The 53229-nt window shown below is 70.8% G+C and carries 59 protein-coding genes (1 of these 59 only partly in view); 30 read left to right on the top strand and 29 right to left on the bottom strand.

The features are described from left to right. Positions 1-76: the final stretch of a UPF0149 family protein gene (locus AC1DTW_RS14910; RefSeq protein ID WP_477981993.1), read on the top strand. Its footprint begins 698 nt before the window's first position; the window shows 76 of its 774 coding nt (coding positions 699-774); its start codon lies beyond the left edge, outside the window; it ends in the stop codon at positions 74-76. A gap of 38 nt (positions 77-114) precedes the next feature. Continuing rightward, on the top strand, positions 115-885 hold the full coding sequence (locus AC1DTW_RS14905) for a metallophosphoesterase (protein ID WP_477981992.1): 771 nt from the start codon (positions 115-117) through the stop codon (positions 883-885). A 33-nt stretch (positions 886-918) separates the two neighbouring features. Here the strand turns inward: AC1DTW_RS14905 and AC1DTW_RS14900 are convergent, their stop codons facing one another. Continuing rightward, entirely contained in the window at positions 919-1140 is a 222-nt protein-coding gene (locus tag AC1DTW_RS14900) for a hypothetical protein (RefSeq protein WP_477981991.1), read from the bottom strand. Between the two features lie 238 nt (positions 1141-1378). On the opposite strand from AC1DTW_RS14900, the gene AC1DTW_RS14895 reads away from it, so the two are divergent. Together AC1DTW_RS14895 and AC1DTW_RS14890 are read left to right on the top strand one after the other, a co-directional pair. Further along, positions 1379-1588, top strand: a complete 210-nt coding sequence (locus tag AC1DTW_RS14895) for a hypothetical protein (protein WP_477981990.1) — start codon at positions 1379-1381, stop codon at positions 1586-1588. A gap of 102 nt (positions 1589-1690) precedes the next feature. Continuing rightward, positions 1691-3127, top strand: a complete 1437-nt coding sequence (locus tag AC1DTW_RS14890) for an NAD-dependent succinate-semialdehyde dehydrogenase (RefSeq protein ID WP_477981989.1) — start codon at positions 1691-1693, stop codon at positions 3125-3127. A 3-nt stretch (positions 3128-3130) separates the two neighbouring features. Here the strand turns inward: AC1DTW_RS14890 and AC1DTW_RS14885 are convergent, their stop codons facing one another. Then, the gene (locus tag AC1DTW_RS14885; protein ID WP_477981988.1) at positions 3131-3604 is read right to left on the bottom strand and encodes a tetratricopeptide repeat protein; all 474 of its coding nucleotides are present in this window, start codon (positions 3602-3604) and stop codon (positions 3131-3133) included. A 122-nt stretch (positions 3605-3726) separates the two neighbouring features. On the opposite strand from AC1DTW_RS14885, the gene AC1DTW_RS14880 reads away from it, so the two are divergent. Beyond that, positions 3727-5010: an Hsp70 family protein gene (locus AC1DTW_RS14880; RefSeq protein ID WP_477981986.1), complete on the top strand. Its 1284-nt coding sequence runs from the start codon at positions 3727-3729 to the stop codon at positions 5008-5010. A gap of 9 nt (positions 5011-5019) precedes the next feature. Here the strand turns inward: AC1DTW_RS14880 and AC1DTW_RS14875 are convergent, their stop codons facing one another. Next, positions 5020-6219, bottom strand: a complete 1200-nt coding sequence (locus tag AC1DTW_RS14875) for an amino acid aminotransferase (protein ID WP_477981984.1) — start codon at positions 6217-6219, stop codon at positions 5020-5022. 37 nt (positions 6220-6256) lie between these two features. After that, positions 6257-6769, bottom strand: a complete 513-nt coding sequence (locus AC1DTW_RS14870) for a glutathione peroxidase (protein ID WP_477981983.1) — start codon at positions 6767-6769, stop codon at positions 6257-6259. A gap of 161 nt (positions 6770-6930) precedes the next feature. Here AC1DTW_RS14870 and AC1DTW_RS14865 point away from each other — a divergent pair, with 161 nt between their 5' ends. After that, complete coding sequence (locus tag AC1DTW_RS14865; RefSeq protein WP_477981982.1) at positions 6931-7548, top strand: response regulator; 618 nt, start codon at positions 6931-6933, stop codon at positions 7546-7548. Here the strand turns inward: AC1DTW_RS14865 and AC1DTW_RS14860 are convergent. The 3 genes from AC1DTW_RS14860 to lplT (AC1DTW_RS14850) form a co-directional block, all read right to left on the bottom strand. Further along, on the bottom strand, positions 7541-8335 hold the full coding sequence (locus AC1DTW_RS14860; protein ID WP_477981981.1) for a carbon-nitrogen hydrolase family protein: 795 nt from the start codon (positions 8333-8335) through the stop codon (positions 7541-7543). The genes AC1DTW_RS14865 and AC1DTW_RS14860 overlap by 8 nt on opposite strands. Then, complete coding sequence (gene lplT, locus AC1DTW_RS14855) at positions 8332-9609, bottom strand: lysophospholipid transporter LplT (protein WP_477981980.1); 1278 nt, start codon at positions 9607-9609, stop codon at positions 8332-8334. Before lplT (AC1DTW_RS14855) ends, AC1DTW_RS14860 begins: the two co-directional genes overlap by 4 nt. Positions 9610-9730: 121 nt before the next feature. Then, entirely contained in the window at positions 9731-11005 is a 1275-nt protein-coding gene (gene lplT, locus AC1DTW_RS14850; protein ID WP_477981979.1) for a lysophospholipid transporter LplT, read from the bottom strand. Positions 11006-11116: 111 nt separating this feature from the next. Between lplT (AC1DTW_RS14850) and alr the strand changes: the two genes are divergently transcribed. The 5 genes from alr to AC1DTW_RS14825 all read left to right on the top strand — a co-directional run bounded on the left by alr (position 11117) and on the right by AC1DTW_RS14825 (position 15399). After that, positions 11117-12220, top strand: a complete 1104-nt coding sequence (alr, locus tag AC1DTW_RS14845) for an alanine racemase (protein ID WP_477981978.1) — start codon at positions 11117-11119, stop codon at positions 12218-12220. Between the two features lie 83 nt (positions 12221-12303). Continuing rightward, entirely contained in the window at positions 12304-12699 is a 396-nt protein-coding gene (gene arfB, locus AC1DTW_RS14840) for an alternative ribosome rescue aminoacyl-tRNA hydrolase ArfB (protein WP_477981977.1), read from the top strand. Between the two features lie 56 nt (positions 12700-12755). Further along, the gene (locus AC1DTW_RS14835) at positions 12756-14186 is read left to right on the top strand and encodes an NfeD family protein (protein WP_477981976.1); all 1431 of its coding nucleotides are present in this window, start codon (positions 12756-12758) and stop codon (positions 14184-14186) included. Continuing rightward, a complete protein-coding gene (locus tag AC1DTW_RS14830; RefSeq protein ID WP_477981975.1) occupies positions 14183-14947 on the top strand; it encodes a slipin family protein in 765 nt (254 codons plus the stop codon). The genes AC1DTW_RS14835 and AC1DTW_RS14830 overlap by 4 nt, the downstream gene beginning before the upstream one ends. Positions 14948-14958: 11 nt before the next feature. Beyond that, on the top strand, positions 14959-15399 hold the full coding sequence (locus AC1DTW_RS14825; protein ID WP_477981973.1) for a CBS domain-containing protein: 441 nt from the start codon (positions 14959-14961) through the stop codon (positions 15397-15399). Positions 15400-15406: 7 nt separating this feature from the next. On the opposite strand, the gene AC1DTW_RS14820 is transcribed toward AC1DTW_RS14825, so the two are convergent. Genes AC1DTW_RS14820 through AC1DTW_RS14810 form a run of 3 tightly spaced genes read right to left on the bottom strand, consistent with a single transcriptional unit; the run spans position 15407 to position 18941 of the window. Beyond that, positions 15407-16663, bottom strand: coding sequence for a dihydrolipoamide acetyltransferase family protein (locus AC1DTW_RS14820; RefSeq protein ID WP_477981972.1), 1257 nt, complete (start codon positions 16661-16663; stop codon positions 15407-15409). Next, positions 16663-17667, bottom strand: coding sequence for an alpha-ketoacid dehydrogenase subunit beta (locus tag AC1DTW_RS14815; RefSeq protein WP_477982104.1), 1005 nt, complete (start codon positions 17665-17667; stop codon positions 16663-16665). The genes AC1DTW_RS14820 and AC1DTW_RS14815 overlap by 1 nt, the downstream gene beginning before the upstream one ends. A gap of 11 nt (positions 17668-17678) precedes the next feature. Further along, entirely contained in the window at positions 17679-18941 is a 1263-nt protein-coding gene (locus AC1DTW_RS14810) for a thiamine pyrophosphate-dependent enzyme (protein ID WP_477981971.1), read from the bottom strand. Between the two features lie 132 nt (positions 18942-19073). Between AC1DTW_RS14810 and AC1DTW_RS14805 the strand changes: the two genes are divergently transcribed. Both AC1DTW_RS14805 and AC1DTW_RS14800 read left to right on the top strand, forming a co-directional pair. Continuing rightward, positions 19074-19280, top strand: a complete 207-nt coding sequence (locus AC1DTW_RS14805; protein ID WP_477981970.1) for a dodecin — start codon at positions 19074-19076, stop codon at positions 19278-19280. A 5-nt stretch (positions 19281-19285) separates the two neighbouring features. Continuing rightward, entirely contained in the window at positions 19286-20317 is a 1032-nt protein-coding gene (locus AC1DTW_RS14800) for a class I fructose-bisphosphate aldolase (RefSeq protein ID WP_477981969.1), read from the top strand. Here AC1DTW_RS14800 and AC1DTW_RS14795 read toward each other — a convergent pair. Both AC1DTW_RS14795 and AC1DTW_RS14790 read right to left on the bottom strand, forming a co-directional pair. Next, on the bottom strand, positions 20278-21762 hold the full coding sequence (locus AC1DTW_RS14795) for an aminotransferase-like domain-containing protein (RefSeq protein WP_477981968.1): 1485 nt from the start codon (positions 21760-21762) through the stop codon (positions 20278-20280). The genes AC1DTW_RS14800 and AC1DTW_RS14795 overlap by 40 nt on opposite strands. Positions 21763-21768: 6 nt before the next feature. Further along, the gene (locus tag AC1DTW_RS14790) at positions 21769-22158 is read right to left on the bottom strand and encodes a RidA family protein (RefSeq protein ID WP_477981967.1); all 390 of its coding nucleotides are present in this window, start codon (positions 22156-22158) and stop codon (positions 21769-21771) included. Positions 22159-22355: 197 nt separating this feature from the next. On the opposite strand from AC1DTW_RS14790, the gene AC1DTW_RS14785 reads away from it, so the two are divergent. The 10 genes from AC1DTW_RS14785 to AC1DTW_RS14740 all read left to right on the top strand — a co-directional run bounded on the left by AC1DTW_RS14785 (position 22356) and on the right by AC1DTW_RS14740 (position 30549). Beyond that, the gene (locus tag AC1DTW_RS14785; RefSeq protein WP_477981966.1) at positions 22356-22682 is read left to right on the top strand and encodes a DUF2917 domain-containing protein; all 327 of its coding nucleotides are present in this window, start codon (positions 22356-22358) and stop codon (positions 22680-22682) included. Positions 22683-22716: 34 nt separating this feature from the next. Beyond that, entirely contained in the window at positions 22717-24087 is a 1371-nt protein-coding gene (gene radA, locus AC1DTW_RS14780) for a DNA repair protein RadA (protein ID WP_477981965.1), read from the top strand. Beyond that, positions 24087-24890: a metallophosphoesterase family protein gene (locus AC1DTW_RS14775; RefSeq protein ID WP_477981964.1), complete on the top strand. Its 804-nt coding sequence runs from the start codon at positions 24087-24089 to the stop codon at positions 24888-24890. The genes radA and AC1DTW_RS14775 overlap by 1 nt, the downstream gene beginning before the upstream one ends. Before the next feature lie 93 nt (positions 24891-24983). Further along, positions 24984-26015 carry an amino acid ABC transporter substrate-binding protein gene (locus AC1DTW_RS14770; protein WP_477981963.1) on the top strand — a complete coding sequence of 344 codons (1032 nt, stop codon included), beginning with the start codon at positions 24984-24986 and terminating at the stop codon, positions 26013-26015. 91 nt (positions 26016-26106) lie between these two features. Next, the gene (locus tag AC1DTW_RS14765; protein ID WP_477981961.1) at positions 26107-27267 is read left to right on the top strand and encodes an amino acid ABC transporter permease; all 1161 of its coding nucleotides are present in this window, start codon (positions 26107-26109) and stop codon (positions 27265-27267) included. Further along, complete coding sequence (locus AC1DTW_RS14760) at positions 27264-28331, top strand: amino acid ABC transporter permease (RefSeq protein WP_477981960.1); 1068 nt, start codon at positions 27264-27266, stop codon at positions 28329-28331. Before AC1DTW_RS14765 ends, AC1DTW_RS14760 begins: the two co-directional genes overlap by 4 nt. Before the next feature lie 82 nt (positions 28332-28413). Further along, positions 28414-28692, top strand: coding sequence for a YkvA family protein (locus AC1DTW_RS14755; RefSeq protein WP_477981959.1), 279 nt, complete (start codon positions 28414-28416; stop codon positions 28690-28692). Continuing rightward, complete coding sequence (locus AC1DTW_RS14750; RefSeq protein WP_477981958.1) at positions 28689-29081, top strand: hypothetical protein; 393 nt, start codon at positions 28689-28691, stop codon at positions 29079-29081. The genes AC1DTW_RS14755 and AC1DTW_RS14750 overlap by 4 nt, the downstream gene beginning before the upstream one ends. Before the next feature lie 5 nt (positions 29082-29086). After that, positions 29087-30061, top strand: coding sequence for a bifunctional Delta(1)-pyrroline-2-carboxylate/Delta(1)-piperideine-2-carboxylate reductase (gene lhpI / locus AC1DTW_RS14745; protein WP_477981957.1), 975 nt, complete (start codon positions 29087-29089; stop codon positions 30059-30061). Then, complete coding sequence (locus AC1DTW_RS14740) at positions 30058-30549, top strand: MaoC family dehydratase (protein ID WP_477981956.1); 492 nt, start codon at positions 30058-30060, stop codon at positions 30547-30549. Before lhpI ends, AC1DTW_RS14740 begins: the two co-directional genes overlap by 4 nt. 21 nt (positions 30550-30570) lie before the next feature. Here AC1DTW_RS14740 and AC1DTW_RS14735 read toward each other — a convergent pair whose 3' ends face one another. The 3 genes from AC1DTW_RS14735 to AC1DTW_RS14725 form a co-directional block, all read right to left on the bottom strand. Then, positions 30571-31092 (bottom strand): glycine zipper 2TM domain-containing protein, encoded by a 522-nt coding sequence (locus tag AC1DTW_RS14735; protein ID WP_477981955.1) that lies wholly within the window; start codon positions 31090-31092, stop codon positions 30571-30573. A 95-nt stretch (positions 31093-31187) separates the two neighbouring features. After that, positions 31188-31343 (bottom strand): DUF3096 domain-containing protein, encoded by a 156-nt coding sequence (locus tag AC1DTW_RS14730; RefSeq protein WP_477981954.1) that lies wholly within the window; start codon positions 31341-31343, stop codon positions 31188-31190. A 56-nt stretch (positions 31344-31399) separates the two neighbouring features. Continuing rightward, complete coding sequence (locus AC1DTW_RS14725; protein WP_477981953.1) at positions 31400-32641, bottom strand: class I SAM-dependent methyltransferase; 1242 nt, start codon at positions 32639-32641, stop codon at positions 31400-31402. Between the two features lie 20 nt (positions 32642-32661). Between AC1DTW_RS14725 and AC1DTW_RS14720 the strand changes: the two genes are divergently transcribed. The 3 genes from AC1DTW_RS14720 (at position 32662) to AC1DTW_RS14710 (ending at position 33949) form a co-directional block, all read left to right on the top strand. Continuing rightward, positions 32662-33000 (top strand): hypothetical protein, encoded by a 339-nt coding sequence (locus AC1DTW_RS14720; protein ID WP_477981952.1) that lies wholly within the window; start codon positions 32662-32664, stop codon positions 32998-33000. Positions 33001-33035: 35 nt separating this feature from the next. Further along, a complete protein-coding gene (locus tag AC1DTW_RS14715) occupies positions 33036-33584 on the top strand; it encodes a methylated-DNA--[protein]-cysteine S-methyltransferase (RefSeq protein ID WP_477981951.1) in 549 nt (182 codons plus the stop codon). Positions 33585-33736: 152 nt separating this feature from the next. Beyond that, positions 33737-33949, top strand: coding sequence for a hypothetical protein (locus AC1DTW_RS14710; protein ID WP_477981950.1), 213 nt, complete (start codon positions 33737-33739; stop codon positions 33947-33949). A gap of 13 nt (positions 33950-33962) precedes the next feature. On the opposite strand, the gene AC1DTW_RS14705 is transcribed toward AC1DTW_RS14710, so the two are convergent. The 4 genes from AC1DTW_RS14705 to AC1DTW_RS14690 form a co-directional block, all read right to left on the bottom strand. Next, positions 33963-35132: an MFS transporter gene (locus AC1DTW_RS14705; RefSeq protein ID WP_477982102.1), complete on the bottom strand. Its 1170-nt coding sequence runs from the start codon at positions 35130-35132 to the stop codon at positions 33963-33965. A gap of 95 nt (positions 35133-35227) precedes the next feature. Continuing rightward, the gene (locus tag AC1DTW_RS14700) at positions 35228-35716 is read right to left on the bottom strand and encodes an NUDIX hydrolase (protein WP_477981949.1); all 489 of its coding nucleotides are present in this window, start codon (positions 35714-35716) and stop codon (positions 35228-35230) included. Between the two features lie 90 nt (positions 35717-35806). Then, on the bottom strand, positions 35807-36517 hold the full coding sequence (locus AC1DTW_RS14695; protein WP_477981948.1) for a glycoside hydrolase family 19 protein: 711 nt from the start codon (positions 36515-36517) through the stop codon (positions 35807-35809). Positions 36518-36573: 56 nt separating this feature from the next. Further along, positions 36574-38034: an NAD-dependent succinate-semialdehyde dehydrogenase gene (locus tag AC1DTW_RS14690; RefSeq protein WP_477981946.1), complete on the bottom strand. Its 1461-nt coding sequence runs from the start codon at positions 38032-38034 to the stop codon at positions 36574-36576. Between the two features lie 127 nt (positions 38035-38161). Between AC1DTW_RS14690 and AC1DTW_RS14685 the strand changes: the two genes are divergently transcribed. Further along, positions 38162-39349 carry a pyridoxal-phosphate-dependent aminotransferase family protein gene (locus AC1DTW_RS14685; protein WP_477981944.1) on the top strand — a complete coding sequence of 396 codons (1188 nt, stop codon included), beginning with the start codon at positions 38162-38164 and terminating at the stop codon, positions 39347-39349. Between the two features lie 11 nt (positions 39350-39360). Here AC1DTW_RS14685 and malQ read toward each other — a convergent pair whose 3' ends face one another. From malQ to AC1DTW_RS14660, 5 genes are all read right to left on the bottom strand, one after another. After that, the gene (gene malQ, locus AC1DTW_RS14680; RefSeq protein ID WP_477981942.1) at positions 39361-40872 is read right to left on the bottom strand and encodes a 4-alpha-glucanotransferase; all 1512 of its coding nucleotides are present in this window, start codon (positions 40870-40872) and stop codon (positions 39361-39363) included. A gap of 52 nt (positions 40873-40924) precedes the next feature. Continuing rightward, complete coding sequence (locus AC1DTW_RS14675; protein WP_477981940.1) at positions 40925-41908, bottom strand: hypothetical protein; 984 nt, start codon at positions 41906-41908, stop codon at positions 40925-40927. 136 nt (positions 41909-42044) lie between these two features. Further along, positions 42045-42896 (bottom strand): ChaN family lipoprotein, encoded by an 852-nt coding sequence (locus AC1DTW_RS14670; RefSeq protein WP_477981938.1) that lies wholly within the window; start codon positions 42894-42896, stop codon positions 42045-42047. Then, complete coding sequence (locus tag AC1DTW_RS14665; protein ID WP_477981936.1) at positions 42897-43562, bottom strand: response regulator transcription factor; 666 nt, start codon at positions 43560-43562, stop codon at positions 42897-42899. A gap of 11 nt (positions 43563-43573) precedes the next feature. Next, positions 43574-45745: a two-component system sensor histidine kinase NtrB gene (locus AC1DTW_RS14660; protein WP_477981934.1), complete on the bottom strand. Its 2172-nt coding sequence runs from the start codon at positions 45743-45745 to the stop codon at positions 43574-43576. A gap of 211 nt (positions 45746-45956) precedes the next feature. Between AC1DTW_RS14660 and bla the strand changes: the two genes are divergently transcribed. Next, positions 45957-46862 (top strand): class A beta-lactamase, encoded by a 906-nt coding sequence (gene bla, locus AC1DTW_RS14655; RefSeq protein ID WP_477981932.1) that lies wholly within the window; start codon positions 45957-45959, stop codon positions 46860-46862. A 24-nt stretch (positions 46863-46886) separates the two neighbouring features. Here bla and AC1DTW_RS14650 read toward each other — a convergent pair whose 3' ends face one another. The 5 genes from AC1DTW_RS14650 to AC1DTW_RS14630 all read right to left on the bottom strand — a co-directional run bounded on the left by AC1DTW_RS14650 (position 46887) and on the right by AC1DTW_RS14630 (position 49234). Then, positions 46887-47297 carry a DUF1801 domain-containing protein gene (locus AC1DTW_RS14650; protein ID WP_477981930.1) on the bottom strand — a complete coding sequence of 137 codons (411 nt, stop codon included), beginning with the start codon at positions 47295-47297 and terminating at the stop codon, positions 46887-46889. Beyond that, positions 47298-47549, bottom strand: coding sequence for a hypothetical protein (locus tag AC1DTW_RS14645; protein ID WP_477981928.1), 252 nt, complete (start codon positions 47547-47549; stop codon positions 47298-47300). A 452-nt stretch (positions 47550-48001) separates the two neighbouring features. Further along, on the bottom strand, positions 48002-48628 hold the full coding sequence (locus AC1DTW_RS14640; protein WP_477981927.1) for a LysE family translocator: 627 nt from the start codon (positions 48626-48628) through the stop codon (positions 48002-48004). Positions 48629-48638: 10 nt separating this feature from the next. Continuing rightward, on the bottom strand, positions 48639-48968 hold the full coding sequence (locus AC1DTW_RS14635) for a cupin domain-containing protein (protein ID WP_477981925.1): 330 nt from the start codon (positions 48966-48968) through the stop codon (positions 48639-48641). A 14-nt stretch (positions 48969-48982) separates the two neighbouring features. Next, on the bottom strand, positions 48983-49234 hold the full coding sequence (locus AC1DTW_RS14630; RefSeq protein ID WP_477981923.1) for a hypothetical protein: 252 nt from the start codon (positions 49232-49234) through the stop codon (positions 48983-48985). A gap of 283 nt (positions 49235-49517) precedes the next feature. Between AC1DTW_RS14630 and AC1DTW_RS14625 the strand changes: the two genes are divergently transcribed. Both AC1DTW_RS14625 and AC1DTW_RS14620 read left to right on the top strand, forming a co-directional pair. After that, a complete protein-coding gene (locus AC1DTW_RS14625; protein ID WP_477981921.1) occupies positions 49518-51179 on the top strand; it encodes a hypothetical protein in 1662 nt (553 codons plus the stop codon). Positions 51180-51255: 76 nt separating this feature from the next. Further along, positions 51256-53229, top strand: a 1974-nt coding sequence (locus AC1DTW_RS14620) for a sensor histidine kinase (protein WP_477981919.1), incomplete at its 3' end; no start/stop codon positions are given.

Genomic DNA, 53229 nt, shown 5'->3' with positions numbered 1-53229 from the left:
CCCGAAGGTCGGCCGCAACGAGCCGTGCCCGTGCGGCAGCGGCAAGAAGTTCAAGCAGTGCCACGGCATGACTTGAGGCCCCGGCCGCGCCAACGGCGCCGATCCGGCTGAACGGTGCGACTGCAGCTGCTCTCCGACCTGCACCTCGAGACGGAGGTCTTCGAGCCGACGCCGGCGCCGGACGCCGAGCTGCTCGTGCTCGCCGGCGACATCGACAGCACCTGGGCCGGGCTCGAGAAGTTTCGCGGCTGGCCGGTGCCGGCACTGTTCGTCGCCGGCAACCACGAGTTCGACGAGCGCGAGCTGACGCAGGCCTGGCCCGCACTGCGCGAACGCTGCGCCGAGCTCGGCATCCGCCTGCTCGAATGCGAAAGCCTCGTCGTGCCGGACCGGGACGGCCTGCGCGTGCGCATCGTCGCGACGACACGCTGGAGCGACTTCGATCTGTTCGGCGCGGCGCAGCGCGAGCGCGCCATGCGCGCCGGCGGCTACTTCGTCAGGATCATGCGGGCCACGCGCCACGGGCAGCCGCTGGACGCTGCAGCGGTGCGCGACGAAGCGCTGGTCTGCGGCGACTGGCTGCGCGCCGAGCTGATGCGGCCCCGGGCCGGCTGGGACAAGACCATTGTGATCACCCACTTCGCGCCGAGCCTACGAAGCGCGGATCCTCGTTACGGCAAGCAGCCCGGCACCGCGAGCTTCTGCAATTCCGACGACGACCTGCTGCCGCGCGCCGATCTGTGGATCCACGGTCATCTGCATTGCCAGCACGATTACCTTGTGCCGCATGCGACGGGCGCGACGCGCGTCGTCTGCAACCCGCGCGGCCACGCGCACAAGGGCGAGGCCGACGCGCATCGGCCGCGGCTGGTGCTGGAAGTTTGACCTGGGGGCCCGGGGCGCGGGCAGCCGGTTGGCTCAGAGGCCGGAGCGCCTCGTCAGTCGATGCTCCCACGGCAGCGACGACGGCGCCGGCAGCGCGCCGCGCGCGAGCGGCGGCGGGTCGCCGATCGGGCCGAAGCTCGCGTCCAGCCCGAAGGCCGTGCCCATGTCGGCGGGGTCGTCCGCGCCGGCACGCGGCTCATCGGCCTTCGCTCTTGTCAGCGTCGACCACCATGAAAGACCTGTGGACCAGTTCATCGCGACCTCCCGCGTGACCTTGTGATGTATCCAAGTGTGCGCCCGTTGCCGGTGCTGGATACGTTGAACTGGGGCCTAACTCGGTCGCACTTGGCACCGTTGGCGTGCGCGTGTTGCACTTCGTTGCAAGCGCGACGCACCGATCCCGCCGACAGAGGATGGCGCGATGCCTGCTTGCCGCCTATCGTTGCCTGGCATGCCGGCCGTTTGCGCCGGTGCCGTCGACAGGGAGCTCACGATGATCGGGACACGTGCGACGCTGGTCTGGGGCACGACCGCGGCGGCCATCGCCAGCGCGGCGCTGCTGGCTTCCAGCGGCGCCAGCGGGCCTCGCGTCGCCAACCTCGTCAACGACGTGATGCGGGCGCGCCCCGCGCTGAGCGCGCGCGCCGGGGCGCCGGGCCTGCCGGCTGCAGCGAGCACGGCGACGGTCGACCCCACGCGCTGAGTGCCGGCGAACGCCGCTGGCATCGGGTCTAATTCGCGCTGCAGCCCAGGGCTTGCGGCCGGTGGCCGCGGCGGGGCTTTCACCCCAACCGAAGGATCCGACATGTACTCCGACGTCAAGCTTTTCATCAACGGTGAATGGACCACCGGCGCCTCGGGCAAGAGCGAACCGATCGTCAACCCGGCCACCGGCCAGGTCATCGCGCGCCTCGCGCACGCCGGCGGCGCCGACCTCGACGAAGCGCTGCACGCCGCCGACAAGGGCTTCAAGGCCTGGCGCAAGGTCTCGGGCTTCGAGCGCTCGAAGCTGCTGCGCAAGGCCGGCGAGATCATCCGCAGCCGCGCCGACGCGATCGCGCAGCTGATGACGCAGGAGCAGGGCAAGCCGCTCGCCGAGGCGAAGATGGAAACGCTGCTGGCAGGCGACATCATGGATTGGTTCGCCGAAGAAGCGCGCCGCACCTATGGCCGCATCGTTCCGGCGCGCGCCGAGGGCGTGATGCAGCTGGTCGTCAAGGAGCCGGTCGGCCCGGTCGCCGCGTTCACGCCCTGGAACTTCCCGATCAACCAGGCGGTGCGCAAGGTCTCGGCCGCGCTGGCCGCCGGCTGCTCGGTGATCCTGAAGGGGCCGGAAGAGACGCCGGCGAGCGTCGCGGCGCTGGTCCAGGCCTATGTCGACGCCGGCCTGCCGCCCGGCGTGCTGAACCTCGTGTTCGGCGTGCCGTCGGAGATCTCCGAATACCTGATCCCGAACCCGGTGATCCGCAAGATCACCTTCACCGGCTCGACGCCGGTCGGCAAGAAGCTCGCCGCGCTCGCCGGCCAGCACATGAAGCGCATCACGATGGAGCTCGGCGGCCACGCGCCGGCGATCGTGTTTGGCGACGCCGATGTCGAGACCGCGGTCAAGCAGCTCGCCGCGTCGAAGTTCCGCAACGCCGGTCAGGTCTGCATCGCGCCGACCCGCTTCCTGGTGCATGAATCGGTGTACGAGCGCTTCGTCGACGGCTTCGTGAAGGCCGCGAGCGCGCTCAAGGTCGGCGACGGCCTCGACCCCGCGTCGCGCATGGGCGCGCTCGCGAACTCGCGCCGCGTCGAGGCGATGCAGATGTTCGTCGACGACGCCGTCGCGAAGGGCGCGAAACTGCTGACCGGCGGCAAGCGCATCGGCACGGTCGGCAACTTCTTCGAGCCGACGGTGCTCGGCCACGTGCCGGCCGGCGCCCGCATCATGAGCGAGGAGCCCTTCGGCCCGATCGCGCCGATCGTGCCGTTCGGCAGCTTCGACGAGGTCGTCGCCGAGGCGAACCGGCTGCCGTTCGGCTTGGCCGCCTACGCCTACTCGCGCTCGTCGAAGACCGTCACCGCGATCGGCGCCGCACTCGAAAGCGGCATGGTGACGATCAACCACGTCGGCTTCGCGCTGCCCGAGCTGCCGTTCGGCGGCATGAAGGACTCGGGCTACGGCTCGGAAGGCGGCACCGAAGCGATCGAAGCGTATCTCAACACCAAGCTCGTCACGCAGCTCGGCGTGGAGTGAGGCTCAGGGCCCGGCCACGTACCTGTTGCCGTTGGCCTTGTAGCGCGCCACCGACTTCTTCAGGTCGGTGTATTCCTCGCACGGCAGGGTGCAGACCTTGTCGAGCGTGGCCAGGCGCTGCTCGGCCTTGCCCAGATCGCCGGTGATCAGGTACAGCTCGCCCGAGTATTCGAGCGCGCCGCGGTGCTTCGGATCGAGACGCAGCGCCTCGTCGTAGTACTTCTCGGCGCCCGCGTAGTCGGGCGTTGCGCCCTTGCGCAAGCTGTAGCCCATCAGGTTGTTCCAGTCGGCGCTGCCGGTCTGGTTGACGCGCTGCAACTCGCCGACTGCGGCGCTCCATTTCTTCTGCGCTATCAGCGCGCGTGCCGAGCTCAGCGTATCGGGCTTGGCCGGCGCCGCGTCATCGGCGCCCCAGGCCGGGCTCGTCAGGGCGATCGCCAGCACCAGGCCGGCGGCGGTGGTCACGCGAATGCGCATGGCATCGATCTCCTCGGGCAAAGGTGCGAGAGCCTCTCACCAATGCACGCGCGGCGCAAGCGGCCAGCGGCTTCGTCAGTAGAATCGCGCCCCCGCCCTCTCGCCGTCGCCGGCTCCCGATCATGTTTTGCGCCATCGACTTCGGCACCTCCAATTCGGCCATCGCCATTCCCGACACCAACGCCGGCATGCGCCTGGTCGAGCTCGAACCGGGCCACGCGGCGATGCCGACCGCGGTCTTCTACTTCGTCGAAGGGCCCGAACTCGACGGCCCGCCGCGCGCGTTCGGCCGCGCCGCGATCGCCGCGTATGTCGACGGCCTCGACGGCCGGCTGATGCGCTCGATGAAGAGCATCCTCGGCAGCAACCTGATCGACCAGACGACCGACGTCGGCGGCGGCCGCGGCGTGAAATACCTCGACATCGTCGCCGGCTATCTGAAGCACCTGAAGGGCCGCGCCGAGGCGCAGGTCGGCGCGCGGATCCACCGCGCGGTGCTCGGGCGGCCGGTGTTCTTCGTCGACGACGATCCGGTGCGCGACGCGCAAGCCCAGGCGGCGCTCGAGGCGGCGGCGCGCCAGGTCGGCTTCGACGACGTGCAGTTTCAGTACGAGCCGATCGCCGCGGCATTCGACTACGAGCGCAGCGTCGATCGCGAGCAGGTCGTGCTGGTCGCCGACATCGGCGGCGGCACCTCCGACTTCTCGGTCGTGCGCGTCGGCCCGCAACATGCGGCCAGGCTCGACCGCAAGGGCGACATCCTCGCGAACCATGGCGTGCACGTCGCCGGGACGGACTTCGACCGGCGCATCGAGCTCGCGGCAATCCTGCCCGAGTACGGCTACGGCGCCTATGGCCCGAGCGTGGCCGGCGCACCGGCGCGCGAGGTGCCGAGCGGCGTCTACTTCGATCTGGCGACCTGGCACCTGATCAACACGGTCTACAGCCCCGGGCGCGTCGCCGAGCTGCGCAGCATGCGCGGCTTCTACGGCAACCCGGTTCATTACGAGCGGCTGATGGTGGTCGTCAGCGAACGCCTCGGCCACGAGCTGATGGCGCGTGCCGAGGGCGCGAAGATCGCGGTTGCCGATGGCGGCGCGACGCGCATCGACCTGAGCCACACCGAGCGTCACCTCGCCGCCGCGCTGACCGAACAGCAGGCCGCCTGCGCGATCGATGCCGACATCGAACGCATCGTCGACGCGGCGCGCGCCGCCGCCGCGCAAGCCGGGCTGGCGCCGGCACAGATCGACGCGCTCTACTTCACCGGCGGCTCGACCGGCCTGCGGCTGCTCGCGGACCGCATCGCCGCGGCGTTTCCGACGGCGCGAATCGCGCGCGGCGACCGCTTCGCGAGCGTCGTGACCGGGCTCGGGCTGCACGCGCAGCGCTGGTTCGACCGGTAGACGGAACCCTCAGCCCGCGGCGAGGACCGCCGCCATCGCGACGGCCGTCGCCTCGACGTTCGAGCTGTTCAGCCCCGCCACGCAGATGCGCCCCGAGCGCACCATGTAGACGCCGTGCGTCTCGCGCAGCGCATCGACCTGCGCGGCGCTCAGGCCGGTGTAGCTGAACATGCCGCGCTGCGTCAGGAAGTAGTCGAAGTCGCGGCCCGGCACCTTGGCGACGAGCACGCCGTGCAGCTTCTTGCGCATGGCCAGGATGCGCTCGCGCATCGCGCCGAGCTCACGCTCCCAGTTGCCGCGCAGCTCGGGATCGGTCAGCACGGTCGCGACGATCTGACCGCCGTGGATCGGCGGGCTCGAGTAGTTGCGGCGCACCGTGAACTTCATCTGGCCCAGCACCAGCGCGGCCTGGCGCGCGTCGGGGCAGACGACGCTGAGGGCGCCGCAGCGTTCGCCGTACACGCTCATGCTCTTCGAGAACGAGTTCGCGATGAAGAAGCTGATGCCGGCGCTCGCGAGCGCGCGCGCCGCGAACGCGTCGGCCTCGATGCCGTCGCCGAAGCCCTGGTAGGCGAGATCGAGGTACGGGATCAGCTCGCGTTCGCGCAGCACCGGGATCAGCGCCTCCCACTGCGCGCGCGTCAGGTCGACACCGGTCGGGTTGTGGCAGCAGGCGTGCAGCAGCACGATGCTGCGCGCCGGCAGCCCGCGCAGCACCGCAAGCATCGCATCGAAGTTCAGGCCGCCGGTGGCGGCGTCGTAGTACGGGTAGGTGTTGACCGTCAACCCGGCGCCTTCGAACATCGAGCGGTGGTTGTCCCAGCTCGGGTCGCTGATCCAGACCTGGCTGCCGGGAAAATAGCGCGCCAGAAAGTCGGCACCGACCTTCAGCCCGCCGCTCGAGCCGACCGACTGGATCGTCGCGACGCGGCCGGAGCGCACCGCCTCATGGTCGGCGCCGAACAGCAGCGCCTGCACGGCGCCGCGGAAGTTCGCCGCGCCCTCGATCGGCAGATACGGCTTCGGGCCGTTCTTCGCGACGACGGCCGCCTCGGCGCGCCGGATCGATTCCATCACCGGAATGCGCCCGGCATCGTCGAAGTAGATGCCGATGCTCAGGTTGATCTTGTTCGGCCGCGGGTCTTTCTGGAAGTCCTCGTTCAGGCTCAAGATCGGATCGCCGGCGAAGGGGGGAATGTGTTCGAACATGGTGCTCTCGTGGGTCGCGTGCTGCTGCGCAGCGGGGTCAGTGGATCGTGTCTCGGGCCGCGAGGGCCGCTTCGATGTCGCCTTGGATCGACTCGGGCTTGTCGGTCGGCGCGTAGCGTTTGAGCACCTTGCCGTCGCGGCCGATCAGGAACTTCGTGAAGTTCCACTTCACCGATTTGCTGCCGAGGAGGCCCGGCGCCTCGCGGGTCAACCACTGCCACAGCGGATGCGCCTCGACGCCATTGACCTTGACCTTGCTCATCATCGGGAAGCTCACGCCGTAGTTGAGCTGGCAGAACGACGCGATCTCGGCGTCGCTGCCCGGATCCTGGGCGCCGAACTCGTTGCTCGGGAAGCCGATCACGACGAGGCCGCGGTCGCGATACGCTTCCCACAGCGATTCGAGCCCGGCGAACTGCGGCGTGAAACCGCATGCGCTCGCGGTGTTGACGATCAGCATCACCTTGCCGCGCTGGGTCGACAGCTGCGCCGGCTTGCCGTCGATCGACAGGGCCTCGAAGTCGTAGATGCTGTTCGGCGATGTCGGCATGGTGTCTCCGGGGTGTGCCGCAAAGACGCGGTCGTGTGCAATCGTACCGCCGGGCTCGCCGCACCCCCGGAGCCGGCGCTTGACGCTGCGCCGCCCCGGCGTCGAACATGGCTCGCCGCGGTGCTTTGCGCTGCGCCGCCCACGACCCAGGAGCGCCGACGATGCCTGCTTCCACGCCCGACAAATCGAGACGCCCCGGCGGCAATGGTCCGTCCACGCTCCCCGCCGAGCTCGACGCGCTCGCGACGCCCTTCGATCTGCGCGGCAGCGTCGACCTGCTGCTCGACGACATCGGCGCGCCGCCGCCCGCGACATCGTCGGCGCCGTCCACGCTGGCCGGACAGCGCAGCGCGCACCGCGCCGCGCGGGCGACCCGCCGCAGCGGTGGCGGCCGCGCGGTGCTGGTCGTCGACAGCAGCGCGATCGCGCGCAAGTTCCTGATGCAGCGGCTCGAGGGTCTGGGCTACCAGGTGCACGGTGCCGAGAGCGGCGAACAGGCGCTCGCGATGATCGGGCAGCAGGCGTTCGCGATCGTGTTCCTCGAATTCGTGCTCGGGCCGGCGCACGCGCTGGACGGCCTCGGCCTGTGTCAGGCGATCAAGCAGAAGACCGACCACCCGCGCGGTCTCGTGCCCGCGGTGATGATCGTGACCGGCCGCGTCGGTTCGTCGGACCGCGTGCGCGGCTCGCTCGCCGGTTGCGACGCCTACCTGACCAAGCCGCTCGCCGAGGCGGTTTTCGTCGCCGCGCTGGCCGACGTCGACCCGCTGTTCAAGTAGCGCTCGACGGGTCGGGCAGCGCGTCCCAGACGAACTCGGTCGCGCCCAGGTCGAAGGTCGCGACACCGGGCGTGCACATCGGCAAGGTCAGCAGCAGATCGCCGGCGGGCGAGAACACCTTGCTGCCGCCGAGGTCGGCCTGAAACGGCGAGTCGTCCGGCAAGTTCAACGCCCTCGGCCAGTTGTTCTGCACCAGCCATGCCCTTTGCTGCCGCGCGAGTTGCTGCGCCAGTTGAGCGATGTCGACGCCGTCGTCTTCGGGCGCGCGACCCAGAAGCCCCGGCCAGAAGATCAGCTCCGCGGCCTCAGCCGGCAGGTGATGACGAACCAGCAGCAGGTCCTCGATTTCGCGGCACAGCACCGCGCTGGTCTTGCGACCCTGCAGCACCGAGACGGGCCGGCCCCGGCCGCCGTGGAAGAAGGTCGCTTCGGCGACCGTCAGCCCCGTCTTGTCGACCTGCCCGACGATCTCGCCGCGCTCGTCGATGTGCAGATAGCTGTTGTAGATCGCGCCGCCGGCCGGCGCGAAGGTCGGCGCGCCGACCGCGCAGGCCATCCCGAGGGCCCGGCATTGCGCCTGGATCCGCCCGATCGCCGGCCCGACCTTCTCGGGCACCGCCTCGGCGCGGATCTGGCGGTGGAAGCCGGTCACCGCGAGCTCGGAGAAGACGCAGATCGCAGCGCCCCGGTCCGACGCCCGCTGCATCGCCGTCTCGATGACGGCCAGGTTGGCCTCGGTCGTCCACTGCATCGGCGCCTGCGCGATCGCCACGCGAAGTGCGCTCAATGCTTGTCGCTCCGCGCGATGGCCAGCAGGTGATCGAGCTCCTCGCGGTACTTCACGCGGTTCGAGCGGTGCCAGCGGTAGATCAGCCACATCGTCCCGGCGACGACGGCGCCGAACAGCGCGATCGCCATGAACGCCGACAGGCCGAATTTCGTCATGCCGGTGTAGAACGCGCCGAGACCGAGGATGCAGGCCTGCTCGTTGAAGTTCTGCACCGCGATCGAGCGGCCGGCGCCCATCAGGTTCGCGCCGCGGTGCTGCAGCAGCGCATTCATCGGCACGACCATGTAGCCGCCGATCGCACCGAGGACGACCAGGAACGGCGCCGCGACCCAGACGTTCGTGATCGCGTTCAGCCCGATCACCAGCAGGCCCAGCGCGATGCCCAGCGGGATCACGCTGGTCGCCTGGTCGAGCCGCATGCGCAGCGACGCGACGATCGCACCCGCCGCGGTGCCGATCACGACGACCGCGACCAGCGAGGTCGCCTGTGTCGTCGTGTAGCCGAGCGCCACGGTGGCCCATGCGAACACGATGATGCGCAGGTTGCCCGAGACGCCCCAGAACAGCGTCGTCGTCGCGAGCGAGATCTGGCCGAGCTTGTCGGTCCACAGGCGCGCGTTGCAGCTCGAGAAGTCGCGCATCAGGCCCATCACGCCGTGCGCGACCGGCTGCAGCGGCGCGTCGGTGCGCGGGATGCGCAGGTTGAACATCGCGGCGATCGCGTACAGGAACACGATCAGCGCGATCGCCGATTCGGGTGCGGTCGAGATGCCGGTGTCGATCATCGGCACGTCGATCCCGAGCAGGTGACGCGACACCACCGGCCCGATCAGCTGACCGCCGAGCGCGATGCCCAGGATGATCGACATGATCGTCAGCCCCTCGATCCAGCCGTTCGCCTTCACGAGCTGCGAGTTCGGCAGCAGCTCGGTCAGGATGCCGTACTTCGCCGGCGAGTACGCTGCGGCGCCGAGCCCGACGATCGCGTAGGCCACCAGCGGGTGGCCGCCGAACAGCATCAGCAGACAGCCGACGACCTTGATGCCGTTCGCGAGGAACATCACCTTGCCCTTCGGCACCGCATCGGCGAAGGCCCCGAGGAACGGCGCGAGGATCACGTAGAACAGCGCGAACATCGGCCCGAGCGCCGGGATGTTCCACGACGGCGCGTTCGTGGTCTTCAGCATCTCGATCGCGGCGACGAGCAGCGCGTTGTCCGCCAGCGAGCTGAAGAACTGCGCCGACATGATCGTATAGAAGCCTTTTTTCATGCGCGCGGCGGCTGCGGTTCGGGCGGGAGGGGTGGCGGGAGCATCTGCGGGATTGTCGCCGCAGCCGCGGCACGCTAAGGGGCCCCCAGGCGGACGCCGGGTTAGCCCTCGGTTTGCGGTGTCAATGCGTCTCGCGCCGGGCGATCGCCAGCAGGTGCTGCAGCTCGTCGTGGTGCTTGACGCCGTTCGAGCGGTGCCAGCGCAGCACCAGCCCCATCGTCGTCGCCACCAGCAGCCCGAACAGCGCGACCGCGGCGATCACCGACAGGCCGAGCCGCGTCGTGCCGATGTAGAACGCCGCGAAGCCGAGGATACAGGCCTGCTCGTTGAAGTTCTGCACCGCGAGCGAGCGGCCGGCGCCCATCAGGTTCGCGCCGCGGTGGTAAAGCAGCGCGTTCATCGGCACGACCAGGTAGCCGCCGATGCCGCCGAGCACGAGCAGGAAGGGCGCCGCGGCCCAGGGGCTGTCGATCAGGCTCAGCCCGATCACCAGCAGCCCCATCGCGATGCCGAGCGGGATCACCGCGGTGGCGTTCTCGAGCCGCACCCGCATCGACGCGGCGACCGCGCCCGCCGCGGTGCCGACCGCGAGCACGACGACCAGCGCCGAGGTCTGCGAGGTCGTGTAGCCCAGCGCCACCGCGGCCCACGCGAACACGATGTTCTTCAGGTTCGCCGAGGCGCCCCAGAACAGCGTCGTCGTCGCCAGCGAAATCTGGCCGAGCTTGTCGGCCCACAGCCGCGCGTTGCAGTCGACGAAGTCGCGCACCAGGCCGCGCACGCCGTGCGCGATCGGCTGCAGCGGCGCGTCGGTGCGCGGGATGCGCAGGTTCAGCAGCGCCGCGATCACGTACAGCAGCATCAGCACGACCAGCGCCGATTCGGGCGCGGTGGTGATGCCGGTGTCGAAGATCGGCAGGTCGAGCGAGAGCAGGTGGCGCGAGGCCGTCGGACCGACCAGCAGCCCGCCGCAGCTCAGGCCGAGCAGGATCGACACGATCGTCAGCCCCTCGATCCAGCCGTTCGCCTTGACCAGCTGCGAGGCCGGCAGCAGCTCGATCACGATGCCGTACTTGGCGGGCGAGTACGCGGCGGCGCCGAGCCCGACGACCGCGTACGCGAGCAGCGGGTTCACCCCCGCCAGCATCAGCAGGCAGCCGATCATCTTCACGCTGTTCGCCGCGAGCATGACCTTGCCCTTCGGCAGCGCATCGGCGAAGGCGCCGAGAAACGGCGCGAGCAGCACATAGAACAGCGCCAGCATCGGCGCCAGCCACGCGACGCGCGAGGCCATGTTGTTGGCGCGGAGCATTTCGAGCGCGACCACGCCGAGTGCCGTGTCGGCCAGCGCACTGAAGAACTGCGCCGCCATGATCGTGGAGAAGCCCTTCTTCATCGGCGCTTCGCGGGATGTCGCCGGGCCGTCATGTGGGTGCGCATGTGTCTCCTTGGCGAGCGGCGTTATAGCACGCGGTCCGCGACGGGGTCGCGCTGGCAGAATCGGCGCATGCCGCGCCCCATCGAAGCCATCATCCACACCGAAGCGCTCGCGCACAACCTCGCCCGGGCCCGCGCCGCGGCGCCCGAGGCGAAAGTCTGGGCGGTCGTCAAGGCGAACGCCTACGGCCACGGGATCGAGCGTGCGTATGCCGGCCTGAAGGGCGCCGACGGCTTCGCGCTGCTCGACCTGGCCGAGGCCGAGCGCATCCGCGCGCTCGGCTGGCGCGGCCCGGTGCTGCTGCTCGAAGGCTGCTTCGATGCGCGCGACCTCGAACTCTGCTCGCGCCTGAACCTGTGGCACACGATCCACCACGAGGCGCAGATCGACTGGCTCGCGGCGCACAAGACGCACCACCCGCACCAGGTCTTCCTGAAGATGAACAGCGGCATGAACCGGCTCGGCTTCCGCCCCGGGGCCTACGCGCATGCGTGGCGGCGCCTCAGCGGGCTGACGCAGGTCGAGAGCGTCGCGCTGATGACGCATTTGTCCGACGCCGACGGCAGCCGCGGCATCGCGCACCAGCTCGCGGTCTTCGAAGCGGCGACGCGCGAACTCCCCGGCGAGCGCACGCTCGCGAACAGCGCCGCGACGCTGCGCTTCGCAGCGCAGTTCGACAGCGTGCGCGGCGACTGGGTGCGCCCCGGCATCCTGGTCTACGGCTCGTCGCCCGACCACCCGCAGAACACGATCGCCGACTGGGGCCTGCAGCCGACGATGAGCCTGCGCGCGCAGGTCATCGCCACGCAAGACCTGCGCGCCGGCGAGCAGGTCGGCTACGGCAGCCGTTTCACCGCCGAGCACGACATGCGCCTCGGCGTGATCGCCTGCGGCTACGCCGACGGCTACCCGCGCGTCGTGCCCGACGGCACGCCGGTGCTGATCGGCGACGCGCGCACGCGGCTCGTCGGCCGCGTCTCGATGGACATGATCACGATCGACCTGACCGACGCGCCCGACGCGCAGGTCGGCAGCGTCGCAACCCTCTGGGGCACGAGCCCGGGCGGCGCGGTGCTGCCGATCGACGAGATCGCGCAGGCCGCCGGCACGGTCGGCTACGAGCTGATGTGCGCGCTGGCAAAGCGCGTGCCGACGCACGCTGATCCTTCATGAGCCGCGACGCCGGCGCGTACGCGCGGCCGTGCCGCGCGTTCTTCGCCGACCGCGAACCCGCGGCGCACTGAGCAGCGCTCGCGATGCCGACCGTCGACGAGCGCGAGGTCGAGTTCCACGCGATCCGCGCGCAGGGCGCCGGCGGGCAGAACGTCAACAAGGTCTCGAGCGCGGTGCACCTGCGCTTCGACATCCGCGCCTCGTCGCTGCCCGACGAGATCAAGCAGCGCCTGCTCGAACGGCGCGACCAGCGCATCAGCGCCGAAGGTGTCATCGTGATCAAGGCGCAGACCAGCCGCAGCCAGGACATGAACCGCGCCGATGCGATGCAGCGGCTGCAGGCGCTGGTCGATGCGGTCGCGGTGCCGCCGAAGGCGCGCCGCGCGACGAAGCCGACGCACGGCTCGAAGCAACGCCGGCTCGAAGGCAAGGGCATCCGTGCGGTGATCAAGGCCGGGCGCGGCAAGGTCCACGAATGACCGCGGCGGGGTGATGGCGCGTGCGTTCACGCGCACCGGCGTCTATAGTTCCTTGCATGAGGCCCGCCAACGCAATCTGGTGCGGACTGGCCCTGTTGCTGGGCCTGGCTGGCGTGGCCGTCGCGCAGGCCCCGGCGGCTGCGGCCGCGACCCCCGTCGTCGTGATCGGCATCGACGGCGCGATCGGCGCGGCCAGCGCCGATCACCTGCACCGCGCGCTGGCCCAGGCCGCGAAGGTGCACGCGCAGCTCGCGGTGTTGCAACTCGACACGCCCGGCGGCCTCGACACCGCGATGCGCAGCATCATCAAGGACATCCTCGCGTCGAACGTGCCGGTCGCGGTGTTCGTCGCGCCGAACGGCGCGCGTGCGGCGAGCGCCGGCACCTACATCCTCTATGCGAGCCACATCGCCGCGATGGCGCCGGCCTCGAACCTCGGCGCCGCGACGCCCGTCGCGCTGGGCATGCCCGGCGTGCCGAACCCGGCCGAGGCCCCACCGGCGAGCGGCGCGGCATCGGGCGCGACCGCCGCCCCCGATACGATGAGCGCGAAGCGCAACGCCGACGCCGCGGCCTACCTGCGCAGCCTCGCGCAGCTGCGCGGGCGCAATGCCGAGTGGGCCGAGCGGGCGGTGCGCGAATCGGTCAGCCTCGCCGCGCCGGATGCGCTCAAGCTCGGCGTGATCGACCTCGTCGCGCAGGACGTGGCCGATCTGCTGCGCCAGCTCGACGGCCGCGAGCTGCGCGTCGCCGGTGGCCGCGCCGTGCGGCTCGCGACCGCCCATGCGCCGCTGATCGCGATCGAGGCCGATTGGCGCAGCCGGCTGCTCGCGGTCGTCGCCGACCCGAACATGGCGCTGATCCTGATGATGATCGGCATCTACGGGCTGCTGTTCGAGTTCGCGAACCCCGGCTTCGTGCTGCCCGGCGTGGCCGGCGCGATCAGCCTCGTGCTCGCGCTGTTCGCGCTGCAGATGCTGCCGGTCAACTACGCCGGCCTGGCGCTGATCCTGCTCGGCATCGCCTTCTTCATCGCCGAGGCCTTCGTGCCGAGCTACGGCACGCTCGGCCTCGGCGGCGTGGTCGCGTTCGCGTCCGGCGCGGTGCTGCTGATCGACAGCGAGGCGCCCGGCTTCGGCGTCTCGCCGGTGCTGATCGCGGTGCTGACCGCGGGCTCGGCGGCGTTCATCGTCGGCGTCGCCGGCATGGCCGCGAAGGCGCGCCGGCGTCCGGTCGTCAGCGGCACGCCGGCGCTGCTCGGCACGACCGGCGAGCTGGTCGAGTTCGCGAGCGGCGAAGGTTGGGCGCTCGTGCACGGCGAGAACTGGAAGGTGCACGGCAGCGCCGGGCTGCGAGCCGGCGACCGGGTCCGCGTGATCGGCACGCACGGTGCGCTGCTCGAGGTCGGCCCGGATCCCAGCGCCGCGCCGGGCGTGGGCACAGGCGCCGAGCGGCGCAGCATCCGGCGACAAGGAGCGGGCTCATGATCGGCGACATCGGCTTCGGCTTCGGCGCGCTTCTGGTCCTGCTGCTCGCGCTGCTCGCGACCTCGTTGCGCGTGCTGCGCGAGTACGAGCGCGCCGTCGTGTTCCAGCTCGGCCGCTTCTGGAAGGTCAAGGGCCCGGGCCTGGTGATCCTGATCCCGGGCATCCAGCAGATGGTGCGGGTCGGGCTGCGCGTCGTCGTGATGGACATCCCGAGCCAGGACGTGATCTCGCGCGACAACGTCTCGGTCAAGGTCAACGCGGTGCTGTACTTCCGCGTCGTCGACCCCGAGAAGGCGATCATCCAGGTCGAGCGCTACCTCGAGGCGACCAGCCAGCTCGCGCAGACGACCTTGCGCGCTGTGCTCGGCAAGCACGACCTCGACGACATGCTCTCGGAGCGCGAGCGCCTGAACCTCGACATCCAGAAGATCCTCGAAGCGCAGACCGCGAGCTGGGGCATCAAGGTCACGAACGTCGAGATCAAGCACGTCGATCTGAACGACACGATGATCCGCGCGATCGCGCGCCAGGCCGAGGCCGAACGCGAACGCCGCGCGAAGGTGATCCACGCCGAGGGCGAGCTGCAGGCCTCGCACAAGCTCGCCGAGGCCGCGCAGGTGCTCGCGCGCGAGCCGCAGGCGCTGCAGCTGCGCTACCTCGAGACGCTGACCGTGATCGCCGCCGACAAGAACTCGACCATCGTGTTCCCGCTGCCGCTGGACATCGTCGGCCCGCTGCTGAAGCAGGCGCTGAAAGACTGAGAGGTCATGCCATGAAGAGCGTTGCGCAGATCCTCGCCACCAAGCCGACCCACACGGTCCACGCGATCGCACCGACCGCCAGCGTGTTGGAAGCCGCCGCACTGATGGAGCGCCACAACATCGGCGCGCTGATGGTGCTCGACGGCGAGCACGTCGCCGGCATCGTCAGCGAGCGCGACCTCGCGCGCAAGATGATCGTCAGCGGACGCTCGCCGAAGGACACGCCGGTGCGCGACATCATGCAGGCCAAGGTGCGTGTCGTGCACACCAGCCACACCAACGAGGACTGCATGGCGCTGATGACCGACAAGCGCTTGCGCCACCTGCCGGTGCTCGACGAGGGCAAGCTCGTCGGCCTGATCTCGATCGGCGACCTGGTGAAGGACATCATCTCGGAGCAGCAGTTCATCATCGAGCAGCTCGAGCACTACATCGCCGGAGAGCGGGGCTGAGCTCGGCTCACTCGACGAACAGCAGCGCGGGACACTCGAGCAGCCCGCGCAGCGCCTGCACGAACTGCGCGGCGTGCATCCCGTCGACGACACGGTGATCGAACGACGACGACAGGTTCATCATCTGGCGCGCGACGATCGCGCCGTCGCGGATCACCGGCCGCGTGACGATGCGGTTGACGCCGACGATCGCGACCTCGGGGTGGTTGATCACCGGCGTCGAGACGATGCCGCCGAGCGCACCCAGGCTGGTCAGCGTGATCGTCGAGCCGCTGAGTTCGTCGCGCAGCGCCTTGCCCGAGCGCGCGGCCTCGGCGAGGCGCGCGATCTCGGCCGCGTTGCCCCACAGGTCGCGCGTGTCGGCGTCGCGCAGCACCGGCACCATCAACCCGGCATCGGTCTGCGTCGCGATGCCCAGATGCACCGCGGCGACGCGCGTGACGACGCCAGCTTCGTCGTCGAAGCGCGCGTTGATCTGCGGGAACTCGCGGCAGCCCAGCACGATCGCGCGCGCCAGCAGCGGCAGCAGGGTCAGGCGGCCGCGGGCGGCGCCATGCAGCGCGTTCAGGCGCGCGCGCAGCGCCTCGAGCTCGGTCACGTCGATCTCTTCGACGTAGGTGAAGTGCGGGATGCGACGTTTCGACTCCTGCATCTTCTGCGCGATCTTGCGGCGCAGCCCGGTGATGCGCAGCGGCTCGTCGGCGCGCGCTGCCGGCGACACGGGAGAGCCGGCGCTTCGCGGCACGCCAACCGCACCCGGCGTGCCGCGCGCCGCGTGCGCGTCCAGATCGGCGTTCATGATGCGGCCGCCCGGGCCGCTGCCGGTGACGCGGTGCAGGTCGATGCCGAGCTCCCAGGCCCGCCGCCGCAGCGCCGGCGACGCGATCGGACGATCGACTATGGCCGTCGGAGTGGCCGGTATGGATGGGGTCGACACGGCGATGCGCGGCGTCGGTGCCGGGGCCGCCGCTCGCACGACCGGCAACGGTGGCGGCGCCGGCGCCGCCACGGCCGCACCCTGCCCCGCGACCTCGATCCGAATCAGCTCCGCGCCGACCGCCAGCACCTGGCCGACCTCGCCGCCGAGTGCGAGCACCGTGCCGACGACCGGCGACGGGATCTCGACCGTCGCCTTGTCGGTCATCACGTCGGCGAGGATCTGGTCTTCGACCACCGCATCGCCCGGCTGCACGCGCCACGCGACGAGCTCGACCTCGGCGATGCCTTCGCCGATGTCGGGCATCTTGATCACGTGCGCGCTCATCACGCCTCCATCGCGCGCAGCAGCGCGGCGCCGACGCGCGCCGGGCCGGGAAAGTAGGCCCACTCGAGCGCGTGCGGGTAGGGCGTGTCCCAACCGGTCACGCGCTCGATCGGCGCTTCGAGGTGATAGAAGCAATGCTCCTGCACGAGCGCGGCGAGTTCGGCACCGAAGCCGCTGGTGCGCGTCGCCTCGTGCACGATCACGCAGCGCCCCGTCTTCCTGACCGACTCGACGATCGCCGCGAGGTCGAGCGGCCACAGGCTGCGCAGGTCGATGATCTCGGCGTCGATGCCGGTCTCGTTTGCGGCGGCCGCGCTGACGAAGACCATCGTGCCGTACGTCAGCACCGTCAGCGCGGCGCCGGCGCGGAACACCGACGCCGATTCGAGCGGCACGCGGTAGTGGCCCTCGGGCACCTCCGCGCGCGCATGGCCGGTCCACGACACGACGGGCCGGTCGTGATGGCCGTCGAACGGCCCGTTGTACAGGCGCTTCGGCTCGAGAAAGATCACCGGGTCGTCGCACTCGATCGCCGCGATCAGCAGGCCCTTCGCGTCGTACGGGTTCGACGGCATCACGGTGCGCAGCCCGCAGACGTGCGTGAACAGCGCCTCCGGGCTCTGGCTGTGCGTCTGGCCGCCATAGATGCCGCCGCCGCAGGGCATGCGGATCGTGATCGGCGCGCTGAAGTCGCCGACCGAGCGGTAGCGCAGCCGCGCCGCCTCGGAGACGATCTGGTCCGAGGCCGGGTAGAAGTAGTCGGCGAACTGGATCTCGGCGACCGGGCGCAGCCCGTACGCGCCCATGCCGACCGCCGCCCCGACGATGCCGCCCTCGGAGATCGGCGTGTCAAACACGCGCGCGCGGCCGTACTTCGCCTGCAGCCCTTCGGTGCAGCGGAACACGCCGCCGAAGTAGCCGACGTCCTGGCCGAACACGACGACGTTCGGATCGCGTTCGAGCATCACGTCCATCGCGGAGCGCAGCGCCTGGATCATCGTCATCGAGGCCATGCTCAGCTCTCGGCCTGGCGGAGTTGGTCGAGCTGGGTATGCAGGTGCGCCGGCATCTCGCGATAGACGTCCTCGAACATCGATTCGAGCGGCGGCGCATGGCCGTCGGCGAGCGTGCCGAAAGCCTCGGCCTCCTTCTGCGCCGCGCCGATCTCCTTTTCGAGCTCCGACTGCAGCGCCGCGTGCTGCGCGTCGGACCACGCGCCGAGCGCGATCAGGTGCGTCTTCAGCCGCGCTACGGGATCGCCGAGCGGGAAGCGCGCGGCATCGTCGGCCGGGCGGTACTTCGACGGATCGTCCGAGGTCGAGTGCGGGCCGGCGCGGTAGCTCACCCACTCGATCAGCGTCGGCCCGAGGTTGCTGCGCGCGCGCTCGGCGGCCCATTGCGAGGCCGCATACACGGCCAGGAAGTCGTTGCCGTCGACGCGCAGCGACGCGATGCCGCAGCCGACGCCGCGGCCCGCGAAGGTCGTGCCCTCGCCGCCGGCGATTGCCTGGAAGGTCGAGATCGCCCACTGGTTGTTGACGACGTTCAGGATCACCGGCGCGCGGTACACGTGCGCGAAGGTCAGCGCGGTGTGGAAGTCGGCCTCGGCGGTCGCGCCGTCGCCGATCCAGGCCGACGCGATCTTCGTGTCGCCCTTGATCGCCGACGCCATTGCCCAGCCCACCGCCTGGATGAACTGGGTCGCGAGGTTGCCGCTGATCGAGAAGAAGCCGGCGCGCTTCATCGAGTACATCACCGGCAGCTGGCGGCCCTTCAGCGGGTCGCGCTCGTTGCTCAGCAGCTGGCAGATCAGCGGCACCAGCGGCACGTCGTCGCGCGCGAGCAGCAGGCCCTGCTGGCGGTAGGTCGGGAAGCACATGTCGCCGTCGTTCAGCGCCAGCGCGTGGGCGCAGGCAATCGCCTCTTCGCCGAGGCTCTGCATGTAGAACGACATCTTCTTCTGGCGCTGCGCGATCAGCATGCGGGCGTCGAAGATGCGCGTCTTGAGCATCGCGCGCAGGCCGTGCACCAGCACCGCCGGCTCGAGCTGGGGGGCCCAGGGCCCGAGCGCGCGGCCGTCGTCGGCGAGCACGCGCACCAGCGCGGTCGCGAGGTCCCCGGTGTCGGCAGCCGGCACGTCGATCGCCGGGCGCCGCACCGCGCCGGCCTCGGACAGGTGCAGGTACGAGAAGTCGGTGTGCTGACCCGGCCGCCCGCTCGGCTCGGGCACATGCAAGCGAAGGTGTTGTTGCCGTTGTTGCTGTTGTTGCGACGCCATCACGGTCCTTCAGCGCCTGGCGGCGCGCGGATCAGCGTAGCGCGTACCGGCCCGCTCTGCCAGCGGGAGATTGCGGTGCTGCCGCGCAGCGCCTAAGCTGGAAACTACAAGCCCCCGCCACGGAGACCGATCATGAGCAACCACGTCTACAAGCTGCTGGAACTCGCGGGCTCGTCGACCACGAGCATCGAGGACGCGGTCCAGAACGCGATCGCGAAGGCGAACCAGAGCGTGCGCAACATCCACTGGTTCACGATCACCGAAACGCGCGGCCACGTCGAAGCCGGCAAGGTCGCGCACTGGCAGGTCACGCTGAAGGTCGGCTTCACGCTGGAGTAGCCGAGGTGGACACGCGCAGCGAACTGGCGGCGACCGTCCGCGCGCTGACCGCTGGCGCGAAGGGCCTGCTCGCCGCCGACGAGAGCGGCGCGACGATCGCGAAGCGCTTCAAGACGATCGGCGTCGAGTCGACCGACGAGAGCCGGCGCGCCTGGCGCAGCCTGTTGTTGGGCACGCCGGGCCTGGGCGAATACATCAGCGGCGTGATCCTGTTCGAAGAGACGCTCGGCCAGCGCGACGATGCCGGCACGCCCCTGCCGCAGCTCGCCGCGGAGCTCGGCATCGTGCCGGGCATCAAGGTCGATGCCGGCAAGATCGCGCTCGCGCACGCACCCGGCGACGAGATCACGCAAGGGCTCGACGGTCTCGCGCTGCGTCTCGAGGGCTACCGGCAGCAGGGCGCGCGCTTCGCGAAATGGCGCGCGGTCTACAACGTCGACCCGCAGCGGCCGAGCCCGCTCGCGATGCAGGCCAACGCCGAGGCGCTCGCGCGCTATGCCGCGATCTGCCAGGCGCAGGGTGTCGTGCCGATCGTCGAACCCGAGGTGCTGATGGACGGCGCGCACGACATCTCCCGCTGCGCCGAGGTCAGCGAGGCGGTCTGGCACGAGGTCTTCGCGGCACTGCGCCGGCACCGCGTCGAACCCGAACTGATGCTGCTCAAGCCGAGCATGGTGCTGCCGGGCAAGGAGCATGGGCCGCCGGCATCGCCCGACGCGGTCGCGCGCGCGACGCTCGCGGTGCTGCGCCGCAGCGTGCCGGCGGCCGTCGCCGGTATCTTCTTTCTCTCCGGCGGGCAGACACCCGTCGAGGCCAGCGCGAACCTGGCGGCGCTGAACCGCTGCGGGCCACAGCCGTGGCCGCTGAGCTTTTCGTACGGCCGCGCGCTGCAGGAGCCGGTGCTGGACGCGTGGCGCGGACAGGCCGCGAACCGGCGGGTCGCGCAGGCCGCGCTGCTCCGGCGTGCGCGGCTGAACAGCGCGGCGCGCGGCGGCCGCTATGACGCCGCGATGGAGGCCGCGCCCGACAAGACCTGAGGCGCTCGCGCCGCGGCGAGCGTCGCGACGATTTCACCGAGCCGCTTCAGGCTCGCATCGATTCGCGGCGACCAAGGCTCGGCGTAGTGGATGCGGATGAAGTGATCGAAGCGGTCGCTGCAGCTGAAGGTCGCGCCGGGCACCAGCCCGATGTGCTCGCGCCGGCCGATCTCGAACACCTTGCGCGAGCTCACCGACTTCGGCAGCTCGATCCACAGCATGAAGCCGCCCTGCGGCCGGCTCAGCCGGCAGCCTTCCGGAAAGTAGCGCGTCACCGCGTCGATCATGCGCTCGCATTGCGCGCGCGTCGCGGCGCGCAGCTTGCGCATGTGGTGGTCGTAGCCGCCGTCGTGCATGAACTCGGCGATCACCTCCTGCTGCAGCTGCGCGCCGGCGCACGAGGTGTGGAACTTCAGCGACTGCACCGCCGCGAAGTGGCGGCCCGGCGCGATCCAGCCGACGCGGTAGCCCGGGGCCAGCGTCTTCGTGAACGCCGAACACAGGATCACGTCGTCGGCGGTGTCGAAGCTCTTCAGCGCCGGCGGGCGCTCGTCGCCGAAGTGGGTCTCGCCGTAGATGTCGGTCTCGATCAGCGTGAAGCCGCGCTGCGCCGCGAGCGCGACCAGCCGCCGCTTGTTCTCGGTCGGCATCAGGCAGCCGAGCGGGTTGTGGAAGTTCGGGATCACGACGCACGCGGCGATCGCGCCCGCCTCGCGCGTCGCGAGGTCGAGCGCCTCGACCGACAGGCCGTCGCGCGGGTGCGTCGGGATCTCGAGCGAGCGCATGCCGAGCGAACGCACGATCTCGAGCAGCATCCAGTAGGTCGGCGATTCGAGTGCGATCGTGTCGCCGGGCTTGGCCGCGGCGCGCAGCGCGATCAGCAGCGCCTCGGTGCCGCCGTTCGTGATCACGATGTTCTCGGGCCGCAGCCGCAAGCCGGCGTTGACGCTGCGGCGCGCGATCTCCTTGCGCAGCGCGGTGCTGCCGAGCATCTCGTACTGCGACGCGTACTCCGGGTGCAGCCGGTTGATGCGCGCCGCGAGATGGCGCAGCTTCGCCTCCGGCAGCAGCGAACGCGCCGGCACGCAGCGGAACGAAGGCGCGGCGAGCGCATCGTCGGCGCCGAGCAGGAACTCGCGGGTCACGTCGTCCGGCGTCACGAAGCCGGCGCTGCTCATCCGCGTGTCGAGCTCGGGCTCGGGCAGCGGCGCCTGCTGGCGTGCGACGAAGTAGCCCGACTTCGGCCGCGCCTCGACCAGCGCGCGGTTCTCGAGCCAGCGGTACGCGAGCGTCGCGGTCGACACGCTGATGCCGTGCTGCTGGCACAGCTGCCGCACCGAAGGCAACCGGTCGCCGGTGCGCAGGCTGCCCTCGGCGATCGCGCGTTCGAGTTCGCCGGCGATGCGGTGGTAGAGCGGGAAACCGGGGGTCAGTGCGGTGTCCATGCCGGCTCAGCCCGCGCCGCGCCGGCGCGCGGTCACTTCGATCTCGATCCGCATGCGGGGGTCGGCCAGGCCGGCTGCGATCATCATCGCCGCCGGCCGCACCTCGCCGAACCAGCGGCGCAGTGTCGGCCAGCAGCGGCTGAAGTCGTTGCCGGGCGGCAGCACGTAGTTCACGCGCACCACGTCGTCGATGCGCGCGTTCGCCTGCGCCAAGGCCGCCTCGATGTTCTTCATGCACTGCTCGGTCTGCTCGACCAGGTCGTCGGCGATCGTCATCGCGGTGTAGTCGAAGCCGGTCGTGCCCGAGACGAAGACCCAGTCACCGTCGACGACTGCGCGCGAGTAGCCAATCTCGGCTTCGAAGGTGGAACCGGAACTGATCAGCTGACGGGTCATCGGGGCTTCCAGGGGGTCGCGACAGCGGATTGTCGGGCGCGCACCGCGGCCGTGACAGATACAGAAGCGTCCGCTTGTGACCAGCACAGCGCACGATCGTCACCACTGTGCCGGTGCAATTGCTTCGGCACTGAACGTAGCTTGCGCGCCGCCGTTGCGGAACACTGGCCGCATCCAACCCACGACCGGAGACCCCCATGCTGCGCCTGCGCCCACCCGTCACCCTGCGGCTCGAAACCGGCCGGCTGCTCGCCTGGCCGCGCCAGTCCGGCGTGCGCCTGCGCGTGCTCGCCGGCTCGGCCTGGGTCACGCAGGCGCACGACATGCAAGACCACTTCCTGCAGCCCGGGCAGACGCTGCTGTTGCGGCCCGGCGCGCGCGCGCTCATCGGGGCGGAGAAGGACGAGGTCTCGCTGCGCTTCGAGGCCGGTACCGGCTTCAGCCTGAAGGGCTTGTGGCAGCGCCTGCGCACGCCGCGCCCGACCCGCGGCGCGGCGCTGCCGCCGGGCGCGTGCTCGGTCTGATCGAGCGCGCCGCGCTTGCCATGACAATTGGTTCATGGCCAAGGAAAAGTCGATCTACATCTGCACCGAGTGCGGCGGCACGTCGGCCAAGTGGCTGGGCAAGTGCCCGAGCTGCGAAGCCTGGAACACGCTGGTCGAGTCGGTCGAAGAGGCGACGCCGAAGAACCGCTACAACCACACCGGCGCGCGCGGGCTGATCGCGAGCCAGCCGGTCGCAACGCTGTCGCAGATCGAGGCCAGCGATGTCGACCGCCAGCCGACCGGCATCGACGAACTCGACCGTGTGCTCGGCGGCGGCATCGTCGCCGGCGGCGTCGTGCTGATCGGCGGTGACCCCGGCATCGGCAAGTCGACGCTGCTGCTGCAGGCGCTCGACGAACTCGCGCGCAGCATGAAGACGCTGTACGTGACCGGCGAGGAGAGCGGCGCGCAGGTCGCGCTGCGCTCGCGCCGCCTCGGGCTCGATGGTTCGCAGGTCCGCGTGCTGGCCGAGATCCAGCTCGAGAAGATCGCCGCGACGCTCGCGCACGAGCAGCCCGCGGTCTGCGTGATCGATTCGATCCAGACCGTGTACAGCGATCAGCTCAGCTCGGCGCCCGGCTCGGTTGCGCAGGTGCGCGAGTGCGCGGCGCAGTTGACGCGCATCGCGAAGAGCAGCGGCACGACGATCATCCTCGTCGGCCACGTCACGAAGGAAGGCGCGCTCGCCGGCCCGCGCGTGCTCGAGCACATCGTCGACACCGTGCTGTACTTCGAGGGCGACACGCACTCGAGCTTCCGGCTCGTGCGCGCGATCAAGAACCGCTTCGGCGCGGTCAACGAGATCGGCGTGTTCGCGATGACCGAGAAGGGGCTGAAGGGCGTCGCGAACCCGAGCGCGATCTTCCTGTCGACGCATGGCGACCCGGTCGCGGGTTCGTGCGTGCTGGTCACGCTCGAAGGCACGCGGCCGCTGCTGGTCGAGATCCAGGCGCTGGTCGATTCGGGCGGGCCGTCGCCGCGACGCCTGTCGGTCGGCATCGAGCGCGACCGGCTCGCGATGATGCTCGCGGTGCTGCACCGCCATGCCGGCGTCAGCGCGTCGGACCAGGACGTGTTCGTCAACGCGGTCGGCGGCGTGCGCATCAGCGAGCCGGCGGCCGACCTCGCGGTGATGCTCGCGATCCAGAGCAGCCTGCGCGGCAAGGCGCTCCCGCGCGGCTTCATCGCGTTCGGCGAAGTCGGCCTCGCCGGCGAGGTGCGCCCGGCGCCGCGCGGCCAGGAGCGGCTGAAAGAGGCCGCGAAACTCGGCTTCTCGGTCGCGGTCGTACCGAAGGCGAATGCACCGAAGAAGGCGATCGAGGGCCTGACGATCCACGCGGTCGAACGCATCGAGCAGGCGATCGATCTGATACGAGGGCTGTGATGAAACGATTCGCCGCGATTTCCGATATCCACGGCAACCTGCCCGCGCTCGACGCGGTGCTCGCGGACATCGCCACCGCGCACGTCGATGGCATCGTCAACCTCGGTGACATCCTCTCCGGCCCGCTGTGGGCCGCGGCCACCGCCGACCGGCTGATGCCGCTGCAGCTGCCGACGATCGCCGGCAACCACGAGCGTCAGCTGCTGACGCAGGCCCGCGAACGGATGAGCGCCTCCGATGCGCACACCGACGCCGAGCTGCTGCCCGCGCAGCGCGCGTGGCTCGCGCGCCTGCCGCCGACGCTCGCGCTCAGTGATGAGGTCTTCTGCTGCCACGGCACGCCGACCAGCGACCTGCAGTACTTCCTCGAGACCGTCGTGCCCGGCTTCGCCGGTCTTGGTCTGGGCGCGAACGGCGTGCGGGCCGCGACATTGGCCGAGGCGACCGAGCGCGCCGGCCCGGCGCTGCAGGGTGTCGTGCACGGCCTGATCCTGTGCGGGCACACCCATGTGCCGCGCCTGCTGCGGCTGGCCGACGGGCGCCTGATCGTGAACCCGGGCAGCGTCGGTCTGCCGGGATTCGACGACGACCACGGCCATCCGCACGTGATCGAGAACCGCGCGCCGCATGCGCGCTATGCGCTGCTCGAGCGCGGCTCGGCCGGCTGGAGCGTGCAGCTCCGCGCCGTCGCCTACGACTGGGAAGCGGCGGCGCAGCGCGCCGAGCGCGAGCAGCGTCCCGACTGGGCGCACACGCTGCGCACCGGCTTCGTCGGGCTGCTCGAAGGCGCTCGCGCCGGTTGACGCGCGGGTAGTTCCGCGGTGGCACGGCCGGGGAGCGCTGACTACACTGCGCAGGCCCCTGCCCACACGACAGTCACCCTGGAGATGCGCAACATGTCATCGTCGCTGAAGTTCATGATCCCGGCCGCACTGGCCGCCGCCGGCCTCACGCTGGCCACTTCGGCACACGCCGGCAAGACGCTCGACGCGGTCAAGGCGCGCAGCCAGCTGATCTGTGGCGTCAACACGTCGTCACCCGGCTTCTCGGCCGCCGACAGCCAGGGCAAGTGGAGCGGCATCGATGTCGACTTCTGCCGCTCGGTCGCGGCCGCGGTGCTCGGCGACGCCAGCAAGGTCAAGTACGTGCCGCTGAACTCGCAGCAGCGCTTCGCGTCGCTGCAGGCCGGCGAGGTCGACGTGCTGAGCCGCAACAGCACCTGGACGCTGACGCGCGACGCCTCGCTCGGCGTCGTCTTCGCCGGCATCAACTACTTCGACGGCCAGGGCTACATGGTGCCGAAGAAGCTGAAGATCGACAGCGTCAAGAAGCTCAACGGTGCGACCGTCTGCGTGCAGGCCGGCACGACGAGCGAGAAGAACCTCGCCGATCACTACGCCGCGAATGGCATGAAGTACAAGCCGGTCGTGTTCGACACCGCCGAGGCGATGCGCAGCGCGTTCTTCTCGGGCCGCTGCCAGGTCTACTCGACCGACATGAGCGACCTGGCCGGCGCGCGCACGATGGCGCCGAATGCCGACGACTACGTGATCCTGCCCTACGTGATCTCGAAGGAGCCGCTCGGGCCGTCGGTGCGCCGCGGCGACGACGACTGGTTCCAGATCGTGCGCTGGACGCTGTTCGCCGCGCTCGAGGCCGAGGAAAACGGCCTGACCCGCGCCAACGTCGATGCGCAGAAGAGCAGCAGCAAGGACCCGGCGGTGCTGCGCTTCCTCGGCGTCTCCGAAGACACCGGCAAGCTGCTCGGCCTCGACAAGGACTGGGCCTACCGCATCGTCAAGCAGGTCGGCAACTACGGCGAGAGCTTCGAGGCCAACCTCGGCCCGAACTCGCCGCTGCACCTGCCGCGCGGCGCGAACAACCTGTGGAACAAGGGCGGCCTGATGTACGCCGCGCCGATCCGCTGATGACAGCCCCTCGCCCGATGAGTACATCGGTCGATCCCCCGAGGGTATGCGGGCCGGCTTGGGGCGGCCCGGCGCTCGGCCCGCGCCCCGATTGAAGGTCTCTCCAATAGGCGACGAAGCCTGGCGCGCGCGCGAACGCGCGCGCCGGCGGCACGAGTGGCTGCTGCAGGGTGCGCTTCTGTTGTTGCTCGTCGCGCTGGCCTTCGGCTTCGCGCACAACGTCGGCGCGAACCTCGCGGCGCGGCAGATCAAGTCCGGCTTCGGGTTCCTGACCGACCCGGCCGGCTTCAACATCGGCGAGCTGCTGTTCGAATATTCGGCGCGCGACAGCTACCTGCGCGCGTTCGGCGTCGGGATGGCGAACACGCTGCGCGTCGCGTTCGCCGGCATCGTGCTCGCGAGCCTGCTCGGCGTCGCCGTCGGGCTGATGCGGCTGGCGCGGCACCCGCTGCCGGTGCGGCTCGGCGGCGCGTACGTCGAGGTCTTCCGCAACGTGCCGCTGCTGATCCAGCTGCTCGCGATCTACCTGTTCGTCACCGAGTACTTGCCCGAGGCCTCCGAGGCCTGGGCCATCGACGGCGCCGCGCTGCTGTCGAAGGAGGGGCTGCAGATCGCGGTGCCCGAGCAGGGCTGGCTCGCGCTCGGCGTCGCCGCGGCGGCGTTCGTGCTCGCTGACGCCGCCGCGTGGCTCGCGGCGCGGCGCTGGCTGACGATCGGCGCGGGGCTCGTCGCCTTGGGTGCCGGTGCGCTCGCGGCGCTGCTCGCGTGGCTCGCGTGCGGCACGCTGGGCGGCTGGTCGCACCCGCTGCGCGAAGGCTTCCTGATCAGCGGCGGCGCGTCGCTGACGCCGGAGTTCCTCGCGCTGTGGCTGGGCCTGTCGCTGTTCACGTCGAGCGCGATCGCCGAGCTGGTGCGCGCCGGCGCGCTCGCGGTGCCGATCGGGCAGAGCCATGCGGCCCTCGCGCTCGGCCTGACGCACGGCCAGGCGATGGGCGCGGTGATCTTTCCGCAGGCGCTGCGGCTGGCGATCCCGCCGCTGGCGAGCCAGTACATGAACCTGGTGAAGAACTCGTCGCTCGCGGTCGTCATCGGCTATCCCGACCTGGTCTCGATCGCGAACACCTCGATCAACCAGAACGGGCAGGCGCTCGAGGTCATCGTGATCATCATGGCGGTCTACCTGGCGCTGAACCTCGTGATCGCCGCGATCATGAACACGGTCAACGCGCACGTGACGCGCGCGCCGCGATGAACGCACCGCCCGCGGCCCGTCTCGCCGAGCGCATCCGTGCGCGCTGGTTCTTCAGCCCGTTCGCGAGCGCGGTCACGCTCGCGGCGCTCGCGCTGCTGGCCTGGGCACTGTGGATCGCGCTCGGCTGGGGTGTCGCGCGTGCGGTCGCAGCACCCGACCTCACGGCCTGCAAGGCGCTCGCGCACCGCGGCGCGTGCTGGGGCTTCGTCGCCGAGAAGTGGCGGCTGATCCTGTTCGGCCGCTATCCGTATGCGGACCAGTGGCGCCCCGCGCTCGCGACCTTCGCGATCGTCGCGATGCTGCTCGTGACCGCGTGGCCGCGCAGCTGGGCGCATGCGCGTTGGCTGTCGGCCGGCTGGGCGCTCGCGTTCGCGCTGTTCTTCGCGCTGCTCGCGGGCGGCGTGTTCGGCCTCGCGCCGGTCGGCTCCGATCGTTGGGGCGGGCTGCCGCTGACGGTGATCCTGACGCTGATCGGCGTCGCCGCGTCGGCACCGATCGGTGTCGCGCTCGCGCTCGCGCGACGCTCGTCGATGCTGCTGCTGCGCACGCTCGCCACGGCCTACATCGAGCTGGTGCGCGGCGTGCCGCTGATCACGGTGCTGTTCGTCGCGACCTTCGTGTTCCCGCTGATCCTGCCGGCCGGCTGGCGCATCGACCCGTTCTGGCGTGTCGCGATCGGCCTCGTGCTGTTCCAGGCGGCCTACATGGCCGAGGCCGTGCGCGGCGGGCTGCAAAGCGTGCCGCGCGCGCAGCACGACGCGGCACGTTCGATCGGGCTGACCTACGCGCAGGTGCAGCGCTACGTGATCCTGCCGCAGGCGCTGGTCGCGGTGATCCCGGCCTTCGTCAACAGCCTGCTGTCGGCCTTCATGGACACCTCGCTCGTCACCGTCGTCTCGATGTACGACCTGACCGGCTCGCTGCGTCTGGCGCTCGGCGACCCGCAGTGGCGCGACTTCTTCGTCGAAGGCTATCTGTTCGTCGCGGCCGTCTACTTCGGCGCCTGCTTCGCGATGTCGCGCTACAGCCTGTGGCTGGAGCGGCGGCTGAAGGTCGCGCATTGACACCATCGCCCTTGTCATCGGGCCGCGCGCCCGCACGTTGGAATGCCACGCCGGTCGCGGCATCGATTCGGAGGTCAGCATCATGTTCAAGCGCATCTCGGTGCTCTGGTCGCTCGTGAAGGGCGATGCGCGCCTGCTGTGGCGTGCGCTGCGCCACCCGCAATCGCCCGGCTGGCTCAAGCTCGGCACGCTCGGCGTCGTGCTGTACGTGCTGTCGCCGGTCGACCTGATCCCCGACGTGATCCCGGTCATCGGCGTGCTCGACGACGTCGTGCTGGTGCCGCTGGCGATCCGCTTCCTGCTGAACCGGCTGCCGGCGCGGCTGCGCGCCGACATCGGGGCCGGGCCGCGGGCCGCATGAATCCCTGGATCGGTTGGGCGCTGGCCGGCGCCGCGGTCGTCGCCGGCTGGTTCGGCTACGGCTGGCCGGGGCTGGCGCTCGCGTTCAGCGTGATCGTGTTTTGGTTGCTGATCCAGTTCAGCCGCTCGCTGCGCGTGATGCGCAATGCCTCCGATGCACCGGTCGGCCACGTGCCGAGCGCGGTGATGCTGCATGCCAAGCTGCGCGTCGGGCTGCCGATGCTGCAGATCGTCACGCTGACGAAGAGCCTCGGCCGGCGCGTCGCCGAGGCGCCCGAGACCTGGGCCTGGGCCGACGAGTCTGGCACCGAGGTTCGCATCGTGCTCGACGCGAATGGCCGCTGCGCGAGCTGGACCCTGAACCGCCCGGCCGAGGCTGCACCGGGCTGACGGCGATGCAGCTGATCGACGCCGCGACGACGCGCCGACACCTCGGCTTCGCCCCGCTGGTCGCCGCACTGCGCGCGATGTTCGTCGCCGGCTGCGAGGTGCCGCAGCGCGGCACGCACCGCATCGGCGACGCCGGAACGATCCTGCTGATGCCGGCCTGGCGCGTCGGCGCGCGGCTCGGCGTCAAGACCGTCACGATCTTCCCCGGCAACGGCGCGCGCGGCCTGCCGGGGCTGCATTCGACCTACCTGCTGTTCGATGCCGAAACCGGCGTGCCGCTCGCCCAGCTCGACGGCAACGAGATCACCTCGCGCCGCACCGCGGCGGCCTCGGCGCTGGCCGCGTCGTTCCTCGCACGGGCCGATGCCCGCCGGCTGCTGATCGTCGGCAGCGGCCGCGTCGCCGCGCTGCTGGCCGAGGCGATGCGCGCGGTCCGGCCGATCGACGCGGTGCGGGTCTGGAACCACCGGCCGGAATCGGCGCAGGCGCTGGCCACCGCGCTGCGTGCGGACGGCTTCGATGCCAGCGCAACCGACGACCTCGCGCAGGGCGTCGCCGCGGCCGACATCGTCAGCTGTGCGACCCTGTCGAGCGCCGCGCTGATCCGCGGCAAATGGCTGCGCCCGGGCGCGCACCTCGACCTGATCGGCAGCTTCACGCCGCAGATGCGCGAGGCCGATGCAGCCTGCTTCGCGCACAGCCGCGTGTTCGTCGACAGCGCCGAGGCGCTGGCGAAATCGGGCGACCTGCTCGGCGCGATCGCCGAAGGCGCGTTCGATGCCGCGCAACTGCAGGGCACGCTCGCCGAGCTGTGCGCCGGCGCGCGGCCGGGACGACGCAACGCGGCCGAGCACACCGTGTTCAAGGCCGTCGGCACCGCACTCGAAGACCTCGCGGCGGCCGAGCTGGTGTTCGACGCGGTGCAGCGCGAATCGCTACCATCGTCGGCTCGTCCGAAGCCACCCGACACCGCACCGTGACCGAACTCGCTGCCGCACCGAAGCCCCGCACAATCCGCTGGTACTGGGAAGACTTTCCGGTCGGCAACGTGCGCGAGTTCGGGGCCTGTGCCGTGACCCGCGACGCGATGCTCGCGTTCGCCGCGCAGTTCGACCCGCAGCCCTTTCACCTCGACGACGCGGCCGCCGAGGCCTCGCTGTTCGGCAAGCTCTCGGCGAGCGGCTGGCACACCTGCGCGATGGCGATGCGGATGATGTGCGACGACTACCTGCTCGAATCCAGCAGCCTCGGTTCGCCCGGCATCGACAGCCTGCGCTGGACCCAGCCGGTGTTCGCCGGCGACACGCTCAGCGTGCGACTCACGACGCTCGAATCCCGGCCGATGGCGAGCCGGCCGAAGGTCGGCCTGGTGCTGTCGAAGTGGGAGGTGCTGAACCAGCAGCGCGAACTCGTGCTGACGATGCAGGGCTGGGGCATGTTCGGCCGCCGCGAACCGGCGGGCAGCTGACCGGCCGCCGCGCTGGCCTGCTCAAGCGCGGCGCAACTGGCGGCCGTCGATCCGCACCCGGTCGCCGACGCGCAGGCCGTTCAGGCGCGACTCTTCGTAGGTCCGCCAGCGGCCGTTGTCGAGCCGCACCGTGACCCGGTAGCCGACCACCCGCTTGTTGATGTTGCGCTCGACGTTGTTGCCGGCCACCGCGCCGCCAGCGGCGCCGAGCACCGTCATCGCGGCACGGCCGCCGCCATGGCCGAACTGGTTGCCGACGACCCCGCCGAGCACGCCGCCGATGACTGCGCCCTTGCCGGTTCCCGGTGGCCGCTCGCGGATCGGTTCGATCCGCTCGACCCGCCCGACGCGATGGCTGGCGATCGCGCGCGCTGCCGGCGCAGGGTGCACGGCGGCTGGCGCGGGCGCGCGCGGCAGCGCGACCGCGTCGTCGGGGGCCACGGCCGCGGGCGGCTGATCGGTGCGCGGCACCGGGATGGCCCATGCACCCGAGCCGAGCGCACTCGCGCCGAACGCCAATGCAACCAGAAAGCGCTGTCTCATGCTTGGATCATCGCCGCCGCACGGGCGCCGATCCACCTGACAACGGCGCCATTTCGTGTCGGACGCAGCCGACACGCTGACGGCGCGACGGGTTTTCAGCGCAGGTGCAGCGCGCCGCCGCCGAACAGGCCGATCAGGCCGATCGCGATCAGGTAGACCGCGACGATGACGTTCAGCAACTTCGGCATGATCAGGATCAGCACGCCGGCGAGCAGCGAAATCAGCGGGGTCAGGCTCAGGTGGATGTTCATCGGAAAGTCTTCGTGGAGGAAGGTTGGTTCAACAGAGTGCCGCGCGGTGCCGTCGATCACGCCGGCGCCAGCGCGCCGCGGTCCGCGCGCAGCAGCGTCTCGAGGCACTGGTCGCGGATGCCGTAGAAGGCCTTGAGCGTGTCGACCTGCTGCCAGGCCTCGGGTGCAGGCTTCGCATCGGCGCGCTTCACCGCGAGGATCATCTTGTTCTTGTTCGTGTGCTCGAGAGAAACGAACTCGAACACCTGCGTGTCGTAACCGCAGGCGTCGAGCAGCAGCGCGCGCAGCGAGTCGGTCAGCATCTCGGCCTGCTGGCCCAGGTGCACGCCGTGCTTCAGGATCGGCCGCAGCGGGTGGGGCTGCAGCAGCTGCGGGCGCAGCTCCTTGTGGCAGCACGGCGAGCACATGATGACCTGCGCGCCGGCGCAAACGCCGGTGTGGATCGCGAAGTCGGTCGCGGTGTCGCAGGCGTGCAGCGCGATCATGATGTCGATCGCTTCGGGCACGACGCTGCGCACGTCGCCCTGCTCGAAGCGCAATCCCGCCAGGCCCAGGCGTGTCGCCGCGCCGTTGCAAAGCGTCACCATGTCGGGCCGCAGCTCGACGCCCGCGACCTGCGCCGGCAGGCCCAGCGTGTGGCACAGGTAATCGTGCAGCGCGAAGGTCAGGTAGCCCTTGCCGCTGCCGAAATCGACCACGTCGAGCCGGGCCGCGTTCTTCAGCGGCGTCGCGTCGAGCGCGTGGTCCAGCACCTCGACGAACTTGTTGATCTGCTTCCACTTGCGCGCCATCGCCGGCACGAGCCGGTGCTGCGCATCGGTCACGCCGAGCTCGGTCAGGAACGCGCGGTCGAGATCGAGGAAGCGGTGCTTCTCGCGGTCGTGCGCGGCCGGCGCAGCGGCCATGGGGCCCGCGTGACCGCGCAGCAGCGTCGGCTTGCCCTTCTTGCTGATCAGCAGCTGGATCTCTTCGTCGGCGGTGAACAGGTGCGCGTGCTTGAACGTCGTGTCGAGCAGCTCGCGGACCTGCCGCACGCTGTCGGCGAAGCGCGCGTTCTTCGTGATGTCGCGCGTCTTGTGCGTGTGCACGAACGACAGCTGCGCTTCGCCCCTCAGCAGCACCGGCCGCACCGACACGCGCAGCAGATCGGCGCCGGCCAAGCGCGGCCGCACCGACACGCGCAGCAGATCGGCGCCGGCCAAGCGCGGCTTCGCGAGCACGAGTTTCGCGAACGAGGCATCGGCCAGCGCAGCTTCGAAGCGCGCGATGAACGCGTTGATGGGGTCTTCCTCGGTCATGGCTGCTAGTGTAGAGACCCATGGCAACGCGCCGCTCCCGCAAGCACCACTACAGCGTCTACGTCGTCGAGCTGTCCGACGCGGTCTGGAACTCGTCCGGCTTCCGCAAGGCGAACCCGGATCACGTGCTCGGCAAGCCCTTCGTCTATGTCGGCATGACCGGGCTCGACCCGGACCTGCGCTTCGACCGCCACAAGGCCGGCATCCAGTCGAACCGCTATGTGCGCGACTACGGCGTGCGGCTGCTGCCGCAGCTCTACGCGGTCTACAACCCGATGCCCTATCACGGCGCCTGCGAGATGGAGGTCGAACTCGGCATCGCGCTGCGCGAGGCGGGCTATGGGGTCTGGCAGGGTTGATGCAACGACGCGGCGGGCCTGCGATCATTGCGGCGATGAACAACACCGGCTTCACGCTGTTCGACACGCCGATCGGCGCCTGCGCGCTGGTCTGGGGCGAGCATGGGTTGCTCGGCTGCTCGCTGCCCGGGGCCAGCGCCGCGGCCACGCGCGCGCACCTGCAGCGGCGTTTTCGCGATGCGCGCGAGCAGGCACCGCCGCCCGCCGTGGCGCAGGTGATCGATCGCGTCCGGGCGCTGCTGCAGGGCGGCTCCGACGACGACCTGGCCGACATCGCGCTCGACATGCGCGACGTGCCGGCGTTCCACCAGCGCGTCTACGCGCTCGCGCGCGCGATCCCGCCGGGCGCGACCCGCAGCTACGGCGAACTCGCGCTCGAACTCGGCGCGGCGCAACTCGCGCGCGCGGTCGGCCAGGCGCTGGGCGCGAACCCGTTCCCGATCATCGTGCCCTGCCACCGCGTGCTCGCGGCCGGCAGCAAGGCGGGCGGCTTCTCGGCGCCGGGCGGCACGCGCACGAAACTGCGGCTGCTCGAGATCGAAGGCGCGCCGCTCGGCGGCGCGCCGGGCCTGTTCGACGCCTGACAGGCTGGGCGAGCGCCGGCGCGGCAGCGTTGCGATTCGTCACGTAAACCGCAGCGGCGAACCCGGCGTTGGAGTCGCAAGCCAGGCGAATGCCGCCGGCTCGCTCCAGAGCGGGCACACGACGCTCGTCTGTCAACGAAAGCACCCTCCCCATGAACAAGATTCTTGCCACTGCCGCGCTGTTGTCGATCTTCGCCGCGAGCTCGTTCGCGCAAGCGCCGGCCGCGTCGGCACCGGCCGCGAAGAAGCCAGCGGCCGAAGCCGCGGCGCCGGCTTCCGCGGCGTCGTCGTCCGGCAAGCACATGAAGCACCACAAGGGCCACGCCAAGGCGGCCGGCTCGGCGGCTTCGGGCGCCGCGAAGTAGCCCGCCTGCGTCGCTACCGGACGGCCGCGACGCGGCCGGACGGATAGCGCGCCAGCCCCGCCAGCGCCATCACGCAGAAGATCGCGCCGGCATGGAAGGTCGATGCCGCGCCGAGCCGATCCCAGATCAGCCCGGCGAGTGCGCTTGCGATCAGCAGCGCGAGGCCGCTCATCAGGTTGAACAGCCCGTAGGCCGTGCCACGCAGATCGGCCGGCGCGGTGTCGGCCACCATCGCGGCGAGCAGGCCCTGCGTCATTCCCATGTGCACGCCCCACAGCGCCACGCCGACGAGCACCGTGGTCCAGTGGTCGCCGGCGCCGAGAACGAGATCGGCGGCCACCAGCACGACCAGCCCGGCCGCGAGCAGCTTCGTGCGGCTGACCCGGTCCGAGAGCTTGCCGAACGGGTAGGCCGACGCGGCATAGACGAGATTCATCGCCACCATCACCAGCGGCACCAGCGCAATCGGCACGCCGCCCTGCTGCGCGCGCAGGACCAGAAACGCCTCGCTGAAGCGCGCCAGCGTGAACACGGCGCCGATGCCGACGACCCACCAGTACGCGCTGCCGAGCCGCACGAGGTTCTCGCGACGGATCGGATTCGTCCGCTTCGCGTCGGCATGTCGAGCCGGCTCGTGCACGCCGAAGAACAGCAGCGCGACGGCGAGCAGACCCGGGATCAGCGCGACCCAGAACACCTTCCTGAAATCGTCGGCCCACCACAGCATCAGCCCGACGGCGAACAGCGGGCCGAGGAAGGCGCCGACCGTGTCGAGCGACTGGCGCAGCCCGAAGGCCGCGCCGCGCAAGGTCGGCGGCGCGATGTCGGCGACCAGCGCATCGCGCGGTGCGCCCCGGATGCCTTTGCCGACGCGGTCGAGCAGGCGCGCCGTCAGCACCGTGCCGGTCGCCCCGGCGACGGCGAACAGCGGCTTGGTCAACGCGCCGAGCGCATACCCGAACAGCGCCAGCCCCTTGCGCCTGCCGAGGTAGTCGCTCAGCGTGCCCGAGAACACCTTGACGACGAGCGCGGTCGACTCGCCCAGCCCTTCGACCAGGCCGAGCGTGAAGGCGCTGGCCCCGAGCACACCGACCATGAACATCGGCAACAGGCTGTGGATCATCTCCGACGAGATGTCCATCAGCAGGCTGACGAAGCCGAGCATCCAGACCCCGGCCGGCATCTGCCTCAGCGTGCCGAGGCGGGTCTTGCCGGTCATCGGCCGGCTGTGGGTGTCGAGCATCCCGGCACCTTAGCCGAGACTGCGAATCCGGGGTATCAGGCCGCCGCAGCGGCGAACTCGGGTTCGGCGCCACCGAGCTGGTCGAGCACGCGCTGCAGATCGATCCGGCTGCCGAGCACCTGCGCCATCTTCGGCGTGCACAGGGTCGCGACGCGCTCGAAGGCGAACCAGCCGAAGCCGTCCATCTCGGGAAGCTGGCGGCCCGAGTAGCGATCGAGGTAGCGGCTTTCGCAGCGCAGCGCCCGCAGGTCGAAGCGCGGCATCGCGATCGCGAACAGGTGCAGGTTCTTCTTGTTCGTGTAGGCGAAGCGGCCCAGGTCGAACAAGGCCTCGGGCTGCAGGCGCAGCCCGCTCTCCTCGCGCGTCTCGCGCAGCGCAGCCTCGAGCGGCGTCTCGCCGAGTTCGATGCCGCCCTTCGGCAGGTCCCAGTGGTTCTGCCCCGTCACGTGGCACAGCAGCAGTTCGCGATCCGGATTCAGGATCACGACACCGCAACTCAGACGTTTGGGATTGAAGAACGACATGGCAGACCCGTACGAACGCCCGAGTCTGGCACGGGCACGCCTTGGCAATCCGCCGAACAGACAGCAAAAAGCGTGCGAGATCGCGCTGCTTCAGGTCTTGCGCTTCGCGGCGGCCTTCACGGGGACGGCTTTCGCAACCGCCTTTCGCGCCGGCGCGGGCTTCTTTGCGGTGTGCTTCCTTGCGACAGGGCGTGTCGCCGCCGCGGCGATCGCCTCGAAGCCCCGTGGCAACGGCACGCCGCGCGGCGCCACCGTCGCCAGCACCTCCAGCGCACGTGCGTAGTAGCGCTGCCGCTCCGCGAGGCCGTTGGTGCCGCCGTTGATGCGCTTCGTGATCGCGACGAAGTCGCGCGCATCCGCGAGTTCGTTCAGGCCGTTGTGCTGCCAGTACAACCCGGCCGTCGCGAACGCGAGTTCAGGCGCGGCCGCGCGCACCGGGTCGGCGACCAGGTCGACGCCGAGCAACGCGCCGTACTGGCGATAGTTGGCGCGGCCGGTGATCTGGATCGGCCCGCGGCCCTTGAAGCGCAAGCCGTCGCCGGGCTGCGTGTTGCCCAGGCGCCGCGCCAGATCGCCCGGCGGTTCATAGCGCAGCTGCGCGGCGGTCGGGCCCCAGATCTCCTCCATCCAGCGCAACTCGCCGGACTCGTGCGCGAGCTGCGCCACGAAGGCGGCGCTGCGCAGCGGCGTGTCGATGCCGTAGCGCTGCATCGCCGCGTTCAGCTGCGCCAGGTACAGCGCGCGCTTCGCCGGCACGAGTGTCGGCATGACCTTCTGCAGTTGCGCGTCGCTGATGGGCATCGTGCATCCCCTTGTCGGCGAGCCCTCGCCCGCGCTGTACCGCGTTCAGCGAAGGTTCACTTGTCCAGCCCGCCGAGGCACACGTACTTGATCTCGAGGAAGTCGTCGAGCCCGTACTTCGAGCCTTCGCGGCCGAGGCCCGATTGCTTGACGCCGCCGAACGGCGCCTCGGCCGTCGAGATCAGGCCGGTGTTGACGCCGACGATGCCCGACTCGAGCCGCTCGGCCACGCGCATCACGCGGCCGATGTCGCGGCTGTAGAAGTACGACGCGAGGCCGAACTCGCTGTCGTTCGCCAGCGCGATGGCCTCGGCCTCGGTGTCGAACGCGAAGATCGGCGCGAGCGGGCCGAAGGTCTCTTCCTTCGCGAACAGCATCTCGGCGGTCGCGCCGGCGACCACGGTCGGCTCGAAGAACAGGCCGCCGAGCGCGTGGCGCTTGCCGCCGGTCAGCACCTCGCCGCCCTTCGCGCGCGCGTCGGCGATGTGCTCCTCGATCTTCGCGATCGCCTTCGCGTCGATCAGCGGCCCCTGCGTGACGCCGGCGTCCAGCCCATTGCCGACCTTCAAGGCCTTGACCCTCGCGACCAGCTTGTCGGTGAACGCCTTCAGCACGCCGCGCTGCACGTACAGGCGGTTCGCGCAGACGCAGGTCTGGCCGGTGTTGCGGTACTTCGAGATCATCGCGCCGTCGACCGCGGCGTCGATGTCGGCATCGTCGAAGACGATGAACGGCGCGTTGCCGCCGAGCTCGAGCGAGAGCTTCTTGATCGTGTCGGCGCTTTGCCGCATCAGCGTGCGGCCGACCTCGGTCGAGCCGGTGAACGTGAGCTTGCGCACGAGCGGCGAACGCGTCATCTCGGCGCCGATCTGCGCCGCCGAGCCGGTCAGCACCGCGAGCAGGCCCTTCGGCACGCCGGCGCGCTCGGCGAGTTCGGCGAACGCCAGCGCCGAGAACGGCGTCTGCGTCGCCGGCTTGACGACCATCGAGCAGCCGGCCGCGAGCGCCGGGCCGGCCTTGCGCGTCAGCATCGCGGTCGGAAAGTTCCACGGCGTGATCGCCGCGGTCGTGCCGACCGGCTGCTTGATCGCGAGGATGCGCTTGTCGTTCGAGGTCGCGGGGATCGTGTCGCCGTAGACGCGGCGCGCTTCTTCCGCGAACCACTCGATGAACGATGCGGCGTAGGCGATCTCGCCCTTGGACTCGGCAAGCGGCTTGCCCTGCTCGCTGGTCATGATCAGCGCGAGGTCGTCGAGGTTCGCGAGCATCAGGTCGTTCAGCTTGCGCAGGATCGCGCTGCGCTCCTTCGCGGGCACGTCGCGCCACAGGCGTTGCGCGGTGTCGGCCGCAGCGATCGCGCGCGCGGTCTCGTTCGTGCCGCACATCGGCACCGTGCCGAGCTTCTCGCCGGTCGCCGGGTTCGTCACCGCAACGGTCCCGCCGTTGTCGGCATCGACCCACGCGCCGGCGATGTAGGCCTGCTGCTTGAACAGGCCGGGGTCCTTGAGCTTCATCATTTCGCGTCTCCAGATCGGGTTGCAGGGCTTCGCGAAAGAATAGCCCTTGATCGAAGGTCATGCGAGGCTTGGGCGCGTGCACCGCCCGCCCGTTAGCATCGAGACACTCCCATCTGCCAGCCTCCGCATGAACGCCATCGCACGCCTGCCCGGCCACCGCTTCCTCCATTCGCCCGGCCCGAGTCGCGTGCCCGACGAAGTGCTGCACGCGATGAGCCGCCAGCCGATGGACCTGGCCGACCCGCGCGTCGACCGCTGCATCGCCGCGTGCGAGGCCGGCCTGAAGCGCCTGCTGCACACCGAGCACGACGTGTTCCTCTACGCCGCGAACGGCCATGGCGCCTGGGAGGCGGTGATCGCGAACCTCGTCGCGCCGGGCACGAAGGTGCTGGTCGCCGGCACCGGGCACTTCTCCGAGTCGTGGGCCGCGCAGACCGAGGCGATGGGCGGCGTCGTCCTGCGCACACCCTGGGTCGAAGGGCTGCCGATCGCGCCGGACGATCTCGAGGCGATGCTGCGCGACGACCGTGCCCACGAGATCGCTGCGATCTTCGTGGTTCACACCGACACCGCGAGCGGCATCACCAGCGACCTCGCCGCGTTGCGCGCCGCGATCGACCGCGCACAGCATCCGGCGCTGTTCGTCGTCGATGTCGTCGCGTCGCTCGGCGCGGCGCCGTTCGACATGGGCGCGCTGCGCGCGAACGTCGTGCTCGGCGCGTGCCAGAAGGGCTTGATGGTGCCGCCGGGGCTGAGCTTCGTCGCGGTCGACCCGACGGCGATGGCGTTCTCGCGCGCCAACCCCGCGCCGCGCTTCTACTGGGACTGGCGGCTGCGCCAGAGCGAGTTCTCGTACCGCAAGTTCTGCGGCACGCCGCCGCAAAGCCTGCTCGCCGGGCTGGAGGCCGCGCTGACGCTGATCTTCCGCGAAGGCGAGGGGGCCGTGCTGGCGCGCCATCGGCGCCTGGCCGACGCGGTGCACGCGGCGGTCGCGCGCTGGAGCGAAGGCGGCGCGCTGAGCTTCTTCGGCCAGGTGCCGGCCGCGCGCTCGGTCTCGGTGACGACGATCGCGGTCGCGCCCGGCGTCGACCCGGAGGCGATGCGCACGGTCGCCCGCGAGCGCTTCGAGGTCGCGATCGCCGGCGGCCTCGGCCCGCTCGCCGGGCGCGCGTTCCGCATCGGGCACCTCGGCGACATCAACGCCGCGATGGTCCTCGGCTGCCTCGGCGGTGTCGAGGCGGCGATGACGGTGCAGCGCATTCCGTTCGGCCGCGGCGGGGTCGAATGCGCGGTGGCGAGCCTTGCCGCCGACTGATCCTCAGCCTCTCAGCCGCGCAGCGACCCGAACGGCCCGCGCCCGCTCGCCGCGGTCATCAGCCCCAGCACGCGGCCCGGCTCGCTGCCGACCATGGCCCAGTCGAAGCGCCAGCTCCAGTTGCCGGTCGGCGTGCCGGGCTGGTTCATGCGGTGCGTGCCGTCGAGGCCGAGCACGTCCTGCATCGGCACGATCGAGGTGTTCGCGACCGAGTTGCACGCGGCGCGGATCATCGCCCAGTGCACGTCGGTCGCATCCGCCGCGAGGTAGGCGCCGGCGAACGCGCGCTCGTGCGCCGGCAGGTTCGCCCACCAGCCGCGCGTGGTCTCGTTGTCGTGCGTGCCGCTGTAGACCACCGAGGCCGGCGTGTGGCGGTGCGGGAGGTACGGGTTGGTCGCGTCGTCGCCGAACGCGAACTGCAGGATGCGCATGCCGGGAAAGCCGCAGTCCTCGCGCAACGCGACCACGTCGGGCGTGATCACGCCGAGGTCCTCGGCGACGATCGGCAGCGGCCCGAGCGCACGCGCGAGCGCGTCGAACAGGGCCTTGCCAGGGCCAGGCACCCAGCGGCCGGAGGTAGCGGTCGGGCTCGTCGCCGGCACCTCCCAATGCGCCGCGAAGCCGCGGAAATGGTCGATGCGGAACGCGTCGGCATGCGCCAGCGCACGCCGCACGCGGGCGACCCACCACGCGTAGCCTTCGGCGGCCATGCGGTCCCAGCGGTACAGCGGGTTGCCCCAGCGCTGGCCATCGTCGCTGAACGCATCGGGCGGCACGCCGGCGACGACGGTCGGCTGGAACCCGGCATCGAGCTCGTACAGATCCGGCCGCGCCCAGCAGTCGGCGCTGTGCTGCGCGACGAAGATCGGCAGGTCGCCCATGATGAAGACGCCGCGCGCGTGAGCGTGCGCGCGCAACGCGGCCCATTGCGTGTCGAAGCACCACTGCACGAACTGCCAGAAGCGGATCTCGGCCGCGAGCTCGCGCCGCGCCTGCACGAGCGCCGCCGGCGCGCGCTCGCGCAACGGCTGCGGCCAGTGCCACCACGACGCATCGGCATGCGCGTTCGCGAGCGCCATGAAGAGCGCGTAGTCATCGAGCCAGGTCGACTGCGCCTCGCACCAGGTCGAGAACGCGACGCGGTCGGCGCTCGTGGCGTGGCCGAAGAAGCCGTCGGCGGCCGCGCGCAGCTGCGCGATGCGCCACGGCGCGACGCGCGCGTAGTCGACCCGGCCCGCACCGAAGCCACCCGCCGGCAACGCGGGGGGCGCGAGCCAGCCCTGCGCGACCAGCGGCTCGAGCGCGACCATCAACGGGCTGCCGGCGAAGGCCGAGAGGCTCTGGTACGGCGAATCGCCGGGGCCGATCGGCGTCGTCGGCAACACCTGCCAGACGCTCTGCCCGGCCGACGCGAGCCAGTCGACGAAGTGGAAGGCCTCGGGGCCGAGGTCGCCGATGCCGTGCGGCCCGGGCAGCGAGGTGATGTGCAGCAGCACGCCGGCGCGGCGTTGGTTCAGGTCCATCGGCGAATTGTCGCCCGCCGGCCTGCACGCGCCGATGCGGTTCGGGTGCCGCTCAGGTGCGGCTGGCGTCCGCGGCGCGCGGCGGCGGCGGCACCATCACGGCCGGGCTCTTCGGCACCGGTGCCGCGCCGTTCGCGGCGTCGAGGCCGCGTTGCTGCTCGATGCGCATCAGCAGCTGCACGGCGGGCTGCTTCTGGAAGTCGCTGAGCTTGCTGTCGCCGAGGATCGCCTCGAGCTCGCCCTGCGCCGGCATCAGCTCGCGCGCCGGCGCGACCGCGAGCGCGCTGGTCGCCATGTAGACGTTGTCGCGCGTGCGCAGGTACTCGATCAGCGCCGGCACGGCCGCCTGGGCGCGCGTGCCGAGCAGGCGCAGCCCGTTGGCGGCCACGTGGCGCGCCGGCTTGTCCGGGTCCTTCAGCATCGCGGCCAGCAGACGCGCCGGTTCGTCGCCGGTGGCGGCATCGTTCTGAAAGCCGAGCGCGACACCGGCGACGAGGCGCTGCGGCAGCTCGGCGGCGCGGCTCGCTTCGCGCAGCACCGGGATCGCCTGCGGCGCGCGGCTGCGGCCGATCCGGGCCAGCAGTTCGAGCCGCGCGGCACCCGTGGCCTGCGCCAGCGACGCCTGCAGGCCACTCAGCGGTTCGGCGCCCGGCGGCGCGCTGATCGCCCAGAGCGTGAAGGTCAGCTCGTAGGCGTTGCGTTCGGTGCGGGCCAGCAGCTCGGCCACCCGCGGCGCGCCGGACGCGGCGCGCGCGCCGAGTCCGCGCAGCTGGCGCTCGGCGTCGAGCGCGTCGATCATCGACAGCGCGGCCGGGTTGGCAGCACCGAACGCGCCCGTGGCCGGCGGCTGCTCGCGCCTTTCGAGCACACGCACCAGGTGATTGACCAGCGCCGGGCTCGCCGGCGGCGCCTCCGCGGCGGGGACCGCAGGCGGGCTGGGCGCCAGCAGCTGCGCCCAGGCTGCAGGGCAGACGATGGCGAGCGCGAGCGCCAGGCTCGGGACCCGGCGGCGCGGGGTGGTCGACGAAGAGATCATGGACGGTCGAGGCAGGGCGTGAAGGCACGCATGCTAGGGCGGGCGGCTTGGCGCCGACAAGGGCACCGCACGCGCCCGGCGGGGGTGCCGTGATGTCTGCCGCGAATGCGCTGCGTCGCGCTGTCGAGAACAGCCCTCAACCGCCGTTGCTTTGCGGCTTGAATTCGGCGCAAGGATCGGTGCGGTCGGCCCTCTCGGTGCGCAGCGTGGCGTCGAACGCATCCGGGGGCGTGTCCGCGTCGTCGCGCTCCAGCAGGCCGACCGCGAAGAGCCGCGACGCATCGGTTCCGAGCCAGCGCGGCACCCCGATGTCGCGCCGCACGTGGCCGTTGCCTGCCAGCAGCACGATGCCTTGTCGGGCATGCCGGCGCAGAACGTCGGCCATCACCGCGTCGCGGGCGAACTGGGCCTGTGCCATGCGCGGCCACAGCGCCGCGGGCAGCGCACCGCAGTGCCCGCGGTCGATCTCGCGCTCCTGGGCCTGCTGCCAGTCGGCGGCGATCGCGCGATCGAGACCCAGCGCCGTCAGGCGCTGCGGGTCGAAACTCGCGGCCAGTCCGCCGCGCACGATGCGGCGCGTGTCGGCATTCGACAGGTTCGCAGCCAGCAGCGGCACGTCGTATTCCAGTGCCAGCGTCACGTAGGGCCGATAGAAGGCCCAGTTCCAGCCCCCGCCGGGAGGCGCCGTCGCCAGCTCGATCACGTGCTGCGCATCGCGCGGCCGCTCGCGGCGGGCCCGGTCGATATCGCGTTGGCGCTCGACGTCGAACTGCTCCATCGCAATGGCCGGCCGCCAGCCCGCGGCGAAGGCGGCGCGCAGCACATTCAGTCGCCGGACATGCTGTGCGGCGTTGTCGTGCACCTCCCCCAACAGCACGATGGCATCTCCCGTCAGGCGGGGCTCCCACGGTGGCGACGGCGCAGGGGCCGCGCACGCCGCCACGGCGACGACGACGCAGGAGATCGACGCTCGCCAGCTCGCGAACATTCAGCCGCGCGCCGCGTGCAACAGGTTCGCGAGCTCGACCGCCGAACCCACATCGAGCTTGTCGAACACCCGCGCGCGATGCACCTCGACGGTCCGCACGCTCAGGTGCAGCGCATCGGCGATCAGCTTGTTCGGCAGGCCTTGCGCGATCAGGTCCATCACCTCGCGCTCGCGCTCGCTGAGATCGGCCAGGCCGCGCAGGCGCTGCGCGCGCTCGCGCCGCGCGACGATGCTCGCCGCGCTCGCCGCCAGCGCCTGCTCGATGCGGTCGACCAGCGCGTTGTTCGAGAACGGCTTCTCGACGAAGTCGAACGCGCCGCGCTTGACCGCCGCGACGGCGGTCGGCACGTCGCCGTGGCCGGTCAGGAAGATCACCGGCAGCGCGTCGGTCAGACCGCGTTCGGCCAGGCGCTCGAACAGCGCGAGGCCGCTCATGCCCTGCATCCGCAGGTCGAGCAGCAGGCACGCGGGCGACGTCGGCCACTGCCCCCCGACCGCGGCCGGCGCCGCGTCGAGCGCGGCCTCGAAGGCCTCGGCGCTGCCGTGCCCCTGCGAGAGCAGCCGGCGCGAGCGCAGCAGCCAGGCAACGGCGTCGCGCACGATGTCTTCGTCGTCGACGAGGTAGACCATCGGCAGGCCGAGTTCGGGCGGGAGGGCGAGGGTCATGGGGTCATTCTTCACCGCAGAGGCGCAGAGAGCGCGGAGGGAGACTCTGCCGTGTCTCTGCGGTCCTCTGCGTTCTCCGCGCCTCTGCGGTGAACGTCTTGCGCCGCCGGCAGCGTGAAGCTGAATTCGGCGCCGAGGATCGTCCCATCCGGGCCGCGCAGGTTCGTGAAATCGAGCGCGCCGCCGTGCTGCTCGACGATCGAGCGGCACACGCTCAGGCCCAGCCCCATGCCGTCGCTGCGGGTCGTGAAGAACGGCGTGAACAGCTGGCGCGCCACGTCGTCGACGATGCCCGGCCCGCGGTCGATGACCGAGATGCAAACCCACTGCGGATGCGTGCGGCGCACGCGCAGCGTCAGCACCGGCGCGTCAATGCCATGGCCTCCCGGCGCACCCTGCATCGCCTGGATGCCGTTGCGCGTCAGGTTCAGCAGCACCTGCTCGACCATCGCGCGGTCGCAGACGACCTTCGGGATCGGCGTGGCCGCATCGAGCGCGATGTGCGTGTCGCTCTTGCGCGCCTGCAGGCGCACCAGCGGCAGGATCGCTTCGATCAGCGCGTCGACGCCGATCGACTCGCGCGCCTGTTCGCGCCGGCGCACGAAGTCGTGCACGCTCTTGATCACGCGGCCGGCGCGCTCGGCCTGCTCGGCGATGCGCTGCGACGCCTGGTGCAGCAGCGGCCACAACTCGGGGTCGGGCGCTTCACCCTTCCCTTGCATCTGCGCCTGTGCATCCATCATGTTCAGCGAGCCGGTCGCATAGGCCGCGATCGCCGACAGCGGCTGGTTCAGCTCGTGGCTCAGCAGCGAGGCCATCTCGCCCGCGGTGGCCAGGCGCGCGGTGGCCTGCAGCCGGTCCTGCTGCTGGCGCGCGACCTCCTCGACGCGGCGCTGCGCGGAGAGGTCGAGCATGGCGCTCATCCAGCCGGTGTGGCGGCCGGCGCTGTCGAGCAGCGGGGCCTCGAACACCATCACCGGAAAGCGCTCGCCGCTCGGGCGCACGAAGGTGGTCTCGAAGGCGTCGCGCGCGTGCGTCGCCGGCGTGCTCGTCAGCCGCGCCTGCTGGCGCTGGCGGTACTCGGGCAGGTGCTCGACGGGCCAGTACGGCGGCGGGTCGCGGTCGACCAGCTCGTCGGCCGCGAAGCCGACCATCGCGCAGAAGGCCGGGTTGACATAGGTCGTGCGGCCGTGCAGGTCGCGTGCGCGCAGGCCGGTCACGACCGAATCCTCCATCGCCTTGCGGAATGCCAGCGCATCCGCCAGCGCGCCCTCGGCACGGGCGCGCTTGCGCACGTCGCGCGCGAGCAGCACGACGACGCCGAACAGCGTCAGCGACAAGCCGATCACCAGGCCGGTGACGAGGTCGGGCACCAGGCTCGGCCGGCTCGCGGCGCTGTCGACGTGCAGCTGCATCGCGGTGCCGGGCAGGTCGATCATCCGGCTCGCCTTGAAGACGCCGGTGCCCACGTGCATGCGGCCGTGCGCGAGGCGCGCGCCGTCGGCCTCGACGAACGACAGGTCGTGCCCCGGCGCGAGCGCCTGCACCGAGAGCTGGTCGAGCAGGCCCGGCAGCGAATAGCTCGCGATGACGAAGCCGGTGGCCTGCGCACCCGCGACGTCGGCCGCATGTTCGGCCACGCACAGGTCCATCACCTCCAGGCCCATGCCGTCGGGTTGCGGCACGAAGTAGCTGTGCGAATAGGTCGGCCCGCCGCGGCGCTGCGTCGCCTGGCAGGCGAGCTCGGTCTCGAGCTGGACCTCGTTGCGGTGCAGCTGCCTGAACAACGGCGGGTGCGCCCGCGTGTCGACCGCGTCGACGATCGCGAGTGCCGCATCGCGGCGCTCGAAGCGCAGCAGCTCGGGCCGCGCGACCAGCAGCTGCTCGGCGCGGGCGCGCCACGGCCCGGCAGGGGCGCCGCCGCCAGGCATCGCGAGGATCGCCTGCAGGTCCTTCGCGAGCAGCTGCGAGAGCTCGCCGCTGGCGGCGGCGGCCGTCGCCTCGACCGCCTCCTGGGTGCGCGTCGAACGGTAGTGGAACGCGAGCGCGACCAGCAGCGTCTGCGCCGCGAGCAGCAGCACGACCAGCGCGATCCACAACACGACGCGCAGCCGGCGCGGCCGCAGCGGCGCGATCGCGTCGACCGGCTGCAACGCGGCGGCTTCGAGTGCAGGCATGGTCATTGGAGTCCCTTCAGGCGGCGCCTTCCGGTGTTCGCCCTTGGGGCGGCCCGGCGGGCTCATGCCCGACACGGTAGCCGATGCAGCCCGTGCGCGGGGCCCGAGGGCTGCCGCGCCTCCTGTTCCGCGACCAGCTCAGCCGGCGCCCCCCGGTCTTGTCCGCGGCGCGCCGCCGGCCTATCGTCCAGGTCTTCGAACACCCGGAAGCACCCCGATGAACAGGCGCCATTTCACGTCGATGACATTGCTCGGCCCGGGCCTGGGCCTGGCCTTCGCGTCTGCCGGGCGCGCGGCCGGCGCGAACAGCGCGCCGCCCGACCTGCGCCGCGACATCGCGAAGCGCTTGCACGAGATCGAGCGCGGCAGCCGCGGTCGCCTGGGCGTGCAGATCGTCGACACCGCGAACGGCGCCGAGTTCAACCACCGCGCCGACGAGCGCTTCCTGATGTGCAGCACCTTCAAGCTGCTCGCGGCGGCGCTGGTCCTGCACCGCGTCGACCTCGGGCAGGAGTCGCTCGAGCGCCGCGTGGCGTTCGGCCCCGCCGATCTGGTGACGTACTCGCCGGTCACCGGCCGGCACGCGGGCGGTGAGGGCATGACGCTCGCCGAGCTGTGCTCGGCGACGCTGGCGACCAGCGACAACACCGCGGCGAACCTGATCCTCGCGAGCTACGGCGGGCCGCGCGCGCTGACCGCATTCGCGCGCTCGCTCGGCGACACCGTGACGCGGCTGGACCGCATCGAGCCCGCGCTGAACACCTGGCGCAACGCGGTCAGCGACACGACCTCGCCGCGCGCGATGCTGCACGGCATGCATCGGGTCGTGCTCGGCGATGCGCTGAAGCCCGCGTCGCGCGAGCTGCTGCAGCAATGGCTGCGCGCCAGCACCACCGGCGACCGGCGCCTGAAGGCGGGGCTGCCCGCGGACTGGGTCATCGGCGACAAGACCGGCACGAGCGCGAACGGCAGCCACAACGACATCGCCGTCGTCTGGCCGCCGAACCGACCGCCGCTGCTGGTGACCGCCTACCTCGCGCGCAGCGCCGCGCCGGTCGAGGCCCGCGACGAGACGCTCGCGCAGGTCGGGCGGCTGCTCACGACGATCGTCGCCGGCGCGTGACCCTGGGCTGCGACCGCGCGCCGCCTACGACTTGCCCCAGCCGGGCAGGGCGGCCGCCTGCCGGATCCACGACGCCATCTGCGTCTCGTCGAGATCGTCCTCGTGGATGTCGATCCAGCGCGCGTCCCTGGCCTTGCCTCCGAGCGGCGCGGGCTGCAGCGAGGTGCCCCGGAAGAAGGTCACCTTGACGCAGTTCGTGAAGGTATGAAAGCCGAGGAACCAGCCCTGGCCCTCGATGCCGTAGAAAGGCGAGTTCCACTTGACCGCCTTGCACGCGCCGGGGACCGTGCGCACGACGAGCGCGTCGAGGCGGCGCCCGACATCGCTCTTCCAGCCGGGCATCGCCGCGATGTAGGCCTGCACCGGGGCGTCGCCGTCGGCCTTCGCTATCTGCGGGTTGCCGCCCGAGAGGAGAACAGGCTTCGCGCGGCCCATTTACGCGTGCCTGAAAAGCAAATAGAGCGCGCAGAGCAACGCAACGAGGATGATCGGGAGCGCAACAGTCAGCGCTGTTGCTTGCCTGGAGATCGCGACTCTCTGAAGTGCAATACTCTCCTGGACCTTTGCCTCGGCTCGTTCCATCTGCGCCTTGACGATCGAAAGCTGCTCCGCTTGCATCGCGAGCGCCTTCAATTGGTTCTGCTCGATCTTCCGCAGCATGGCGAAAGCTTCTTCGTATTCGGGCATCGGCGATCTCCAGGGTGTGCAGAGGCGCGCCGCCTCAATGAAAAAGCGCAATCACCAGGGCCCAAAGGATTGATTCGGCTGCAACGACCGAACCGATGGGTTCCGCCTTGCGGCCCTCTGCAGCAAGAAGCTTTGCGATGCTTCCGTGGTCGAACCAGACCCCACTGCACTTTGAACACCAGAGAACATCAATGTCGGTATACGAAGCCTCTCGCAGACTTCCGCACCCGTGGGGACAGCGCAAGACGCCAGCGCTTGAACTTCCGGCGAGGATGGCCTCGAAGGCCTCCCAGGAAAAGCGATGCGAGTACGAGATCGAGCGAAGATACTTTTGCGGAAGCCATGCCCCCTTGCACTCGACGCAACGGTAGCCGCTGTGGCCCTCGACGCTCCTTAGCAGAAGCTCCGCGTTATCGCGTGGGCACTGCATCAGCGGGCCTGAAGCGTCGGCGCTAGGCCACGCGCCTGGCCAGCAGCGCCCACACCCCCGCGGCCGACAGCAGCGACCCGCCGGCGACATTGAAGCGGCGCTGCGCGCGCGGCGATGCGAGCAGCCGGCGCGCCGAGCCGGCGAACACCGCGTACAGGGTCGCGTTGAGCGTGGCCATGGCCACGAACGTGACGGCCAGGACCCACAGCTGCTGGGTCACGCCGATCCCCGGGCTGATGAACTGCGGCAGGAAGGCCACGAAGAACACGATGCCCTTCGGGTTCAGCGCCGTGACCAGGTAGGTGTTCGCGAACAGCCGCCAGCGCGAACCCGGCACCGCCGCAGCGACGGACTCCGTCGGCGCGATGCCGGCGCGAAGCAGCCTGATGCCGAGGTAGAGCAGGTACAGGCCGCCGACCCACTTGACGACCGTGAACCAGAACGCCGAGCTCGCCAGCAGCGCGCCCAGGCCGAGCAGGGAGACGACCAGCGCGGTCGAATCGCCGAGCGCGACGGCGACGACGAGCGGCAGCTTCGCGCGTCGGCCGTGCGCCACGCCGTAGCTGATGACCGTCAGGATCGTCGGGCCGGGAATGATCAGCAGCACCGCGGATGCGGCGACGAAGGCGAGCCATGATTCGATCGGCACGATGACGGCCCTACGGTCGAAGCGCGATGGTCACGAGGGCCGATGCATCCTCGAGCGCGGCGACGCCGTGCACCACATCGCCCGCGAGGTACAGCAGCTGCCCGGCATGGAGCACGTGGCTGCGGCCGTCGGCGCTGACCTCGATCGCGCCTTCGATGCACTGAATGCTGATCTCGCCCGCCACCTTGTGCGGCGGCAGCGACTTGCCGGCCCGCAGGACGACGCGCATGACCTCGAGGTCGCGCGCCTTGAACAGCGCGACGGTCTTCTCGCTCGACAGCCGAGCCCCGAGCGGGCCGACATCGACGACCTGACCCGGAGAAACATGCGCGATGGCCATGACCGCGAGTATGCCTATCCGAACGTCGTGTCGCTCTGCGCGTGCCCGCTGCTCATGTACAGCCGCAGCGTCGGCGCCGCGCCGTCGTGCTCCCAGACCCGGGCATCGATGACGAACTGCCGGCCGCCGACGCGCACCACGTCGCCGAGCGCCGGTGGCATCGCGTGGTCGTCCCAGAAGCGCGGGACGCCGATCTTGCTGACGCGAATCCAGGTCCGGTCCTCCGGCGTGAATTCCATGACGATGCGAAGACTTTCCTGGCTCATGAGCGTGCCCCTTTGCGCATGGTCGTGACTGTAGCGCCGCGCGACGGCGCGATGAGCGCGACGGCTCCCCATCCCGGCCGCGCACTACTTCACGCCGGCGCACCGCGCGACGCCGCGCTCAGCCGAATGGCCGATGTCGGTCGGCGACCGCGCTGCGTACCGTCGCGTCGTGGCATCGAAGGCGGTGCCCATCGATCGCGTCGGGGCGTCGCCGTTGGCACCACAACGCGCCCGACATTCGGCAACAGCGCCGGGCCATTGCGCCGGGCAAAAGGAAATGACCATGAAGAAGTTCGTCCTGGCCACCGCGGCCATCCAGGCTGCCCTGTTGACCGCTTGCGGCGGCGGCGGCAGCAGCGACAGCGCTGCACCTGCCAGTGTCGCGCCGGCCACGCCGGCCGCGCTGACGATCAGCGGCACCGCCGCCACCGGCGCCGCGATCAGCGGCGGCCTGATCGATGTCAAGTGCGCCGCCGGTACCGGCACCGCGACGACGATCGCCGACGGCAGCTACACCGTCACGATCAGCGGCGGCAGCCTGCCCTGCGTGATGCACGTGACGGCCGGCAGCACCGAGCTCTACTCGCTCGCCGAAGGCGGCAGCGGCAACGCGGTGCGCGCGAACATCACGCCGCTGTCGCAGCTCGTCGCGGCCCAGGTCGCCGGGGCCGACCCGGCGACGCTGTTCGCCAACTTCGACGCCAGCGCGCAGACCCGCCTGACCGCGGCCAACGTCGCGACGGCGATCGCCGCCGTCACGAGCGCGCTCAGCGGCACGATCGACCTGACCGGCATCGACCCGCTCAAGGACTCGCTGGTCGCTGCAAACGGCGGCACCGCCGGCAACACGCTCGACCAGAAGCTCGATGCGCTGAAGGCCGCGCTGGCCGCTGCCGGCGTCACGCTCGCGGATGTCACGACGACGCTGGTTGCGAGCGGCACCGACACGCAGGCGCCGGTCAAGACGCTGCTGCAGCCGGTCGTCTCGACCTGCGCAGGCCTGCGCAGCGGCCGCTACCGCGCCCTCAACCCGAACGAGGCCGACCCGGCCTGGGCCAACCATGTCTTCACGTTCGATGCCGGCACGATGACCGCGAAGTTCTTCGACGCCTCGACGACCAAGCTCACCGACGCCGGCAATTGCACGTTCACGACGACCGACGGCGGGAAGCTGCTGGTGTCGAAGTCGGGCGCGATCGTCTCGCTGAACGCTGTCTCGGCGACGCAGACCGAGGCCGCCGTCGTGCTCCCCGAGCAGACCCTCCCTCTGAGCGAGCTCGCCGGCACCTGGAACGTGCTCAGCTACGAGCGTGCCATCGCCGGCGGCCCGCTCAAGCCGTCCAGCGCGACCTTCACGCTCGACGCGACCGGGACGTTCACCGCCGGCGGCGACTGCGTGGGCCTGAGCGCCTGTACCGCGTGGACCGGCCTGCCCGGCAAGCTCACGGCCAACGACGCCGGCGGATTCCAGTTCACCGACACCGAAGGCAGCACCTACAAGGTCTACGCGTTCAAGACCGCCGATGGCCAGTTATCGCTGTACGTGCTGGACGCCAACAACATGGGCTTCTCGGTCGCGGCCAAGCAACTGACGCAGACCCTGCCCGAGGTGGGCGCGGTGAGCAAGTTCTGGGACCTCAGCATCGGCAGCGGCGGCTACGCCTCGACGGTGACCGACACCACGATGACGGTCCAGACGGTCGACGCCACGGCAGGAAGCTTCACCCGAGTGAAGACCTCCGACGGCCGCGTCGACGGCTTCACGATCAACAAGCCGCGCGACGGCCTGCGCTACCGCGCGGCGGGCAGCAGCCCGACGAACACCGGCGGCACCGTGAACTTCGCCGAGATCATCGCGATGCAGCTGCCGGGCACCGGGCTGAGCGTCAACATCAGCGTCAATGCGAACCAGAACTTCTTCGGGATCTCGGTGAATCACCCCTGAGCGGTCTCTATCATTCGCGTTCGGAAGCGGCCCCGCGAGGCCGCTTCTTTTTTTGCGGACCCGTGCCGCCGCCGCCATGACCTCTTTCTCCAGATTCCTGCGCGCGCACTGGCAGCGCATCCTTCTCGTGCTGCTGTGCCCGGGCATGGTGCTGGTGTCGCTGGCGTGGTCGCAGCGCCTCACCCACGACAGCGCCGACTGGCCCGGCCAGCGCCTCGATCGCAGCGAGTCGGTCGCGAGCGTGCTGGCCGATGACACCGTTGCGCCCGCGCCGAACGCGGGCTGGCGCCCGACCCCGCTGCCCGACAACTGGAAGCAGACGCGCCCCGACGCGACCGGCAGCGTCTGGTACCGGATCGCGTTCGATCCGGTCGGCATGAACGCGCCCGCGCTGCTCGTGCCGCGCCTGGCGACGAGCGGCCAGCTGTTCCTGAACGGTTCGCGCCTGTGGGACGGCCGCAGCAGCTCGCCGTCGGTCACGCGCAGCTGGAACGCACCGCTGCTGCTGCCGCTGCCGCAGGGCCTGTTGAGGCCGAGCGGCAACGAGCTGCTGGTCCAGGTCTCGGGCCCGCCGCGCGTGCGCGCCGGGCTCTCGCAGATCCAGCTCGCACCGTACGCGGCGCTGCAGCCGGCGTATCGATGGCGCGTGCTGTGGCAGCGCGACGGTGCGATGCTGTCGTGGGCGGTGTCGGCGATCGCCGGCCTGCTGCTGCTGATGAGCTGGCTGCCCAACCGCGGCGAGTCGATGTACCTGTACTTCGGTCTGGCGACGCTGGTCTGGGCGGCGCGCAACAGCAACCTGTTCGTCGACGAGCTGCCGATCCCGATCGATGCCTGGGCCGTGCTCGTGCACGCCGGGCACATCTGGTTCAACGCACTGTTCGCGCTGTTCGTGCTGCGCTTCACGCAGACGCGCTGGCCGCGGCTCGAGAAGGCGATCTGGCTCTACGCGATCCTCAACAGCGCACTGATGACCGGCGGCGCGCTGAAGTCGATCGAGACGGTGCTCGGCTGGATGATCGTGCCGTCGCTCGCGCTCTACCTGGTGCTGATCGGCCTGCTGATGCGCAAGAGCTGGCGCGAGCACGGCGTCGAACCGGCGCTGATCGCCGCGACCACGCTGACCTTTCTGGTGCTCTCGCTGCGCGACGCGTTGCTGCTCGGCAGCCGCTTGCCCTACGACGCCTACTACCTCTCGCACTACACCGGCGTGCTGATGCTGGTCGCGATCGCCTGGACGCTGGTGGCCCGCTTCGCGCACGCGCTGCGCGGCATCGAGCGGCTCAACGCGGACCTCGAGCGCCGCGTCGCGCAACGCACGCACGAGCTCGAGCTGGCGAACGCCGCGAAGACACGCTTTCTCGCCGCCGCGAGCCACGACATGCGCCAGCCCGTCGTCGCGATCGGGCTGCTGCTGAGCCTGCTGCGCGAGCAGCTCTCGACCGCGCCGCTGCGCGGGATGGTCGACCGCATCCACGAGGCCGCGGTGTCGCTCGAGACGCTGCTGAAGGGCCTGATGGACCTGTCGCGGCTCGAGTCCGGCACGGTGCATCCGCGCCTGCAGCCGGTGCCGCTGGCGGCGCTGTTCGACGCGGTCGAGCTGCACCACCAGGCCGCGGCGGCCGCGAAGGGGCTGCGGCTGAGGTTCCGCTGCGCGGCCACGCTCGCGGTCGACGCCGACCCGGTGCTGCTCGACCAGATCGTGCGCAACCTCGTCGACAACGCGATCCGCTACACCGCGCGGGGCGGGGTGCTGGTCAGCGCGCGGCCGCGCCGCGACGGCGGCGTCGTGCTGCTGCAGGTGTGGGACAGCGGACGCGGCATCGCGCCGGCATCGCAGGCGCTGGTGTTCGAGGAGTTCGTCCAGCTCGACAACCCGGGGCGCGATCGCAACAAGGGCCTTGGGCTCGGCCTGGCGATCGTGCAGCGCAGCGCACGGCTGCTCGGCCGGCGCATCGAGCTGCGCTCGGTGCCGGGGCGCGGCTCGTGCTTCGCGCTCGAGCTGCCGGCGCGGGCGGCCATGCCGGCGCCCGCGGCCGCAACGGCGGCG

The organism is Rhizobacter sp. P5_A1 (assembly GCF_056400745.1).
Note: the sequence above shows the minus strand (reverse complement) of the source record. Positions and strands in the feature narration are given on the sequence as shown.

What these genes read in the sequence shown, in the direction of transcription:
- AC1DTW_RS14900 (WP_477981991.1), bottom strand. Translation starts at nt 1,140, where the DNA reads ATGAACTGGTCCACAGGTCTTTCATGGTGGTCGACGCTGACAAGAGCG.
- AC1DTW_RS14895 (WP_477981990.1), top strand. Translation starts at nt 1,379, where the DNA reads ATGATCGGGACACGTGCGACGCTGGTCTGGGGCACGACCGCGGCGGCC.
- AC1DTW_RS14890 (WP_477981989.1), top strand. Translation starts at nt 1,691, where the DNA reads ATGTACTCCGACGTCAAGCTTTTCATCAACGGTGAATGGACCACCGGC.
- AC1DTW_RS14885 (WP_477981988.1), bottom strand. Translation starts at nt 3,604, where the DNA reads ATGCGCATTCGCGTGACCACCGCCGCCGGCCTGGTGCTGGCGATCGCC.
- AC1DTW_RS14880 (WP_477981986.1), top strand. Translation starts at nt 3,727, where the DNA reads ATGTTTTGCGCCATCGACTTCGGCACCTCCAATTCGGCCATCGCCATT.
- AC1DTW_RS14875 (WP_477981984.1), bottom strand. Translation starts at nt 6,219, where the DNA reads ATGTTCGAACACATTCCCCCCTTCGCCGGCGATCCGATCTTGAGCCTG.
- AC1DTW_RS14870 (WP_477981983.1), bottom strand. Translation starts at nt 6,769, where the DNA reads ATGCCGACATCGCCGAACAGCATCTACGACTTCGAGGCCCTGTCGATC.
- AC1DTW_RS14865 (WP_477981982.1), top strand. Translation starts at nt 6,931, where the DNA reads ATGCCTGCTTCCACGCCCGACAAATCGAGACGCCCCGGCGGCAATGGT.
- lplT (WP_477981980.1), bottom strand. Translation starts at nt 9,609, where the DNA reads ATGAAAAAAGGCTTCTATACGATCATGTCGGCGCAGTTCTTCAGCTCG.
- lplT (WP_477981979.1), bottom strand. Translation starts at nt 11,005, where the DNA reads ATGAAGAAGGGCTTCTCCACGATCATGGCGGCGCAGTTCTTCAGTGCG.
- alr (WP_477981978.1), top strand. Translation starts at nt 11,117, where the DNA reads ATGCCGCGCCCCATCGAAGCCATCATCCACACCGAAGCGCTCGCGCAC.
- arfB (WP_477981977.1), top strand. Translation starts at nt 12,304, where the DNA reads ATGCCGACCGTCGACGAGCGCGAGGTCGAGTTCCACGCGATCCGCGCG.
- AC1DTW_RS14835 (WP_477981976.1), top strand. Translation starts at nt 12,756, where the DNA reads ATGAGGCCCGCCAACGCAATCTGGTGCGGACTGGCCCTGTTGCTGGGC.
- AC1DTW_RS14830 (WP_477981975.1), top strand. Translation starts at nt 14,183, where the DNA reads ATGATCGGCGACATCGGCTTCGGCTTCGGCGCGCTTCTGGTCCTGCTG.
- AC1DTW_RS14825 (WP_477981973.1), top strand. Translation starts at nt 14,959, where the DNA reads ATGAAGAGCGTTGCGCAGATCCTCGCCACCAAGCCGACCCACACGGTC.
- AC1DTW_RS14820 (WP_477981972.1), bottom strand. Translation starts at nt 16,663, where the DNA reads ATGAGCGCGCACGTGATCAAGATGCCCGACATCGGCGAAGGCATCGCC.
- AC1DTW_RS14815 (WP_477982104.1), bottom strand. Translation starts at nt 17,667, where the DNA reads ATGACGATGATCCAGGCGCTGCGCTCCGCGATGGACGTGATGCTCGAA.
- AC1DTW_RS14810 (WP_477981971.1), bottom strand. Translation starts at nt 18,941, where the DNA reads ATGGCGTCGCAACAACAGCAACAACGGCAACAACACCTTCGCTTGCAT.
- AC1DTW_RS14805 (WP_477981970.1), top strand. Translation starts at nt 19,074, where the DNA reads ATGAGCAACCACGTCTACAAGCTGCTGGAACTCGCGGGCTCGTCGACC.
- AC1DTW_RS14795 (WP_477981968.1), bottom strand. Translation starts at nt 21,762, where the DNA reads ATGGACACCGCACTGACCCCCGGTTTCCCGCTCTACCACCGCATCGCC.
- AC1DTW_RS14790 (WP_477981967.1), bottom strand. Translation starts at nt 22,158, where the DNA reads ATGACCCGTCAGCTGATCAGTTCCGGTTCCACCTTCGAAGCCGAGATT.
- AC1DTW_RS14785 (WP_477981966.1), top strand. Translation starts at nt 22,356, where the DNA reads ATGCTGCGCCTGCGCCCACCCGTCACCCTGCGGCTCGAAACCGGCCGG.
- radA (WP_477981965.1), top strand. Translation starts at nt 22,717, where the DNA reads ATGGCCAAGGAAAAGTCGATCTACATCTGCACCGAGTGCGGCGGCACG.
- AC1DTW_RS14775 (WP_477981964.1), top strand. Translation starts at nt 24,087, where the DNA reads ATGAAACGATTCGCCGCGATTTCCGATATCCACGGCAACCTGCCCGCG.
- AC1DTW_RS14770 (WP_477981963.1), top strand. Translation starts at nt 24,984, where the DNA reads ATGTCATCGTCGCTGAAGTTCATGATCCCGGCCGCACTGGCCGCCGCC.
- AC1DTW_RS14760 (WP_477981960.1), top strand. Translation starts at nt 27,264, where the DNA reads ATGAACGCACCGCCCGCGGCCCGTCTCGCCGAGCGCATCCGTGCGCGC.
- AC1DTW_RS14755 (WP_477981959.1), top strand. Translation starts at nt 28,414, where the DNA reads ATGTTCAAGCGCATCTCGGTGCTCTGGTCGCTCGTGAAGGGCGATGCG.
- AC1DTW_RS14750 (WP_477981958.1), top strand. Translation starts at nt 28,689, where the DNA reads ATGAATCCCTGGATCGGTTGGGCGCTGGCCGGCGCCGCGGTCGTCGCC.
- lhpI (WP_477981957.1), top strand. Translation starts at nt 29,087, where the DNA reads ATGCAGCTGATCGACGCCGCGACGACGCGCCGACACCTCGGCTTCGCC.
- AC1DTW_RS14735 (WP_477981955.1), bottom strand. Translation starts at nt 31,092, where the DNA reads ATGAGACAGCGCTTTCTGGTTGCATTGGCGTTCGGCGCGAGTGCGCTC.
- AC1DTW_RS14730 (WP_477981954.1), bottom strand. Translation starts at nt 31,343, where the DNA reads ATGAACATCCACCTGAGCCTGACCCCGCTGATTTCGCTGCTCGCCGGC.
- AC1DTW_RS14725 (WP_477981953.1), bottom strand. Translation starts at nt 32,641, where the DNA reads ATGACCGAGGAAGACCCCATCAACGCGTTCATCGCGCGCTTCGAAGCT.
- AC1DTW_RS14720 (WP_477981952.1), top strand. Translation starts at nt 32,662, where the DNA reads ATGGCAACGCGCCGCTCCCGCAAGCACCACTACAGCGTCTACGTCGTC.
- AC1DTW_RS14715 (WP_477981951.1), top strand. Translation starts at nt 33,036, where the DNA reads ATGAACAACACCGGCTTCACGCTGTTCGACACGCCGATCGGCGCCTGC.
- AC1DTW_RS14710 (WP_477981950.1), top strand. Translation starts at nt 33,737, where the DNA reads ATGAACAAGATTCTTGCCACTGCCGCGCTGTTGTCGATCTTCGCCGCG.
- AC1DTW_RS14705 (WP_477982102.1), bottom strand. Translation starts at nt 35,132, where the DNA reads ATGCCGGCCGGGGTCTGGATGCTCGGCTTCGTCAGCCTGCTGATGGAC.
- AC1DTW_RS14700 (WP_477981949.1), bottom strand. Translation starts at nt 35,716, where the DNA reads ATGTCGTTCTTCAATCCCAAACGTCTGAGTTGCGGTGTCGTGATCCTG.
- AC1DTW_RS14695 (WP_477981948.1), bottom strand. Translation starts at nt 36,517, where the DNA reads ATGCCCATCAGCGACGCGCAACTGCAGAAGGTCATGCCGACACTCGTG.
- AC1DTW_RS14690 (WP_477981946.1), bottom strand. Translation starts at nt 38,034, where the DNA reads ATGATGAAGCTCAAGGACCCCGGCCTGTTCAAGCAGCAGGCCTACATC.
- AC1DTW_RS14685 (WP_477981944.1), top strand. Translation starts at nt 38,162, where the DNA reads ATGAACGCCATCGCACGCCTGCCCGGCCACCGCTTCCTCCATTCGCCC.
- malQ (WP_477981942.1), bottom strand. Translation starts at nt 40,872, where the DNA reads ATGGACCTGAACCAACGCCGCGCCGGCGTGCTGCTGCACATCACCTCG.
- AC1DTW_RS14675 (WP_477981940.1), bottom strand. Translation starts at nt 41,908, where the DNA reads ATGATCTCTTCGTCGACCACCCCGCGCCGCCGGGTCCCGAGCCTGGCG.
- AC1DTW_RS14670 (WP_477981938.1), bottom strand. Translation starts at nt 42,896, where the DNA reads ATGTTCGCGAGCTGGCGAGCGTCGATCTCCTGCGTCGTCGTCGCCGTG.
- AC1DTW_RS14665 (WP_477981936.1), bottom strand. Translation starts at nt 43,562, where the DNA reads ATGACCCTCGCCCTCCCGCCCGAACTCGGCCTGCCGATGGTCTACCTC.
- AC1DTW_RS14660 (WP_477981934.1), bottom strand. Translation starts at nt 45,745, where the DNA reads ATGACCATGCCTGCACTCGAAGCCGCCGCGTTGCAGCCGGTCGACGCG.
- bla (WP_477981932.1), top strand. Translation starts at nt 45,957, where the DNA reads ATGAACAGGCGCCATTTCACGTCGATGACATTGCTCGGCCCGGGCCTG.
- AC1DTW_RS14650 (WP_477981930.1), bottom strand. Translation starts at nt 47,297, where the DNA reads ATGGGCCGCGCGAAGCCTGTTCTCCTCTCGGGCGGCAACCCGCAGATA.
- AC1DTW_RS14645 (WP_477981928.1), bottom strand. Translation starts at nt 47,549, where the DNA reads ATGCCCGAATACGAAGAAGCTTTCGCCATGCTGCGGAAGATCGAGCAG.
- AC1DTW_RS14635 (WP_477981925.1), bottom strand. Translation starts at nt 48,968, where the DNA reads ATGGCCATCGCGCATGTTTCTCCGGGTCAGGTCGTCGATGTCGGCCCG.
- AC1DTW_RS14630 (WP_477981923.1), bottom strand. Translation starts at nt 49,234, where the DNA reads ATGAGCCAGGAAAGTCTTCGCATCGTCATGGAATTCACGCCGGAGGAC.
- AC1DTW_RS14625 (WP_477981921.1), top strand. Translation starts at nt 49,518, where the DNA reads ATGAAGAAGTTCGTCCTGGCCACCGCGGCCATCCAGGCTGCCCTGTTG.